Source organism: Blautia sp. NSJ-140 (genome assembly GCF_022868965.1).
Classification (GTDB): Bacteria; Bacillota; Clostridia; order Lachnospirales; family Lachnospiraceae; genus Blautia_A.
This window is the reverse complement of the sequence record NZ_JALIFS010000008.1, coordinates 57,672-115,342: the sequence shown is the minus strand read 5'-3', so window position 1 is coordinate 115,342 and position 57,671 is coordinate 57,672. Positions and strand designations below refer to the sequence as shown.

Below are 57,671 nucleotides of genomic sequence, written 5' to 3'. Positions count from 1 at the left end.
AAGAAGGGTTTTCCTCCAGAAACGCTTTGCACTGGGCAAGTCCCTGGGGATGAGAGCATACTTCCCTGATATCCTTGATCTGTGCATCCGGCATTCCCAGAAGCACATGATCCACACGGATGATCTGCTCGCCCACGATATACAGCTTGTATTCCATAAGAAGGTCATAGATATCAGCCACGATACCTGCAGTAGAATTCTCAATAGGAAGTACCGCATAATCGGCCTTGCCATGGGTTACATCCTCCATAGCTGTCCTCCATGTTTTTACATGGTAGCTTTCAATATTTTTTCCAAAGTACTGCCGCATAGCCGCATAGCTGTAAGCTCCCTCTACACCCTGGAACACAACCGTTGCGTTTTCAAGGGGAACATGCTTCACAGTTGTGAAGTTACGCTCTCCGTAAATCCCATGCTCTGTCAGCAACTGGTACTGTCTCTTACGGCTGATGGCCATGATCTGACGGAAAAGTTCCTGCACGCCAAGGCTGTTAAAGTCTCCGTGAGCCTTGTTTTTCAGCGTATGGATCTTCTGGCTCTCACGTGCCGGATCCAGTACCTGCTTACCGGTTTTTATTTTATATTCAGCGACTTCCTCACTCACCTTCATTCGTTTTTCAAAGAGACGTACGATCTCACTGTCGATCTCATCGATCTCGTCTCTGTATCTTTCCAAATCCGTCATTGGTTTCCTCCGTTATGTTTCCTGATAATTTCTGTAAGATCCCCCAGGAACGCCAGGGAACCAAAAGCAATGATCACATCCTCTTTTCCTGCCAGATGATAGGCCTCTGCCACTGCAGCTTCGATGTTGTCAAAGGGTCTTACATCAGAATGAAATTCCCGCACCGCATCTGCCAGTTCCTGAGGGGTCAGAGCCCTGGGGTTATCCGGTGCTGCGATCGTCAGGATGGTATCTGCATATTTTTCTGTTTTCCGGATGACCTTTCGGTAATCCTTGTCACGGAACATTCCCATAATGTAGATGATCCTTTTTCCCCTAAAATACCGCTCAATAGACGCAGCCAGCATGTCTGCTGCTGCAGGGTTATGAGCTCCGTCAACCACAAAATCCGGTTCTGTCCCGAGAAGTGCAAATCTTCCTGGCCAGGTGGTACGTTTCAGTCCATCCTGTCTCTGGACCAGTGTTGTGGGATATCCCTGTTCATTCAGGATTTCCAGTGCCCGGAGCGCTGCCACCGCATTCTCTTTCTGATAAGCACCTGCCAGGGATATTGTATATTTTTCTCCTTTATAAAGAAAAGTCTGGCCGGTTATGGATGCTTCCAGTACCTCTGCGCTGTCCCGGTCTGCTGCCTCGTACGGCACATTCTGTTCTTCACATATTCTCCGTATGACCGCCTCTGCCTCCGGCTGCTGCTTTACAGTTACCATATGACTGTCCGGTTTAATGATGCCGGCCTTTTTTTCTGCTATCTCGCCCAGGGTATTTCCAAGAAATGCCGTATGATCCATACTGATGGATACCAGAATGGAAAGAACTGTAGTACGTATAATGTTGGTGGCATCCAGATCGCCGCCCATACCAACTTCCATTAATACCAGATCGCATTTCTCATCCTGAAAATAAAGAAATGCGGCTGCAGTTTCAATTTCAAATACTGACGGATGCGGTTTTCCCTCTTTTACGATCTCATCGATCACCTCCGCGATCCTTGTCACATATGCTGCAAATTTCTCTCTGCTGACAGGTTCTCCGTTAACCTCCATCCTCTCTCTGTAGGAATAGACCGCCGGGGAAATATATCTTCCGACCCGGTAACCTGCACCTGATAAAGCGGAATACAGATATGCGATCACCGAACCCTTTCCGTTAGTTCCAGCTACATGAACATACTTCAGTTCATCCTGGGGATCTCCAAGCCGCCTCATCATCTCTCTCATATTTTCCAGGCCCAGAACAATTCCCTTTTTCAGTTCCGCGGCTCTGATGTAGGCACGACTTTCTTCATAATTCATCGTCTGTTTTCTCCTTCCGCATGTGTTGATGATCCATTACTGCTTTTTCACTTTGCAGTAATAATTTTGTTCATTATAACCCACGTGTATATTTTTTTCAAGGCAGGGAAGGCTATTAAAGACGCTTTTCCACGTTAAATATATGTAAAGTCCAGGCGGATATTCACAACCCCGCAGGGAACTTTCTTAATCCAGTTAAACTAACATTTTCCGGAAAGCGCAGGATTTCTGCTGATGAGAAGGAGCTTTAAAATGCAAAAGAAGGATTTTTTTCTGTGCGGTTTTACAGGCTGGTGTCTGGAGATCTTATGGACAGGACTGCACTCTCTTGTCACCGGACATTTTACTATGATGGGCAAAACCTCTCTTCTGATGTTCCCTGTTTACGGACTTGCAGCACTGATCCGTCCGGCTTACTACAAGCTTGCCCGCTTTCCGGTTATGGTACGGGGGATCATTTACAGCTGCGGGATTTTTTTCGTGGAATTTTTAAGCGGATCTTTTTTTCAGAAGCTTCACATCTGTCCCTGGGATTATTCTCATGTTCCGCTTCAGTATAAAGGAGTGATCCGACTGGACTATGCTCCTCTGTGGTTTTTTACCGGTCTCTTTTTCGAATGGCTTCTTCGACAAAATCCTCGGAAAGTCTCTTGAAAATCTCACAGTTATATTATATGATAATTGGAAGGAATCTTATTTCCAGTAAATAATTGGAGGTACAACATGAGACATTTAATGAGTCCTTTGGATCTCTCGGTCGAAGAGCTTGATAAGCTTCTGAATCTCGCCGACGACATCGGGAAAAATCCAAAAAAGTATGCGCATACCTGTGATGATAAAAGGCTTGCGACATTGTTTTACGAACCAAGTACACGTACACGTTTAAGCTTCGAAGCAGCCATGATGAATCTTGGAGGAAAGGTTCTCGGTTTTTCTTCTGCTGATTCCAGTTCCGCATCCAAAGGCGAGAGCGTTGCCGATACGATTCGCGTTGTTTCCTGTTATGCAGATATCTGTGCTATGCGCCATCCGAAAGAGGGTGCTCCGCTTGTAGCTTCTATGTCATCCAATATTCCGGTGATCAATGCCGGTGATGGCGGCCACCAGCATCCTACCCAAACATTAACCGATCTTTTAACTATCCGTTCCCTGAAGGGCAGACTTGACAATATTACCATCGGCCTCTGCGGTGACCTGAAATTTGGCCGTACCGTTCACTCTCTGATCGAGGCTCTGGTCCGTTATGAAAATGTGAAATTTGTTCTGATCTCTCCGGAGGAGCTTCGTATTCCAAGCTATATCCGTGAGGATGTTCTGAAACGCAACAATGTCGAGTTTGTCGAGGAGGAACGTCTGGAGGATGCACTTCCGGATCTGGATATCCTGTACATGACACGTGTTCAGAAGGAACGTTTCTTCAACGAAGAGGATTATGTCCGCATGAAAGATTTCTATGTTCTGGACAAACAGAAAATGGAGCTTGCACCGAAGGATATGTATATCCTCCACCCACTCCCACGTGTTAACGAGATTTCTGTTGAAGTGGACTCTGATCCGCGTGCCGCTTATTTCAAACAGGCCCAGTATGGTGTGTATGTCCGTATGGCCCTGATTCTTACATTACTGGAGGTGGAACTGCCATGTTAAACGTAGGTGCTCTTCGTGAGGGTTATGTTCTGGATCATATCAAAGCCGGCAAAGCAATGACGATCTATCACGACCTGAAGCTGGATAAGCTGGATTGTACGGTTGCTATTATCAAAAATGCCCGCAGCAAGAAAATGGGAAAAAAGGATATCATCAAGGTTGAATGCCCCATCGAGGATCTGGATCTGGATATCCTTGGTTTTATCGATCATAATATTACCGTAAATATCATCAAGGACGAAAAGATCGTTGCAAAGAAAGAGCTGAAGCTGCCGAAGCAGGTTGTGAACGTGATCAAATGCAAGAATCCTCGCTGCATTACTTCCATCGAGCAGGGACTGGATCAGATTTTTGTTCTTGCAGATGAAGAGAATGAGGTTTACCGGTGTAAGTATTGTGAGGAGAAATATCGAGGTAAACGGAATAAATAGGAATTCAGGGATTCCTGCGGGAATTATTGACAAACGGACGCGTACGGCTCCTGCGAAGGCCTGAATATCGAAGCGGGGACCGGACGCTGTGTTTTCATAGAAAAGTTTTTTACAAAAAAGCAACTGATATTTTACAGAACATATCTGCAAAATACAGTTGCTTTTATTATGTGCTTATTATCATACACAGTCAGACCGATAAGCCGGGTTATGTCGTTGGGTGATCATCTATCTAGGCCTTCCGTTGCCAGAAGGCTCCAGCGACCTACCTGAAAGCACGACGGGCCGCCGTATGGCTTTCTTCTCGGTCTTGCTTCGAATGGAGTTTACATGTGCCCGCTCTGTTACCACAGCGGCGGTAGTCTCTTACACTGCCTTTCCACCCTTACCCCGCAAAACGGGGCGGTTTATTTCTGTTGCACTGGTCTGGGAGTTACCTCCACCGGACGTTATCCGGCATCCTGCCCTGTGAAGCCCGGACTTTCCTCGTCTGGACCCTTTCGTCTGTCCAGCCGCGATCACCTGGCCTGGCTGCGCACCTGCTATTTTAACACAGGTGTATAGACTTGTAAAGTTGGAATTTGTTTCTGCTACATGGAAATCCATCCAAATGCATTTGCCACAGAGCTGAAAAGAATAATCGCCGCAAAGATTGGGCAAAGATACCGGATCATAAAATTAAAGATTCGTTTTCTGCGGAAAGTGCCACCTTCCTGCAGTACTTCATCTTCAATCTTCTTTATACCGACTACTCTGGATATCAGAATACAGGTAGCAATCGCTGCAATCGGCATCATGACAGAGTTCGTCAGGAAATCAAAGAAATCAAGGAACTGCATTCCAATGACCTTAACACACGCCAGAGGACCATAGCCAAGAGAAGAAAGACTTCCGAGAACAACCATGATAACTCCGATAAATACTGTTGCCTTCTTGCGTCCCCATTTCAGTTCATCCTGAAAAGTAGATACTGCACTCTCAGTCAGTGCAATAGAACTGGTCAAGGCTGCACAGAGAACCAGTACAAAAAACAGGATTCCAACCAGAGTTCCAAATCCCATGCTTGCGAATACCTTCGGAATCGTAATAAACATCAGTGCCGGTCCTGCCTGTAACGTATCCGGTTCTCCACCGGAGAATGCAAACACTGCCGGAATGATCATCAGACCTGCCATCATTGCGATCGCTGTGTCAAAAATTTCTACATTTTGTGTAGAACCTTCAATAGACACATCCTTTTTCATATAAGAACCAAAAGTTACCAGAATACCCATTGCGATCGACAGGGAATAAAACATCTGTCCCATTGCCGCAACCACTGTCATCCAGGAGAAGTTTTTGATATTTGGTATCAGAAAATATTTCACGCCTTCCAGTGCTCCTGGTCTTGTTACCGAATAAACGACAATGACTATAGACAAAAATACCAGTATCGGCATCATTAATTTGGAAACTCGTTCCACGCCATTCTGCACACCTGCATAAATGATCACCAGCGTAAGCAGTGCAAAGAACAGGAAACAGGTTTCTGTAGAAAATCCATCCGCTATAAAAGCAGAAAAATATCCGTCTTCGGCAAGAGTCTGACTGCCTCCCTTTACATACTCCACCAGGTATTTAATTACCCAGCCACCGATCACGGAATAATACGGCACGATCAGAACCGGTATGATCGCATTGATCCAACCGCCCAAAGACAGCCACTTTGATTTACCAAAAGCTCCAAACGCACCTACCGGACTTTTCTTTGTCATGCGTCCCAGAGCTGTCTCTGCCACGATCATAGAATATCCGAAGGTCAATGCCAGAATGATATAGATCAGTAAAAAAATTCCACCGCCGTACTTTGCCGCCAGATAAGGGAATCTCCATATATTCCCAAGCCCTACTGAAGCACCGGCTGCAGACAGCACAAATCCGATCTTCCCGGAAAATGTACTTCTCTCATGTTTGTGTTTCTCCATAATTCTTCCTTTCCCGTCACATATTTGTTTTTTTCATATTCTTTCTTTATGTCTTCTCAATTTCCGCCCATATGATGATACCACGCTTTTATCTCTCAGGCAAACAATATATAAAAAAATACAGAGCTTATATTTTCCTGCCAGGCGTCCGCTCGTCAATTCAAGCCCTACCGGAGCACCAACGTCCACTCCTGTCGATCCACAACCTCACCGATCACCCCGGCCTGCAAACCAGACTCATCCAACCGCTTCATAATCTCCGGCACATCCCTCTCCGGAACCGCCGCCAGCAATCCCCCGGAATTCTGCGGATCAAACACCAGATCCTCCCTCCAGAGCTCTGCCACACTTTTCACTCCGGTTTTCTCAGCAAACTCCCGGTTCCTGTAAGCCCCACCCGGAATCAATCCCATAGAAGCAAACTCCTCCACATCCGGAAGCACCGGCAACTTCTCCGTATCGATCACAATCGTCCGGTCACTGGCCACAGCCATCTCCGTAGCATGTCCCCCAAGACCAAACCCCGTCACATCTGTACAGGCATGAACCTCAAACTCTTTAAAAACCTCACAGGCATCTCGGTTCAGTTTCTTCATGGAATCCAAAACCGCCTTACGTGCACCTTCCGTCACCAGATCCGCCTTGATCGCCGTATTCACGATCCCCGCACCCAGCGCCTTCGTTAGGATCAGCTTATCCCCGGTCTGCGCTCCAAAATTCTTCCAGAACTTCCTCGGATCTACAAAACCCGTCACACTGAGCCCATACTTTGGTGTGTCATCCTGGATCGTATGGCCACCGGCAAGAACCGCACCAGCCTCCATCACCTTATCCGCACCACCACGCAGGATCTCCCCAAGGATCTCCACATCCATATCCTTCGGAAACGCCACAATATTCAAAGCGGTCTTCGGAGTTCCACCCATAGCATACACATCACTCAATGCATTGGCCGCCGCGATCTGCCCGAAATCATAAGGATCATCTGCCACCGGAGTAAAAAAATCCAGTGTTTGGATCAGTGCCAGATCTTCGGAAACCTTATAAACGGCCGCATCGTCCGAAGTGTCCGTTCCAACCAGAAGATCCGGATCACAGAACTTTGGCAGCCCGCCAAGAACTCCTGCCAGAGTCCCCGGTCCTACCTTAGCTGCACAGCCACAGTTTGGAGCCAGTTTTGTCAGTTGTACTTTTTCTTTCATGATCACTTTCCCTTTCCTTTAAGCCCTGTAAATCCCGTCGTCTATCCGCAGTACCACAGAGGACTTTACCTTTTCCGATTCACACTCAAAAGGCTCCACACACCACAGATCCCATGCACAGAGAAATCCTGATCTTCTCACCTTTGTGCCAGCCGATGTCTGCACTGCATAGAGCCTTATATCTACACATAGCTTTTTTTATTTATACAATTAATTTATACATTAAAACAACTACCGCCAATAAACTCCCTCAGAAGCGAATTAAACGGAACGCCTTCACTGGGCACCGGCACAAAATAATCCAGGAACTTCAAAAGCCGCTTCGCCTCCTGATACTCAGGTTCACTCTTGTCAATTCCAAAAAGCAGCGGTTCCGCATAAACCTTCAGGCAGGCAAGCTCATACACAAGAGCAGAATTAAACATCACATCTGCTTCCTCCTGGAACGGAAAAATATTCTGCTCCTCGCCTCTCCGTACAGAAGGCCACCTTGCAATGGTATCCTTTGCGGAAGTTCCACGTGTACGTGCATCACGGACAATTCGGCGGATCAGCCTTCCATCTGTTGTGGGAATCCGGTTATGCTCATCAATGTTCAGCTGTGTCAGCGCACTGATATAGATCTTAAACTTACTCTCTTTTGGAAGGGCATAACTCAGTTTGTCATTAAGCCCGTGAATGCCTTCGATGACCAGGATATCATCTTTTCCAAGCTGAAGCTGGTCTCCTCGGTATTCCCTGCATCCGGTCTTGAAATTAAATGTAGGAAGATCCACAGTTTTTCCCGAAAGGAGATTCAGCATATCTTCATTAAACTGCTTCGTGTCAATAGCTTCCAGACACTCATAATTCTTTTCTCCGAATTCATCCAACGGCGTATGTTCACGATCCACAAAATAGTTATCCACAGCAATAGGATGCGGCTTCAGACCATGAGCAGAAAGCTGAATCGATAATCTGTGAGAAAAACTGGTCTTTCCGGAAGAAGACGGGCCTGCGATCATTACGAACTTTACATTGCCCCTTCTCCGGATCTCCTCGGCAATCGAAGAAATCTTGGCCTCATGAAGTGCCTCTTGGATCAGCATCAGGCTCTGCACACCTTCTCTTGTGATCCGGTCATTGAGATCTCCCACAGTGGCAACATCCAGCTTATCGCCCCACTCTTCCGATTCCTTCTGCACACGAAAGATCTTATCCTGGGGTTCAAAAGGCTCCAGCACATCCGGGTTCTTCTGCCTCGGAAGGATCAGCACAAAGCCTTCATCATAAAGCTGCAGATCAAAATACTTCACATAGCCGGTATCCGGTGCCATAAATCCGTAAAAATAATCCTCGAAATTTTCCAGGCTGTAAATATTCACTCTGGAAACCCGCCGATAACGGAACAGCTTTTCTTTATCATACATATGATGCCTGTGGAACATGGAAACGGCATCATCCGTGCTGACACTGCGTTTGCAGATTGGAAGCTTCCGGTCTACCAGTTCCCGCATCCGCACCTTCACCCTGTCAAGAAGCTCCTGATCCAGGGTAGCACTGCCTTTCATGGTAAAATAAAGAGCATTTCCAATAGAATAATGGATCACAACATGATCCACATTCTCTTTTCCGGCTACATCAAAAATTGCCTTCAAAAGAATAAAGATCGCACTTCTCCGATAGGTTTTTCGACCGGCACTGTCCTTTGCGGTTATAAATCCCAGTGTACAGTCATGCCTCAGCTTCTTGTGAAGCTCACGGAGCTTTCCGTTCTCAGTCACAAGGATCACCGGATACTCTGTTTTGCCCTCATAATCCCTTATGATCTCAGAATACGGTGTCATTTTGGGATATTCCCTTGTTTCTCCGTTTATGGTCACTTTAATCATTGTCTGTTCCATAACGATCACCTCCACAGGCTTATATTTGTACTGCTGTCACATATCATGAACGCGATCCTTTTACGATCTGTGTTCATAAAACAGTATATGGATTTTTCACACTGGCGCAGGTTGTCTTAAGCGCAGGGAATGCCTCATTCAGCTCCTTCTCCATAGCTTCCGCAAAAATATACTCCGTACCGTAATGTCCGGCATCTACGATCGCCAGACCATCTGCCATAGTATCGATGGCAGTATGATAATCAATATCTCCTGTCACATATACATCCGCACCGGCGGCCATTACATCACCGATCATACTCTTTCCGCTTCCTGTACAGATCGCCACAGTCTCGATCTTCCGGTCCAGATCACCGTAAACCCGCACATCCGGAATATGATTGCATTCTTTTACATATTTTCCAAACTCACCAAGAGTCATAACATGGGAAAGCTTTCCCACTCTTCCGAACCCCTCCGGCTGCTCACCGGATCCATCGGTAACTGTAAGCACCCTTGTATCCTGAAGCTTCAGATGATCTGCGCTTAGATCTGCCATTCCGATCACATCATAATTGGTATGCATGGCAAAATACGGGATATCCTCCTTTATCAGACGGAGGATCTTTCTTCCGGTAAAGGTATGATTGTTGATCTTTTTGATCCCGGAAAAGATCATTGGGTGATGGGTAAGGATCATGTCCGCACCGGACGCAACCGCCTCATCCAGCACCGGTTCTGTAAGATCCAGTGCAAGAAATACATGGGAAATCTCTTTCTGGTCATCTCCCACCAGCAGTCCCACATTATCCCAGTCCTCCGCAAATTTCTGCGGATGGTGCTCATTCAGCCATTCGATCAGTTCATATGCTTTCATATCGTTTCAGAGCTGTATGGATCAGCTCCATTTCCTCCTTTACTTCTGCCAGACGAGTTTTTGCGGAAACAGATTCTGCCCCGGAAAGACCGGCAAGTATTTTCTTACGGATCATTTCCTCTCGGAGAAGATACTCTTTAAGGACCGGGTGACGTTTTTCCAGAAGGAGCGGTCCAAACCAGGCCTCTTCCTCTGTGTAAACAGTCTTTTTTCCCGAATTGTTGCGTACCGCTTTCATCATAGGATAAAATTTTCCATCTTCTTTTATCATTTCTTCCCTTACGATCTCCCAGCCGATCTCAGAAAGAAAATGCCGGAAATGAGGAAGGTCCGACTGAGGCTGCAGGATCAGTTCCTGAAACCCCTCCCGGACCTTCGCTCCATCCTTCAATATCCTTTCCATCAGAGGACCACCCATTCCCGCGATCACCAGGGTATCACCTTCTCCCGGCTCAAGCTTCGCAAGCCCGTCGCTCAAACGGGTCTCTATGTAATCTTCAAGGCCATAACGGGTAATATTCTCCCTGGCTCTTGAAAGCGGTCCCGGACGTACATCCATGGCAATGGCTGACGGAACTGTTTTTTCACTGACAAGCCAGATCGACAGATAGCCATGGTCACATCCTACGTCTGCCAGCCGGTTTCCTTTTGTTACCATACCGGCAATAGCACGAAGACGCATGGAAAGCTGTACAGATATATTTTTATCAGTCAAGATAATCCTTCAGCTTGCGGCTGCGGCTGGGATGACGCAGCTTGCGCAAAGCTTTTGCCTCGATCTGACGGATACGCTCTCTTGTGACATTGAACTCTTTACCAACTTCCTCCAGAGTTCTGGCACGTCCGTCGTCCAGTCCGAAACGGAGGCGAAGGACCTTCTGCTCACGGTCAGTAAGCGTACTTAAGACTTCTACCAGCTGCTCCTTCAGAAGTGTAAATGCAGCTGCATCTGCTGGTACCGGAACATTATCATCCTGGATGAAATCGCCAAGATGACTGTCTTCCTCCTCACCGATAGGAGTTTCCAGAGATACCGGCTCCTGGGAGATCTTAAGGATCTCACGTACACGGTCCACCGGCATGTCCATCTCCTCAGCGATCTCCTCCGGCGTAGGTTCACGTCCAAGCTCCTGGAGCAGCTGACGGGAAACACGGATCAGCTTGTTAATGGTCTCAACCATATGCACAGGGATACGGATGGTACGTGCCTGATCTGCAATGGCTCTTGTGATAGCCTGACGGATCCACCAGGTTGCATAGGTACTGAACTTGTAGCCTTTTCTGTAATCAAATTTTTCAACGGCTTTGATAAGACCAAGATTTCCCTCCTGGATCAGATCAAGGAACAGCATTCCACGTCCAACATAACGCTTTGCAATGCTGACAACAAGACGGAGATTGGCTTCTGCCAGACGTTTCTTGGCAGCTTCATCACCCTTTTCCATTCTCTTGGCAAGCTCGATCTCCTCATCTGCACTTAACAGACTGACTTTACCGATCTCTTTCAGGTACATACGGACCGGATCTTCAATGCTGACACCTTCCGGTACAGAGAGGTCGATCTTATCAAGCTCTACCTCCTCTTCATCTTCCATCCCATCCATATCCATATCGTTATCAAGGAGGAGTTCGTCACCGCTGTTTTCTGTGATACGGAGAACGTCCACACCGCTGGCCTCCAGGAAGTCAAAAACCTTCTCCATCTGATCCACTTCCAGTGGAGAGTCCTTGAAAAAGTCGCTGATCTCCTGATATTCCAGCACATTCTTTTTCTTTTTCGCAAGTTCAAGAAGCTCTACAAGTTTCTCGCTGAATTTTGCCATATTCATTTCCATAGGTGCTCTATACCTCCATATAGTGTTTATATTTTATCCTTAATTGAAAGAAATATGCAGCTGCTGCCTCTTTCTTCCAAGGTCTTCCAGTTCTTTTTTTGCCTTTATCAGTTCCTGAAGCCCGGCCATGTCTGACGGGTCCCAGGTACGGTTTTTTTCTTTGAGGCTTTCTTCCTTGATCCGAAGCAGCGCATCGGAAAAAGCCCTCTGCTGTTCTCCTTCGTTTTCCAGATGAATGGTGGCGTTAAAAAGAGATGCCACCTCCCGCTGCTCCTCACTGTCTGTAAAGGCGTTGAGAAGCTTTCCCGGATTGGTCTCTCCCTCCTTATGCTGGTCAAACAGCATCTGGGCTACCTCTTTATACAGCGGTACCACAAAATCGGAAGGGGAAATGTATTTTTCCACCTGTTCAAAAATACCCGGATAATTTACAAGCCAGGTCAGCATCAGCTTCTGTGCTTTGTCTGCGGCGGATTCCTTTTTCTTTGTTTCCGGAGTCCCGGACTTTGGCTGGATCCGTTTCTCTGCAGGCGTCCCCTTCAGAGCCAGTGTGTTGACCCTTTTCCGGATATCCTCCGTGCCCACTCCATAGCGGCCATATTCCTTTACGATGGCTTCTATATAAAGATTCCTCTCCAGTTCATCGGAAAGCTCCAGGAGCATCCCGGCACACCGCTCAAAAAACTGATTCTGTCCCTGGGGTGCATCCATGGCAAATTCCTGTTCCGCAATGTGCACACGGAACATAAAGCTGTCCATGGCCCGGTTCAGACGTTCCTCAAAGGCCTCCGCTCCTTCATTCTTGATGAACTCGTCCGGATCCTTCCAGGGCTTCAGGCTTACTACCCTGGACGTGACTCCCGCCTCCCGCAGGATCGGGATCGCACGAAGTGCTGCCCGGATTCCTGCACCGTCACTGTCATAAAGAAGTAGAACTTCCTTGGTGTAACGTTTCACAAGACTTGCATGTCCGGAGGTCAGTGCAGTTCCAAGCGACGCCACTGCATTGGTAAAGCCTGCCTGATGCATGGCGATCACATCCATATATCCCTCACAGAGGATCAGATAATTCTTCCTGGTGGTCCTGGCCACATTCAGCCCGTAAAGATTCCGGCTCTTATCAAAGATCTTCGTCTCCGGTGAATTCAGGTACTTGGGCTTGCCATCTCCCATGACACGGCCTCCGAATCCAATGACCCGGTTGTTTACATCCATGATTGGGAAGATCACACGGTTCCAGAACTTATCATACATGCCTCGCCGCTCATCTACATTGAACAGGCCGGATTCCCTGAGAAGTTCATCACTGTAGCCCTTACCCTTAAGATATTTGTACAGATCATCACTATACTTGTCTGAATATCCAAGACCAAATTTACGGATGGTTTCCTCGGAGAGACCTCTTCCTGTGAGATATCCGTAAGCCGTCTTTCCGCCTTCTCTCCGGAGCTGATAATAAAAATACTGTGCTGCCAGCTTGTTGATCTCCAGAAGATTTGCTCTCTGTTCTGCTTTTTCTCTGGCTTCTCTGGAATACTCGATCTTCGGAAGCTCTACCCCTGCCCGGTCAGCCAGATGTGACAAAGCCTCACCAAACGAGTAATTCTCATATTCCATGATAAAATTGTATACGTTTCCTCCTGCCCCACAGCCAAAGCAGTAATACATCTGCTTGGATGGTGTTACGGAAAAGGAAGGGGTTTTTTCATTATGGAAGGGACACAGCCCAAAATAGGAGCTCCCCCTCCGTGTCAGTTTCACATACTGGGATATCACGTCTACAATGTCATTTTTCATTCGGACTTCTTCTATGATGTCATCTGAATATCGCATGCTTATCCCTCTTTTCCATTTAATAGACCTCCCAGGCTCTCGGTATATAGATCTCCCTGAATTTCTCCATGGAATACTGATCCGTCATTCCCGAAATATAATCACATACTGCCTGTTCCTTAGGTACTCCCCGGTATTCCACCAGTTCCCTGTATTCCCGGGACATTGCCTCCGGATGGTCGGTATAATATCCGTACAGTTCACTCAGCATCTGGATTACTTTATCCTCTTCCTTCCTGGCAACCGGATTCTCATAGACATTCCGGAACATCAGCGCCCGAAGCTCCATCATCGCCTCAAAAACATCCGGCGACATGGAGATGCTGTCTTTCCCCATACTGTTCTCTATAATATTATGTACGAAAGTATTCAGCCGTTCTCTCGTGGTATAGCCCAGAAAAGTTCTCATTGTGACCGGAATATCATCTTCTGTGATGATCCCTGCCCGCTGGGCATCGTCCATATCATGGTGGATATAGGCGATCTTGTCAGAAAAACGTACCACCTGTCCTTCCAGTGTGAAAGGATTTCCGCTGGTGCGGTGATTCATGATCCCATTGCGGACTTCCCAGGTAAGGTTCAGCCCGTTTCCGTTTTTCTCCAGTACTTCCACAACCCGGACGCTCTGCTTATAGTGGGCAAAGCCACCCGGATGTACCTGATCCAGCGCTCTCTCTCCTGCATGTCCAAAAGGCGTATGCCCCAGATCATGTCCCAGAGCGATCGCTTCCACCAGATCTTCATTTAAGCGAAGTGCCTTGGCAATAGTCCGGGCGATCTGCGATACCTCAAGTGTATGTGTCAGTCTGGTCCGGTAATGATCTCCCTGTGGTGCCAGAAACACCTGTGTCTTATCCTTCATACGGCGAAAAGCCTTACAGTGAAGGATCCTGTCTCTGTCTCTCTGATACGTTGTCCGCACATCGCATTCCTCTTCCGGGTGCTCCCGGCCTCTGGTATCTGCGCTGTGAGAAGCATAAGGACTCAAAAGCTCCCGTTCTCTCTGTTCCATGCTCTCTCTGATGTTCATAAGCATTTCCTCCACAGTCTGACAAACAGCGGCGACAAAATACCCTCTGTTAATTATATTCTACACAAAACCACAAATTCCTCTTTTCTGAAAAAATAATTCAAAAAATATTGGAGTTACGGTCTGATCAGCCCTTAAGATGTCCAAAATTATCCTATTGTATATGAAATGAATACAAATATATCACGGAAATCTTCCATTTCAGCTTCTCCGTCAGTACAGGCAGGCAATAATTTACTTTCATATAGCCAAAAACAGAGCTGCGATTCACAGCTCTGTTTTAAAGTCATGCGGAAGATGGGACTTGAACCCACACAAGCGCAATGCTTACAAGATCCTTAGTCTTGCTCGTCTGCCAGTTCCGACACTTCCGCATATCGCATTTCATTGGAAATTTCCAATGCGGAAGATGGGACTTGAACCCACACGAGCGCAATGCTCACAAGATCCTTAGTCTTGCTCGTCTGCCAGTTCCGACACTTCCGCATGACCGCATTTCCTTGGGATTTTTTATTTTCTCCCTCGCGACAAGTGATAGTATAGCAAAGTGGATCTTGTATGTCAACACCTTTTTTCAAAAGTTTTGTATTTTCTTGTTTTTTCTGTTATTTTGTCACTTTTATCTTTGGCCCTGCTCCTTTTGCTTTCAGGAGTTTTTTGTATGCAGTTACTTTGGATGTCGGCACTTTGAACGTACAGTTGGAATGTTTTCTATCCTGTATTTCCTTTTGAAAGAAAAAGCGCCCACTTCTGTCACAGATTCCCACACACCACATACAAAAAAGAATCCCGCCTGCAAAGGATATCCTGTAACAGAATCAACCGTGCTTACAAACAGCAATCATCCAAACGGCAGATCCGATTCAAAAAAACAGCATTCTTCTTTCTATTATCGACCGAAAAAAGGTATCTCTGGCATACTATCCTATGCAAAAGAAGGAATCCTGCTGTGATTCCGGACAAAGAGAGATTATACTCATTTTTTATTGCATTGTCTCGATGTGCTTTACTGTTGTTCCATTTGGTCAGGGATTTAAGGATATATCTCCACCGACAAAAGAACTCATGAAGCTAACGCTGGAGCAAAAGCTGGCTCACGGTGGTCATCCGGTGCTTCTGTCTACAATGATAGAGGCATTCTCTTCTTGTAAAATGCAAAAATTGTCGAATTTTAATAGTTTCTGCATTTCAGTGCACAAACTTGTTTTTTCTGTAAGTTTATGCTATACTCTTTTCACAAGGAGGAATACCAAATGATAGATACTCACGAACTCAAAAAAAGAGATTTATACTTAAATAAGATTATAGCATTTCAAGATACCGAGCCAGTTAAGGTTGTAACTGGAATTCGTAGATGTGGCAAGTCCAGCCTACTCAAACTAATGACTCTTCATTTGAAAGAAACCGGAATCACAGACAACCAGATCCTTGAAATGAATTTTGAGTCACATAAATTTAAGAACATGACTAGCGATTCTCTCTACGAATACGTCAAGCAGCACATCCAGCCAGATAAAAGAATGTACCTTTTCTTTGATGAGGTTCAACGGGTTCCTAACTGGGAGGATGCAATCAACTCTTTCCGTATTGACTTCAATTGCGATATCTATGTCACTGGTTCGAATGCTTATATGCTCTCCTCTGAATATGCTACCTATTTATCAGGCAGATGCGTAGAGATAAAGATGCTCCCATTGTCTTTCTCTGAATTTTTAACATTCCATGATTTTGAAATAAGAGAAACCAAAAGCGCGTTAGGTGGCACACGCAAGCAAGCATTTGATAAAACCGGCGAACACTATGAACTCCGAGAGGTTTTCGATGCTTACATGCTTTTTGGCGGAATGCCGGGAATTGCTGATGTTGGACTGGACCAAGAAAAGGCTCTGGTGCTACTTGAGGGTATCTACTCAACTGTTATTATGAGGGATATTCTCGAACGTGAAAATCGCAGAGGTCAAAAGAGAATCACCGACCCTGTGCTTTTGAAAAAGATTGTCATGTTTCTTGCAGATAACATCGGAAGCAGTATTTCTGTTTCTTCCATTGGCAACACCTTAGTTAATGAAGGTCTTCTAGAAGATGGAAAGCGAAAAGGAACTCCAAGCGCTCACACCGTTCAGGCCTATGTGAATGCACTACTGGAAGCATACTTCTTCTATGACATCAAGAGATTTGATATTAAAGGAAAGGAATTCTTACGTACTCTTGGAAAGTATTACATCGTTGATATCGGACTTAGAAACTATCTGCTTGGATTCAGAGACCGTGATAGCGGACATGCAATAGAAAATGTTGTTTACTTTGAACTGCTACGTAGAGGCTATGATGTCTCTATCGGCAAAGTGGATAATTCCGAAGTGGATTTTATCGCAACAAAAGTAGATGACAAACTTTATGTTCAGGTCACGGAATCCATGACCAGCGAAGAGGTTCGCAAACACGAATTAGCACCACTCCAGAAAATCAGCGATAACTACGAAAAAATAGTTCTATCCTTAAATACCGGAATGGATTCTTCCTACGATGGTATTAAATCCATCAACTTGATTGATTGGTTGATTTCAGAATAAAAAAGAAATTTTTAAGAAGGGGCTGTCCTGAAAATGTAGTTCAGCGATAACCTATAGATAAGCAAAACAAAAAGCCCCGTAAACCATCAGATTTACAAGGCTCTCAAAATAATAATGCGGAAGATGGGACTTGAACCCACACGAGCGCAATGCTCACAAGATCCTTAGTCTTGCTCGTCTGCCAGTTCCGACACTTCCGCATATCGCATTTCTTTGGGATTTTTTATTCTCTCCCTCGCGACAAGTGATAGTATAGCAAAGTGCTTTTTGTATGTCAACAGTTTTTTCTAAAAAAATCCAAAAATATTTTTTGTTTATACAATTAATACATTTCGTTCAATAACAATCTGAGACAGCTAATTTTTCATCCCAGAATTTATACTACGACACCGGTTACGCCTCAGTCGTAAAAAGAGCAGCCTCTTCAAAAAGGCCGCCCTTCTGTCTCACTTCTGTTTTTTTCTATATGGATCAGTCAAAAATGATCAGTGCCATGAACACAAGATCTGTGTCGCCTGTATTTGTAAGACCATGTCCTTTTCCATCCGGTGTGATGGTGATGTCGCCGGCCTTTACCGGGCGTTTCACACCGTTATCGTCGTACTCGCCTTCACCACTTAAGATATAGTAGGTTTCTGTCTCGCCATGATGCTCATGGTATCCCAGAGAACATCCTTTTTCGATGGTAACCTGTGCGTAAAGTCCGCATTTTCCCTTCAGCTCGTCTCCCTCAAGAATGTCTTTGATGATCACATGGCCTTTACCGCCGCACATATTTTCTACTCTTCTGATACCCATGATAAAATCCCCTTTCGTGATTGCGTAAATTTGTGAAATTTTATGGACACAGGCTTTCTGCGGCCTGCGCCCTACTTCCTGTACAATTATAAATGATATGATAAATTTTCGCAATCCTTATTGTTATTTTCGCAACCCTGCCGGGAGCTTCTATTCGAAATTGAAGCAGGATACTTCTTTGATTCGGTTAAAAAACGAAGCAGCTCTTTTCCAAAGACCTGCTCCGCAATTTGCACCTATATTACAGATTTTTAATTCTCTCAATTGCCTCAAGTGTATTCTCATAGCTTCCGAATGCAGTCAGACGGAAATATCCCTCGCCATGTGCACCAAAGCCTGAACCTGGTGTTCCTACGATGTGTGCTTTCTCAAGAAGATAATCAAAGAACCCCCAGGATGTCATCTGATCCGGTGTTTTCAGCCAGATGTATGGAGCATTTTTTCCACCGGACACAGAAAATCCTGCTGCAGAAAGTCCCTCCAGGATCGTCTTTGCATTACGCATGTAATAAGCGATCTGCTCCTTCAGCTGTGCTTTTCCCTCCGGAGAGTAAACAGCCTCGCCCGCTCTCTGTACAATGTACGGAGCACCGTTAAACTTGGTTCCATGGCGTCTTGCCCAGAGACTGTGAAGCTCTACGCCATCACGCACCAGTTCCTTCGGAACAACGGTAAAGCCAAGACGAACGCCTGTAAAGCCTGCATTTTTGGAAAAGCTTCGAAGCTCGATGGCACAGGTTCTTGCACCCTCGCACTCATAAATGCTGTGTGGAACATCCTCCTCAGAAATATATGCCTCATATGCTGCATCATAGATGATCACGCAGCCGTTTTTGTTGGCGTAGTCGACCCACTCCTGAAGAGTAGCCTTTGTGATCGCACCGCCGGTAGGATTGTTAGGGAAGCAGAGATAGATCAGATCCGGTACCTCATCTGCCGGAATTTCCGGAAGGAAACCATTCTCCTCCTTGCAGGGCATGTAGATCACACCATCAAAATTCTCACGCTCTTTGTTATAAAGACCAGTACGTCCGGCCATAACGTTGGTATCTACATATACAGGATAAACCGGGTCGCAGACTGCAACCTTGTTATCCAGTCCGAAGATCTCCTGGATGTTTCCGGAATCACTTTTTGCTCCATCGGAAACAAAGATCTCGTCTGCGCTGATGTTGCAGCCTCTGGACTGATAATCATTTTTTGCAATGGCACTTCTTAAGAATTCATATCCGAGATCCGGAGCATATCCGTGGAAGGTTTCTGCGTGTGCCATCTCGTCTACGGATTTATGAAGGGCATCGATGATCGCCGGTGCAAGCGGCTGTGTCACATCACCGATTCCAAGACTGATCACAGAATCCTTAAATTCCGGATTGGCCTCCTTATATGCGCTTACCTTCTTTGCGATATTGGAAAACAGATAGCTTCCCGGAAGTTTTAAATAATTCTGATTTACTGTAACCATAGTATTTTATCTCCTTCTCTCAATTTCCTCTGCCAGTGCTTTTCTGACGCTGTCAGGATTTGCCTTGCCTTTCAGCTCTCTCATCAGCTGTCCTACGAAAAATCCCATAACCTTGTCCTTGCCGCCCAGAAGTTCAGCCAGCGGTCCGGGGTTTGCGTCTACGATCTTTTTCACAGTTTCGGTGAGAAGGCCTGTATCTTCTACGATCTTAAGACCATTCTCTTCTATATATACAACCGGATCAATATCCTCGTCAAACACTTTTTCAAATACTTTCTTGGCATTCTGTGCGCTGACCTCTTTTTTCTCCACCATGGAAAGAAGGTCTGCCAGATGCTTCGGGGTAAAGCTTACCTTTTCCAGATCAAGGCCCTTGTCCTTTGTCAGGCGGAGAACCTCCACCATAAACCAGTTTGCCACCTTTTTCGGGTTTCCGAGAAGAACTGCTGTCTCCTCAAAAAGTCCTGCCAGATGTCTGGATTCGGTCAGGATCCCTGCATCATAAGCCGGAAGCTCATACTCCTTCTGATAACGTTCCATCTTGGCTTCACGAAGCTCCGGAATGGAAGTACGCAGCTCTTCGATCCATGCATCGGAAATGTGGATCGGCGGAAGATCCGGATCCGGGAAGTAACGGTAATCCTTTGCATCCTCCTTGGAACGCATAGCATGGGAAGACTCTTTGTTATCGTCCCATCTTCTTGTCTCCTGCACAACGGCTCTTCCTTCTTCCAGAAGCTCGATCTGACGTTCTCTCTCTCCCTCGATTGCTCTCGCAATAGCCTTGAAGGAGTTCAGGTTCTTCATCTCCGTTCTTGTTCCGAAGGTCTCACTTCCCACCTCACGGACGGAAAGATTGACATCGGCACGCATGGAACCCTCCTGGAGCTTGCAGTCAGAAACTCCAAGATACTGCATGGTGCAGCGGAGCTTTTCCAGATATGCGATGACCTCCTCGGAGCTTCTCATATCCGGCTCAGATACGATCTCGATCAGCGGTACCCCGCTTCGATTGTAATCCACCAGTGAGCAGTCTTCCCACTCATCATGGATCAGCTTACCGGCATCCTCCTCCATATGCATCTCATGGATGCGTACGGTCTTTTTTCCTGCGGAAGTCTCGATCTCAACAGCTCCGTCATAGCAGATCGGCAGATACAGCTGAGAGATCTGATAGTTCTGGGGGTTATCCGGGTAAAAATAGTTCTTACGGTCAAACTTACAGTACTGATGGATATGACAGTTTGCTGCAAGACCTGCCTTGATGGCAAACTCTACCACTTTTTTGTTGAGGACCGGAAGAGAGCCCGGCATACCGGTGCAAACCGGGCAGGTATGTGTATTTGGTGCGCCTCCGAATTCTGTGGAGCATCCGCAGAAGATCTTTGTTTTTGTGGCAAGCTCCACATGCACCTCAAGTCCTATGACTGTCTCATACTGTTTCATGCCTTTTTTCCCCCTTCCATTGCCGTTCCGAAATCACCGCGTTTTTTCTCATAGGCGTGTGCTGCGCGGAACAGGTTGTTTTCTTTGAAGCAGTCACCGATCATCTGGATCCCGATTGGAAGTCCTGCTGCGTCCTTTCCGCATGGAACTGTGATTCCGGGAAGTCCGCACAGGTTTACTGCTACCGTATAAATATCGCCAAGATACATGGCAAGAGGATCTTTCAGGCTCTCTCCCAGCTTCGGCGCCGTAAAGGGTGATGCCGGAGCAAGAAGAACGTCATATTTTGAAAAGGCCTGGTCAAATTCCTTTTTGATAAGGGCTTTTGTACGAAGTGCTTTCAGATAGTAAGCATCATAGTAACCGGAGCTTAACACAAAGGAGCCAAGCATGATACGGCGCTTTACTTCCTCGCCGAAGCCTTCGGTTCTTGTCTTCTTGTACATATCGTGAAGTCCCTCGTACTCTTTTGCACGGAAGCCGTACTTCACACCGTCAAAGCGCTCCAGGTTCGAGCTGGCCTCTGCACTGGCAATAATGTAGTAGGCAGGGATCATATATTCTGTTGTCTTCATGGAGAAAAATTCCACCACAGCGCCCATCTCGGTAAGGTCCTTCAGCGTATTCATAAAGGCCTCTTTTACCTCCGGGTTCAGTCCCTCTGAGAGATATTCCTTCGGCACACCGAATTTCATTCCCACGATCTTATCTGTCATAGAAGCGGAAAAGTCAAGATCCTCTCTCTTCATGGAGGTGCTGTCCTTGGCATCGTGTCCGGCGATGATCTCAAGAAGTGCCGCACAGTCCGCAACATCCTTTCCCACCGGTCCGATCTGATCCAGAGAGGATGCATAGGCAACCAGTCCGTAACGGGATACCGTTCCGTAGGTCGGTTTGATTCCGGTAACACCGCAGTAGGAGCTTGGCTGACGGATGGAACCGCCGGTATCAGAACCCAGTGCCAGGTAAGTCTCTCCTGCTGCCACTGCCGCACAGGAGCCGCCGGAGGAGCCGCCCGGAACATGCTCCAGATCCCACGGGTTTCTGGTGACACCGTAAGCAGATGTCTCTGTGGTACTTCCCATGGCGAACTCATCCATGTTTGTCTTTCCGGTGATCACAAGACCTGCCTGTTCCAGACGGTCAATAACCTCGGCATTGTACTGCGGCACAAAATTCTCAAGGATCTTCGATGCACAGGTAGTTGTTTTTCCCTTGATGCAGATATTGTCCTTAATTGCAACAGGCACACCGGCAAGAGGTCCGGTATAGGTTCCGTCCTCAATGCCCTTCTGTACCTTTTTTGCTCTTGCATAGGCTTCTTTTTTGTAAGTATCAAGATAAGCGTGGACCTTGTCCTCTTTTGCCTCGATCTGATCAAAAACGTATTTCACACCGTCCAGGACGCTTATCTGATGCTGTTTGATCTTTTCCGCAAGCTGTAATGCGGTTAATTTTCCCAAATCCATGTCCTGTCTCCTGTCTTATCCAATTGTTTTCGGAACCTGATACTGGTTTTCTTTCTGCTTCGGTGCATTGGCAAGCATTGCCTCATGATTGTCTCCGTTTGTCACAATATCTTCACGGAATACGTTTTCGTCCTCAAAAATATGTGACATGGGCTCTACGGAAGAGGTGTCAAGCTCGTCCAGCTTGTCTACATAGTCCAGCATCTTCTGCATATCTTCTTTTGCTTTTTCCTTTTCATCCTCTGTCAGAGAAAGCTTCGCAAGGATGCAGACATTTTCCATTGTTTCATCATCGATTATCTTTGCCATCTTTTTTCTCCTTATTACGGCTCAAGTCTGTTCATATCACGCGGGAACAGACAAGTCTCACGAACATTTTCTTCTCCGAGGATCTGCATGGTAAGACGTTCCAGCCCGATTCCAAGTCCTCCATGAGGCGGCATTCCATGCTTGAAGGTATCCAGATACTGCTCCATACCCTCTTCATCCATACCACGGGCTGCGATCTTATCCTTCAGCATCTGATAATCATGGATACGCTGTCCGCCTGTAGTTACCTCAAGTCCCTTGAACAGAAGGTCAAAGCTTAATGTAAATTTCTCATCTGACGGATCATCCATTGCGTAGAACGGACGCTTCTTAGACGGATAATGTGTGACAAAAACAAAATCAGCATCATATTCTTCTTTAAAATATCTTCCGATCAGCGCTTCTTCCTCCGGCTCCAGATCATATGGATTGCGGATCTTACGTTTATATTTTTCAGCTACCAGCTCTTTGGCCTTGTCAAAACGTACTGCCGGGATCTTGTCCACCTTCGGAAGCTCCACCTTCAGAATGGAAAGCTCATGGGCGTAGTCTTTCTTAAGAAGCTCTACTGCGTACTGGAGAAATCCGGTTTCCATCTCCATGATATCCTCAAATCCGTTGATATAGCCCATCTCAAAATCAAGGCTTGTATATTCATTCAGATGACGTTTTGTGTTATGCTTCTCTGCACGGAATACAGGGCCTGTCTCAAATACACGGTCAAAAACGCCTACCATCATCTGTTTATAAAACTGCGGGCTCTGTGCCAGAACAGCCGGTTTATGGAAATAGCTCAGCTTGAACAGGTTTGCACCACCCTCTGCACCTCTGGCTCCGATCTTCGGTGTGTGGATCTCGGTGAACCCCTTCTCATAGAGGTAATCACGAAATGCCCGCACCAGAGCCTCCTGGATCTTGAATTTTGCACGCTCCTGCACATTACGCAGAGCAATAGGACGATAATTCAGCTTTGCCTCCAGGGAAGTATTCAGCTTCCATTTGTCGATGGCCAGCGGAAGAGGCTCTGCAGGTGAGGAAAGGATCTCCACATGGCTGATGCGGAGCTCTCTTCCGTGAGGCGCTCTTTCTTCCTCATGAAGAGTTCCTGTGAGGCGCACACACATCGCCTCCTTCAGATCATGAATGGAAACATTTGTCTTGTCGTTTTCATATACGGTCTGAAAAAGCCCTTCTTTTTTTCGGAGTATCACAAATGCCACGTCCCCCATATTACGGATGCTGTGTATTGCACCTTCCACTGTCGCTTCCTGGTCTTTCATGCTCTCGGAAAGAAGCACATCCCAGGCACATTCTCTAGTCTTACAGATTCCATCCATAAATTCCATTCCCTCATCCTCCAATTCAAAGTAGTTTCACCGAATCAGGAAATTCCCTGCGGAATTTTCCCCGATCCGGTGTGATATCAGGCATTCAGCGCAGATCATTTCTGTCCGCTCTGTTGTTTTTTTTACACAGAATCATATAAAAGCATCAGAACCATCTGGGCTGTCTCCACCATATTAGTCCCGGAATCCATACTGCATTTCTGGATATAGCGGTATGCGTCATCCTCGCTCAGGTGATTTCTTTCCATTAAAAGCATCTTTGCATTTGAAATATAATTCTGTTCTTTCCATGAACGCTGCTTCGGCTTTTTCTTATCTTTTTTCCAGCGCCTTTCGATCTGGGAAAGCATCATGCTCACCGTATTTACCAGATCTCCGGCTTTCAGAGGCATTCCCACGCATAAAATGGTGGTTGGTGCCTCACTGATCACTCCCTGAGAGGCCATAAGCAGCATTTCAAAATAATCCGGCATATAGTCCAGAAGATCACGATAGTACATATCCTGAAGATGATAGCCGCAAAGCAGAACGCCGCCATCAAGCTCCGAGATACTGGCAAGGGCATTTGCACCTGAATTGCATACTGCCGCAACCGTGAATCCATATCGGTTAAGGACTGTGCGGATCTTTTTTGCATCTTCTATTTTCGGTAATGCAATCACGATACTCGTGTTCATAAGCCGCCACTCCCTTTCGTCCCATTATGCCTCGTTCATCAGATCCGATACAGATACTCCTCGATCTCCCAGTCGGAAATCTCCTGGGAATAACGCAGCCACTCTTTTCTCTTGGCCTGCGCATACTGTTCGCAGAAAGTCTCCCCAAGGATTTCTTTCATCCAGCTGCTGTCCTCAAACAGCGTGATCGCTTCCCGCAGGTTCTCCGGTAAATTCTCGATACCCTGTTCCTTCTGATCCGACTCGGAAAGAGAACGGTCAGAAGCTTTTGTAGGATATATCTTCTTCTGGATTCCATCCAGGCCCGCTGCCAGGCATACCGCAAAAACAAGGTATGGGTTGGATGCAGCATCCGGGCTTCGAAGCTCGATCCTGGTATCAGCACCATTGACTCTCGGGATCCTTACCAGTGAATTCTGGTTATTTCTCGTCCAGGTCAGTTCTGTAGGCGCATCAAATCCAGGCACAAGACGCTTATAGGAATTTACAAGCGGATTGGTGATCAGAGTCATCTCACGGCTGTGAGCCAGAAGACCTCCGATAAAATAGTATGCCTCTTCACTTAATCTGGACGGATCCTCCGGATCCGCGAAAATATTTTTTCCATTTTTAAACAGCGAAAAATGGATATGCATGGCTGAACCGTTTACTTCCCGTCTTGGCTTCGGCATAAATGTCGCATGAAGTCCATGACGTTTGGCTACAGTTCTTACTGCCATCTTAAAGGTCATAACTTCGTCTGCCATCTCACGTGCTTCTCCGTAATGAAGGGCGATCTCATGCTGTGCAGGTGCTGTCTCATGATGAGAGGATTCCACCTCAAATCCCATATCCTCAAGAGTCAGTACCATGTCACGTCTTGCATTTTCGCCTAAGTCCACCGGACTTACATCCAGATATCCGGCCTTTTCGTGAGAAACCGTTGTAGGCATTCCGTTATCATCAATATGAAACAGGAAAAACTCGCATTCCGGGTCAACATAGCAGGTATAGCCTGCCTCTTCTGCTGCCTGCGCTGTTTTTTTCAGAATGTATCTGGAGCTCATCTCATGCTCTGATCCGTCTGCACGGCGCATATCGCAGATCAGTCTTGCAACCTTTCCCTGCTGAGGACGCCATGGGAGAATTGAAAAGGTATCATAGTCCGGATACAGGATCAGATCCGGCTCCTTTTCCCCCACAATGCCCGCAATATGAGAGCCATATACAACGCACTGGTTATCCAGGGCTCTTGGAAGCTCTCTTGCTGTGATCGCAATATTTTTCAGAGTTCCAAACATATCTGTAAACTGGAGGCGGATGAACTCTACGTCTTCCTCCTCTGCCATTGCAAGAATCTCTTCTCTGGTATAATTCCCCATAGTATTCTCTCCTTTATTTCCTCATCACACAAAATAATTACCCTCAAAATCAGAAAAAGGGTGCACTTCAGAGAGCTTTCGCTCCTGAAGAACACCCTTGTTCATGGACGTAATTATAGCAATCGGTCAATTCTTTGTCAACCATTTTTTAAAAGGGGCAAAAGTTCAAAAGCTTTATCGCGGAAACACGAACAGTTTTTTGATCTTTTGCCCCTGGTATCTGTTATTTTACTGTAAATATGAATAGCTCATCAGTGATTCATCCACTGCTTTCGCAGCCTCACGTCCTTCATGGATCGCCCATACTACAAGAGACTGTCCACGATGCATATCACCTGCTGTGAATACACGGTCTACGCTTGTTGCATACTGCTCCGGTTTTGTTTCCACATTGGTTCTTGGTGTAAGCGCTACACGGAAGGCATCTGTCACATATTTCTCACTGCCAAGGAAGCCGGCCGCAATAAGGACCACATCTGCAGGGATCACTTCCTCACTGCCTTCAACCGGTACCATATTGAATCTTCCGGTCTTTTCATCCTTTACACTTTTCAGTTTTACGATCTTGGCCTTGCAGACATTTCCTTTTTTGTCCTTAATAAACTCGGTAACGGTTGTCTGATAGATCCGAGGATCATGGCCGAATACTGCAATAGCCTCTTCCTGGCCGTAATCGGTTTTCAGGACCTTCGGCCATTCCGGCCATGGATTGGAAGGAGTTCTTGCTGCAGGAGGCTGCGGCATCATCTCAAGCTGTGTTACAGATTTCGCACCCAGACGGATGGATGTTCCCACACAGTCATTACCGGTATCGCCACCGCCGATGACCAGAACATTTTTGCCCTTTGCAAGCTCATATGGGAATTTTGCAAAATCTGTATCCAGAAGACTTTTTGTTACCTGCTTCAGGAAATCCACTGCAAAGTAAATTCCCTTGGCATCTCTTCCCGGAACCTTGATATCTCTCGGATGAGAAGCTCCGCAGCAGAGAAGGACACGGTCATAATCCTTCAGAAGCTGTTCTGCAGTGATGTCAACACCAACATTGATATTGGTAACAAATTTCACGCCCTCCTCTTCCATCAGCTTCAGTCTGCGGTCAATGACCTTTTTCTCCAGTTTCATGTTCGGAATGCCGTAGCGGAGAAGTCCTCCGATACGGTCGTTTCTCTCAAATACAGTTACGCTGTGGCCACGGCGGTTCAGCTGCTGTGCTGCTGCCAGTCCGGAAGGTCCGCTTCCGATAACTGCGATCGTCTTTCCTGTACGGACAGGCGGAATCTGCGGTTTTACCCATCCTTCTGCATAGGCAGTCTCAATGATCGCTTTCTCATTCTCCTTTGTGCTGACCGGATCTCCGTTCAGGTTGCAGGTACATGCCGCCTCACAGAGCGCCGGACACACTCTGGATGTGAACTCCGGAAAACTGTGCGTCTTGTTCAGACGAAGGAATGCCTGTTTCCAGTTTCCTGTGTATACAAGATCGTTGGTCTCCGGAACCAGGTTGTGAAGCGGACAGCCGGAAGCCATTCCGCCGATCATCATACCTGCCTGACAGAAGGGAACGCCGCAGGCCATGCAGCGTGCTCCCTGAAGTTTCTGTTTTTCTTTATTTAACGGAATACGAAATTCGTTGAAATTCTGAATACGTTCCTTTGGCGGCAAAACCTTTGCCGTTTCTCTTTTATAATCTAAAAATCCAGTTGGCTTTCCCATTTCCTCATCCTCCTTAATGTTTCACGCCGATGCTCTCATAGAACGCTTCCATCTGTGCCTGCTGGCTGGTCAGACCTTTTTCTTCCAGCTTTGCACTTAATGTGATCATTCTCTTGTACTCATCCGGAATGAGTTTTTTGAAGTGAGGCAGATAGGAATCAAAATCAGCCAGCACCTTCTTACCGATCTCGGAGCCTGTTGCTTCCACATGAGCCTCGATAAGATCACGAAGCTCTTTTTTATCATATTTATTATCCACTTTTTCAATGGAGATCATTGCTTTATTGAGGTTCTTGTAAAGAACGTTATCCACATCAAGGACATAAGCGATACCACCGCTCATACCTGCTGCAAAGTTCTTTCCTGTTTTTCCAAGAACTACCACACGGCCACCTGTCATGTACTCGCAGCCATGCTCACCAACACCCTCAACAACTGCAACCGCACCGGAGTTACGTACTGCAAAACGCTCACCGGCAACACCGTTGATAAATGCAGTTCCGCTGGTCGCACCATAGAGTGCCACGTTTCCGACGATGATGTTCTCTTCAGCCTTGTATCCGGCCTTCTCCGGAACCTTAACGATCAGCTTTCCACCGGAAAGACCTTTTCCGAAGTAGTCGTTGCTGTCACCGGTCAGTTTCAATGTCAGTCCTTTCGGGATAAAGGCACCGAAGCTCTGTCCGCCTGCACCTGTACAGTTTACAGTTACCGTATCCTCCGGAAGTCCATTCTTATGATTTCTTGTGATCTCAGATCCGAGGATGGTACCAAATGCACGGTCTGTATTGGTAACGTTTACATCAACAGAAACTTTCTCACCCTTCTGGATCGCCGGTGCACATTTCCTGACCAGAACTTTTTCATCCAGAGTTTTCTCAAGATTGAAATTGTATACAGCCTTCGGATCAAAGGTTACTTTGCCCTTTCCTGCATATGGGTTATTCAGGATGGCACTTAAGTCAACCTTACCCTTATGCGGCTCCTGCACACTGTCAGAAACTGTAAGAAGGTCTGTACGACCTACCATCTCATCAATGGTGGCAATACCAAGACGTGCCATGTACTCTCTCAGCTCCTGTGCGATAAAGCGCATGAAGTTCTCCACATACTCCGGTTTTCCGCGGAATCTCTTACGAAGCTCCGGGTTCTGTGTAGCCACACCTACCGGACAGGTATCCAGATTGCAGACTCTCATCATCACGCAGCCCATCGTTACAAGCGGCGCTGTTGCAAAACCGAATTCCTCTGCACCGAGAAGTGCTGCAATGGCAACGTCACGGCCGCTCATCAGCTTACCGTCTGTCTCGATACGTACACGGTTACGAAGTCCGTTCATGATCAGCGTCTGATGTGTTTCTGCAAGTCCAAGCTCCCATGGAAGTCCTGCATTATGGATAGAGCTTCTTGGCGCTGCTCCTGTACCTCCGTCATATCCGGAGATCAGAACAGTCTGTGCTCCAGCCTTTGCAACACCGGCTGCAACCGTACCAACACCCGCCTCAGAAACCAGCTTTACGGAAATATCCGCATATTTATTGGCGTTTTTCAGGTCATAGATCAGCTCTGCCAGATCCTCGATAGAGTAGATATCATGATGTGGCGGCGGAGAGATCAGGCTGACTCCCGGTGTGGAATGACGGGTTTTTGCGATCCACGGATATACCTTCTTTGCAGGAAGATGTCCGCCCTCACCCGGCTTTGCCCCCTGTGCCATCTTGATCTGGATCTCTCTTGCGGAAACCAGATAACGGCTGGTAACGCCGAAACGTCCGCTGGCTACCTGTTTGATTGCTGAGCAGCGGTCATTGTCTGTTCCTGCAGAATCCAGACGCTCATCGCTTTCACCACCCTCACCGGTATTGGATTTTCCATGGAGATGGTTCATGGCAATAGCCAGTGTCTCATGTGCTTCCTGGGAAATAGAACCGTAGGACATGGCACCTGTCTTAAATCGTTTTACAATGTCCTCAACACTCTCAACCTGGTCGATCGGAATAGGCTCCTTGGCAAACTTGAAGTCCAGAAGACCTCTTAAGTTTCCATGTCCCTCGTCATCTACCAGCTTTGTATATTCCTTGAACATCTCATAGCTGCCCTGTTTTGTGGACTGCTGGAGAAGATGAATGGTACGTGGGTTATATTTGTGCTCCTCACCCTGGCTTCTCATCTTATGGGCACCTACGCTGTCCAGTGTAAGATCTGTGGCAAGTCCAAGGGGATCAAATGCCTCAGAATGAAGTTTTTCTACATTATCCTCGATATCTTCCAGTGTGATTCCGCCTACACGGCTTACGGTTCCTGTAAAGTAACGGTCGATCACATCCTGGGAAATTCCGATTGCTTCAAAGATCTGAGATCCCTGATAGGACTGGATAGTGGAAATACCCATCTTGGAAGCGATCTTTACGATACCGCTGATCACCGCATGATTGTAATCATCAACAGCTGCGTAATAGTCCTTATCCAGCATATGTGTATCGATCAGCTCATGGATCGTATCCAGTGCCAGATACGGATTGACTGCACTTGCACCATATCCAAGAAGTGTTGCGAAATGATGTACCTCTCTCGGCTCACCGGACTCCAGGATCAGGGCAAGGGAAGTGCTCTTCTTTGTTTTTACAAGATGCTGATGTACTGCGGAAACCGCCAGCAGGGACGGGATCGGCATATGGTTCTCATCCACGCCGCGGTCAGAAAGAACCAGGATGTTTGCTCCCTCACGGAAGGCTTTGTCTACCTCTACGAACAGACGGTCAATGGCACGTTCGAGCTTTGTGCTCTTATAATATAAGGTAGAAATGGTCACAACCTTGAAGCCGTCCTTTTTCATATTCTTGATTTTCAGCATATCGGTGTTGGTCAGGATCGGGTTGTTGATCTTCAGCACCTGACAGTTCTCCGGCTTCTGGATCAGGAGATTTCCGTCTTTACCTACATATACACTTGTAGAAGTAACGATCTCTTCACGGATCGCATCGATCGGCGGGTTTGTTACCTGGGCAAAAAGCTGCTTGAAGTAATCGAACAGCGGATAATGTTCCCTGGAAAATACTGCAAGGGGAGTATCATGTCCCATGGCTCCGATGCTTTCTGAGCCGTTTAATGCCATATTTCTGATTGAAGTACGATACTGCTCATAAGTATATCCGAAAGCTTTCTGAAGGCGTGCTCTCTCTTCCGGAGTGTATTCGACAACTCTTTGATTCGGGATCTTGATATCACGAAGCTGTACCAGATTGCTGTCCAGCCACTCACCATAAGGCTGTTTTTTCGCATATTTTTCTTTGAGCTCATTGTCATCGATGACACGACCCTGAACGGTATCAACCAGGAGCATTTTTCCCGGATGAAGACGTTCTTTTAATACGATCTTCTCCTCATCCACAGGAAGAACACCAACCTCGGAGGAAAGGATCATATAGCCATCAGATGTGATATAGTATCTGGATGGACGAAGACCGTTTCTGTCAAGAACTGCTCCCATCACATCGCCATCTGAGAACAGAATGGACGCAGGGCCGTCCCATGGCTCCATCATGGTCGCATAGTACTGATAAAAATCTCTCTTCTCCTGAGAGATCGTATCGTTGTTTGCCCACGGCTCCGGAATTGTGATCATCACTGCAAGTGGAAGATCCATTCCACTCATAACCAGGAATTCCAGGGTATTGTCAAGCATTGCGGAGTCAGAACCATTGCGGTTAACTACAGGAAGGACCTTGTGCAGCTCATCCTTCAGATACGGAGACTCCATATTTTCCTCACGCGCAAGCATTTTATCGGCATTTCCGCGGATCGTGTTGATCTCACCGTTATGTACGATGAAACGGTTCGGATGTGCTCTCTCCCAGCTTGGATTCGTGTTGGTACTGAAACGGGAATGTACCACTGCAATGGCAGACTCGTAATCCTGGCTCTGAAGATCGCCAAAGAAGGTACGGAGCTGTCCTACCAGGAACATACCTTTGTATACGATGGTACGGCTGTTCATGGAAACCACGTAAGTATTATCATTACTCTGTTCAAATTCACGACGTGCGATGTAAAGCATACGGTCAAAAGCAAGACCTTTTTCCACATCCTCCGGCTTTTTAACAAATGCCTGCATGATGCACGGCATGCACTCTTTCGCTTTATGACCGAGAACCTCCGGGAAAACCGGCACTGTACGCCATCCCAGAAGTTCCAGACCCTCTTTTTCCACGATGATCTCGAACATCTTCTTTGCCTGGGCACGTTTGATCTCCTGCTGCGGGAAAAAGAGCTGGGCTACACCATATTCTCTCTCTCCGCCGATATCAAAGCCTTCTTTTTTACAGACCTTCTTAAAAAATTTGTGGGAGATCTGAAGAAGGATACCGACACCATCACCGGTTTTTCCTTCTGCATCCTTACCAGCACGATGCTCAAGATTCTCTACGATCTTAAGAGCATTGGCAACTGTATCATGTGTTTTCTTTCCTTTTATATTAACAACGGCTCCGATACCGCAGTTATCATGTTCAAATTCAGGGCGGTAGAGGCCCTGCTGCTGATTTGCCACTTCTCTCATTTTTCTCATCCTTTCATTGCAGCTTCTTCTGCCGTCTTTTTATCAACTGCCGCCTGCACAAATCCACGGAACAGCGGATGTGCATGGTTTGGTCTGGATTTAAATTCCGGATGTCCCTGTGTTCCCACAAAGAACGGATGTCCGGCAATTTCGATCATCTCAACAATGTGAGCATCCGGGGATGTTCCTACAATGGACATTCCCTTTTCGTCCAGTTCCTTACGGAATGCGTTGTTTACCTCATAACGATGTCTGTGACGTTCCTGGATCTCTTTCTTTCCAAAAAGCTCATAGGATCTGGAACCTTCTGCAAGCACACACGGATAGCTTCCAAGACGAAGGGTTCCTCCAAGATCTTCCACATCCTCCTGATCCGGCATCAGGGCAATGACCGGATGTGTTGTTTCCGGTGCCAGCTCAATACTGTTGGCATCTTCATATCCAAGCACATGGCGGGCAAATTCCACAATAGCCATCTGCATTCCCAGGCAGATCCCGAGGTATGGGATCTTATGAACTCTTGCATACTGTGCCGCAAGGATCATTCCTTCTGTACCACGGTTTCCGAATCCTCCCGGAACCAGGATTCCATCTACAGAATGGAGAGTCTGATCCAGATTTTTTTCATTGAGCTCTTCGGAGTCCACCCAGGTGATATCAACCTTTGCACGGCAAGAGATCCCGCCATGCTTCAGTGCTTCCACAACACTCAGGTATGCATCATGAAGCTGTGTATATTTACCAACCATGGCAATCTTCACAGTTTTATCCGGATGGCGGAGATTTTCTACCATATTTTCCCAGTCTGTAAGATCCGGTTTGCGATTCTCCAGTCTTAAGCTCTGCAGTACTACGTCTGCAAGCTTTTCTCTCTCCATTGCAAGAGGAGCTTCATATAAATATTCCACATCCAGGTTCTGAAGCACATTGCTTACAGGCACATTACAGAACAGGGCAATCTTTCCACGGATATCCTCGGTAAGAGGATACTCACTTCTGCATACCAGAACATCCGGCTGGATCCCCATTCCCTGAAGTTCTTTTACACTGGCCTGGGTGGGTTTGGTCTTCATCTCTCCGGAAGCACGAAGATATGGGATCAGAGTTACATGGATAAGGATCGCATTGTCATGTCCCACATCATGCTGGAATTGACGGATGGATTCAAGGAATGGCTGGCTCTCAATATCACCGACTGTACCGCCAACCTCAATGATCGCAATTCTGTCTTCGTCTGCGGATTTTGCTCTGTAAAAACGGCTCTTGATCTCGTTGGTGATATGCGGGATCACCTGAACGGTACCACCGCCGAAATCGCCATGACGCTCTTTCTGGAGAACAGACCAGTAAATCTTACCGGTTGTCACATTGGAATTTTTATCAAGGCTTTCATCAATGAAACGCTCATAATGTCCAAGGTCAAGATCTGTCTCTGTACCGTCATCGGTTACAAAAACCTCTCCATGCTGAATGGGATTCATAGTTCCCGGGTCGATATTGATGTAGGGATCAAATTTCTGCATAGTCACCTGATACCCTCTGGCTTTCAGAAGGCGCCCAAGAGACGCTGCTGTAATTCCTTTTCCCAGACCGGAAACAACTCCACCCGTTACAAAAACATACTTTACTGCCATCTTCGATTTCCTCCTCCATTTTGTGTTCCACAACAAAAAGGCGTCCGGAACAGATTTCAAGGGGTGAGAATTCCCCTGTGGTATCCGTTCCTGACGCCTTTGTCAGTTATCTTTCATATAAAATATGGTTTACTATAAACTATTTTTTTTTATTTGTCAATAACTGATTTGTTACTGTTCACTCCGTTCTCAGCAACACGCTTCGCGATGCACAGAATTTATGCTAATCGCATAAATTCGCGCGGTATGTCTCGGGTTTTCTGTGACCTTCGCTCACAAAAAACACCTCGCGGAATATTACCAGTGAACAGTAACACTGATTTTTCATATAGTCTGCGGAATTTCTTCCTATGAAATGGTTGTAAAGAAAAAAGCAGACGCCTGCCAGGGATTTCCATCTGATCTCCCGTCTCTGCAGTCACGTCTGCCTTTTATTTTTATGATATCTTATCTGTCTCTGCACTGTCTGTCAGGCAACTGCATATTTCTGAAGGAAGCAGTTAAACTCATGATTCTCTCCATGACAGGTTACTGTAAGAACCTTAGTCAGATCCATGCTGAGGATTCCAAGAATAGATTTTGCATCAATTAAAATTCTGTTATATGAAATATCTACATCAAAATCACATTTACTTGCAGCCTTAACAAATTCTTTAACATCCTCTGTCGCATTCAATCTAATTTTTTTAGACATAAATATCATCCTCTCTTTTATCTCGGCAAAAACCCGGCCTTATTTCGACCGCGCTATTTTCCTGTATTTTCCAGACCAGCGGTCTTTTCTTATCTGGTCGTCCCACATTATGTCTCATATTGTCAGATTTGTCAAGTTGATGTTTTTTATCGTTTTTAAGAGTCCATCTATAAAAACCCGGATTTTGCATAACAAAATCCGGGTTTTTATATGTTTATTGTGTAGTTTTCACATTTTTGTTTTTCAATCCATTATTTTTTACTGTGAGATTAATTCCACATAGTTTATTAATCCTGTTTGATTTCTGCCGGTATTTCCATCGGATAATTGCCATCAAAACATGCTTTGCACAGCGGAAGTCCGCCTGCCATGCCTTCCAGATAATCGATCTGCATATAACCTAGGGAGTCTGCACCGATCATCTTACGGATTTCTTCCGTGCTGTGCTGTGCTGCGATCAGCTGGTCATTGGACGGCACATCGGTACCAAAATAACAGGGATGTAAAAATGGCGGGGAGCTGATACGTACATGGACTTCTTTTGCTCCTGCTTCTTTCAGCATGTGGATCAGATTGGCAATGGTAGTTCCGCGGACAATGGAATCATCCACCAGAACAATTCTCTTCCCCTTAACTACGGATTCCAGAACGCTCAGTTTCAAATGGACACTGGACTCTCGCTCCTGCTGTGTAGGCTTGATAAAGGTTCTTCCAATGTAACTATTCTTATAGAATGCAAAGCCAAACGGGATTCCGGATTCCTCAGAATAGCCTTTTGCTGCCGGAAGTCCGGATTCCGGTACACCGGTTACCAGATCCGCTTCTACCGGATAGGATTTTGCAAGAGATTTTCCTCCACGGATCCTTGCATCATAGATTTTCACGCCATCCATGGTGCTGTCCAGTCTTGCAAAATAAATATATTCAAAAACACAATGAGCATGCTTTTTCTTCTCAGTCAGTTTGCTGGATTTCAGTCCGTTCTTGGTGATCGTGACGATCTCACCCGGTTCAATATCACGGATAAATTCCGCCCCTACAGATGTCAGCGCACAGCTTTCAGATGCAAGGACATAGGCATTATCTCTTTTTCCAAGACAGAGGGGTTTCAATCCGTAAGGATCACGAGCACCGATCAGCTTCCGAGGGCTCATGATCACAAGAGCATATCCTCCACGTATCTTCTCTACGGTTTTATGTACTGCTTCCTCTACAGTGGCAGAATGCACACGTTCCCTTGCAATATGGAACGCGATAACCTCTGAGTCGGTAGTTGTATGGAAAATTGCGCCTGTCTGGATCAGCTCCCATTTCAAAGCTTCTGTATTAACCAGATTTCCGTTGTGCGCAAGTGCCAGACTTCCCTTGATATAAGAAAGTACCAGCGGCTGTGCATTCTCTGCAACAGATTCTCCGGTTGTGGAATAACGAACATGCCCGATTCCGATATCACCATTCATATTATGTACAACATCTTTTCGCAAAACTTCGCTTACCAGTCCGAGATTTTTATGGAACTGTACGTTTCCTCTTTCTCCGTCCGTCCTTGAAACGGCCATTCCGCAGGACTCCTGTCCCCTGTGCTGCAGCGAAGTAAGACCATAATAAATAGATGGTGCAATATTCCCTCCATCCAGATCATAAATCCCGAATACGCCACATTCTTCCTTTACTCCTGACATATTTTCCTCCATCTGTTCTTTCCGTGTTGTGTGTCTTGGTTACTGGTCAAAAAGCTCTTTCTATAGAAATCAATGACTTTTCAACTGTATAACTACGATATCAGATTATAATAAAAAGACAAGATTTGTCAACCCTGCCTATTTTCCGACAGTCCCATCGCTCCGGTCGATTTTTTAGATTTTTTCCAAAAAGCTCTTGACATTATTTTATTTTGGTGTATACTGCATCACATAAAGCAAAGGCGCTTTGGATACGACAAGTATCTGAAGCGCTTTTTTTGTTTTCGGTCCGTTTATACCCGGCTCTTCCGGCGGCGGCCCTTATAAAATAATTAAAAATTATAATGAATGAGTGAAATCGAAAGGAGTGTACCTATATGGCACAGAGTATCCCTGAAATGTATGGCAGCCTTGTATTCAATGACAAAGTGATGCGAAGTAAACTGCCAAAGGACATGTACAAAGCATTAAAGAAAACAATTGAAAACGGAACTCATCTGGAACTGGATGTTGCAAATTCCGTAGCAGTTGCAATGAAAGAGTGGGCTACTGAAAATGGTGCGACACATTACACACACTGGTTCCAGCCGATGACAAACGTAACTGCTGAGAAGCATGACAGCTTCATCTCTCCTACAGGTGACGGACAGGTGATTATGGATTTCTCCGGTAAAGAGCTGGTAAAAGGTGAGCCGGATGCATCCAGCTTCCCGTCAGGCGGACTTCGTGCTACTTTTGAAGCAAGAGGATATACAGCATGGGATCCTACTTCACCTGCATTCATCAAAGATAAAACTCTTTACATTCCTACTGCATTCTGTTCCTACAGCGGAGAGGCACTGGATAAGAAAACTCCTCTTCTTCGTTCCATGGATGTTCTGAACAAAGAAGCGGTTCGTATCCTTCACATCCTCGGAAACAAAGAGGTCCGTCACATCGACACAACCGTAGGACCTGAGCAGGAATACTTCCTGGTTGACAAGGATCTTTACAAGAAGAGAAAAGACCTGATCTTCTGCGGCCGTACTCTTCTGGGCGCTTCTGCACCAAAAGGACAGGAAATGGAAGATCATTACTTCGGAGCCCTGAAACCTCGCGTTGCTGCTTACATGCATGATCTTGACGAAGAGCTCTGGAAGCTTGGCATTCCGGCCAAAACAAAACATAACGAGGTTGCTCCTGCACAGCACGAACTGGCTCCTGTATTTGATACCACAAATGTTGCTGTTGACCACAACCAGCTGACCATGGAGATCATGAAGAAGGTTGCCGACAAGCACAACATGGTCTGCCTCCTTCACGAGAAACCATTTGAGGGAATCAACGGAAGCGGTAAACACAACAACTGGTCCATGAGCACAGACACAGGTGTAAACCTTCTTGATCCGGGAAAAACACCGGCAGAGAATACACAGTTCCTGGTATTCCTGGTAGCTGTCATCAAAGCCGTTGACGATTATGCCGATCTTCTCCGCGTATCTGTTGCAAGCGCCGGAAACGATCATCGTCTCGGAGCAAACGAGGCACCGCCTGCGATCGTATCCATCTTCCTTGGAGATGAGCTGACAGACGTACTGAAATCTATTGAAAACGATACCTTCTTCAGCAATAAGCATGCGGTACAGATGGATATCGGAGCAAAGGTACTTCCGCACTTCATAAAGGATACCACAGACAGAAACCGTACTTCACCATTTGCATTTACCGGAAACAAATTTGAGTTCCGTATGCTTGGTTCTGCAGCATCTGTTGCAAACCCGAACATCGTACTGAATACCGCTGTTGCAGAGGTTCTTGCAGAATTCAGCGCGTCTCTTAAGGATGTTCCGGAAGAAGAAATGGAAAGCGCAGTACATGCACTTCTTAAGAAGACCATTGAAGAGCATAAACGCATCATCTTTAACGGAAACGGCTATACAGACGAATGGGTTGAAGAAGCTGAGAAACGTGGTCTCTACAATCTTAAAACAACTCCGGATGCACTTCCGCATTTCATTGCTGAGAAGAACATTGAGCTGTTTACAAAGCATGGCATTTTTACAAGGGAAGAGCTCTTCTCCCGTTACGATATCTGGCTTGAGAACTATTACAAGACCATCAATATCGAATCCAACACTCTGGCTGAGATGATCCAGAAGCAGGTAATTCCTTCTGTATATACATATGTTGAAAAGCTTGCAGATACTGCAGCTGCTAAGAAATCCGTAGTAGCTGATATTTCTGTAGCAAGTGAAGCTGCTCTGATCTCCAAACTGAGTACACTTGCAGACACCATGGCAAAGGATCTGGAAACTCTGAAGGCAGATACAGCAAAAGCTCTTGCTTCTTCTGACGATGTGCTTGCATGCTCTAAGGCTTATCAGGAAACTGTTCTGGAAGATATGGAAGTTTTAAGAAAATCTGCTGATGAGGCAGAGGCTCTGATCCCGGATGAGTTACTTCCATATCCGACCTACGACGAGCTGTTATTCTCAATCTGATCACGGATATCAGATAAAAATTTCATACGGTAAATACGGGGGATATCCCTTATGAACTCTACTTCATAATTCATTATCGATTTCCTCATCCATTAATCACACGATACAGATATCCCCTGTTTTACATATACCTATTTTGATTTCGTAAAGGCGCGGAAGAGAATTTCCTCTCTCCTGCGCTTTTTCGTTATACTGATGCTGGATAGATTCTGTCTTTTTTCTGTCCGGTATTATAAATAATCTTTCCATATATAATAGGAAAGAAAAAAATTGGGAAAGGAAGTGTTACTATGTATTCTTCAGTAAACACAACTTGGGTCCTCGTCGGCGCAGCACTGGTCTTCTTCATGCAGGCTGGATTCGCAATGGTCGAAACAGGATTCACAAGAGCAAAAAACGCAGGTAATATCATTATGAAAAACCTGATGGACTTCTGTATCGGTACACCGGTCTTCTGGCTGGTTGGATTTGGCATCATGTTCGGTGCAGGAAACGGTTTCTTCGGCAAGATCGGCGGAATCGCCTCAGAGGCAAACTACGGAAACGCAATGCTTCCGGATGGAGTTCCTTTCTGGGCATTTCTCATCTTCCAGACTGTATTCTGCGCTACCTCTGCTACCATCGTATCCGGTGCCATGGCAGAGCGTACCAAGTTCATCTCCTACTGTATCTACAGTTTGCTGATCAGTCTCGTTGTATATCCGGTATCCGGTCACTGGATCTGGGGCGGCGGATTTATCAGCCAGATGGGATTTCATGATTTTGCAGGTTCCTGTGCTGTTCATATGGTTGGTGGTGTTGCTGCACTCATCGGTGCCATCATCCTCGGACCTCGTATCGGAAAATATTCCAAATCCGGTAAATCCAGAGCGATCCCGGGACACAACCTTACTGTTGGTGCGCTTGGTGTATTCATCCTCTGGTTCTGCTGGTTCGGTTTCAACGGTGCATCTACTGTCAGCATGGAAGGCGACGCCATTGTAAGCGCCGGAAAAATCTTCGTAACAACAAACCTTGCCGCTGCTGTCGCTACTGTAACAGTCATGCTGATCACATGGATCCGCTACAAAAAACCGGATGTTTCCATGTCCCTGAACGGTTCTCTTGCAGGACTGGTAGCCATCACCGCAGGCTGCGATACCGTATCTCCTACATCTGCAGCTATCATCGGAATCCTCGCCGGATTCATTGTAGTATTTGGTATTGAATTTATTGATAAAGTTCTCAAAATTGATGACCCGGTTGGTGCTGTTGGCGTTCACGGTCTTAACGGTGCTTTCGGAACTCTTGCTGTAGGTCTTTTCTCCGACGGTGCAGGTACCGGATGGAAAGGTCTTCTCACAGGCGGTGGTTTCCATGGCTTCGGTGTTCAGTTTATTGGTATGGCTATCACGATCGCATGGGTTGCTGTTACTATGACAATCATCTTCCAGGTGATCAAACACACTATCGGACTTCGTGTTTCCGCTGAGGAAGAGATCGCAGGTCTGGATATGAAAGAGCATGGCCTCGCAAGTGCATACGATGGATTCTTTGTACAGGATACCATGACAAAGGCTCCGACTCCAATGGGAACTTCCGTAAAAGCCCCTGTTGTAAAACATGCTCCTTCTGCTCCTGCTGAATCTGTTCCTGAGATTCCTGCAGACGGCGTACACAAACTGACAAAGGTTGTTATCATCACACGTCAGAACAAGCTGGATGAGTTTATGCAGGCTATGAACGAGATCGGCGTAACCGGTATCACTATCACAAACGTTATGGGATGTGGTGTTCAGAAGGGTGCTCCAACCTACTATCGTGGTGTTGAGCTTGACATGAACCTCCGTCCGAAGGTTAAGATTGAGATCGTTGTAAGTCTCGTACCGGTTCAGAAGGTTATTGATACTGCCAAAGAAGTTCTTCATACCGGTCAGATCGGTGATGGTAAAGTCTTCGTTTACGATATCGAAAACGTTGTCAAAATCCGTACCGGCGAGGAAGGTTTCCTGGCTCTGCAGGATACAGACGCATAATCCTCTTATGATCAAAACAGATAAGATTTTTCTACGCAATATAAACCAAATATAAGATAAAAAGCTCCGGAACATTATTCCTTAAATGATCCGGAGCTTTTCATATATCCATTCCTGTTATCCGGCAGCAGTCCTTCATTATTTCAAACGGCTGCCTCATCTGACCATGCAGATCGGGTATCTGCATTTCGATATCAACATTTCTTTTTTTATTCTCTCCTCAGTCTCGGCAGATTCCACCGGTAATGTGCCGCCAGATACCGGATCAGGATCACTACTATCGTTCCGATCACCATGGCAGGCACTCCTCCCCACAGCCTGTATGTCCAGACACAGGCAATAGCCCCTACAATGGATGCACAGGCATAAATATGGCGCACAAAAATATATGGCGGTACTCCTGCCATCATATCACGGATCAGACCGCCTCCAACTCCTGTAACAGTCCCAAGAAATACAAGAAAAAATATTCTTCCCATATATCCCTGGGAAATCCCCTTATCAACACCCATAACGGTAAATACGCCAAGTCCAACCGTATCCATCACCAGCATCACCTTATCATAGACCAGCCGGTTCCCGCCTTCCAGAAGCTCCTGTTTCCAGTACATCACTGCAAAAACAATACAGGACGTCACTGTTGCCACAATGGTATACAGCGGATTCTGAAACATTCCCGGTGGCACGATTCCCAGAATAATATCCCTGGTAGCTCCACCTCCCACTGCAGTTACCACGCCAAGAACGCAGACCCCGAAAATATCCATTCCTCTCTGTGCTCCCACCATAGCTCCGGAAGCAGCAAACGCAATAGTTCCTGCCATCTCCAGCATAAATGTAAACATACTCTGATAATCCATTTTCCCCTCCATACATGTCCGACCGTATTTTTTCTCACCCTCATATCTGCATCCTGTTTTCCCTGTCTGTACATTTCCACAGGGTGCACATTTCCGCAGGGTACAAGAAGGAACCCTGCCGTGCAGGATTCCTTCTCCTATTTTCGTGATCACTATATTTTCATATTAACAGAATTTTCTCATTCTGTATATCTTTTCTTTTTGTTTCAGACTTCTGCTATTCTGCTTCGATCAGAAATCCTCGCCGTTTCAGCATATCCTGAATCATATCCAGGATTTCCTCGGATTCTGCTTCTACTTTATGATAATGATAATCAGATGTGATATTCTTCAGAGGACTGGACTTGCCGCTTCGGATATCCTCCATAAAATTCTCAACCTGGCGTCTGGAACTGATATTCAGTTCTGCCTCGATATGTCCGTAAATTCTGTGATTCACCATTACGTTGATCACTTTTCCGCCAAGATCCACAATCCCGCAAAGCTCGTTCTCCAGATCCGCATCTGTATGATGCACCTTGAATATCCGGCTCACAGTATGGGGAGCAGTAAAAATATATCCTCTGTTGGTGGAGATCACGTCATTCCCCTCCGCGCGTATCAACGCAATATCCTGCACGATCACCTGTCTGCTGACCTGAAATGTTCTGGCCAAAGCACTTCCTGAGACCGGCCGGTCACTATTTTTAATTTGATCCATGATCGCTGTCCTGCGTTCTGAACCAGTCATTTAAGTTCCCCTTTCCTGGCTGTGCCTGTACTTTTTGTTCCGGTACCTCTCTCCTTCATTCTCGCAATATCTCCCACCCGGTTCAGATATTACCTGTTATGCATCTGCTTCCGACAATTCTCGCTTCTTTTTTTCTGATATTCCGGATATTTCCTGTCACAGCACTCGGTATTTTGCAAAATTCTGTGATCTTCAGGAAAGCGGATGAAGATTCTTAAGCGAAATATCAAGGATCGGTGCGGAATGTGTTAATGCACCACTTGATACATAGTCTACACCAACATCCCTGATCTTTGCAATATTTTCTTTTGTAACATTTCCGGAACATTCTGTTTTCGCTCTTCCGTCAATGAGTTTTACTGCTTCTTTCATCATTTCCGGAGTCATATTGTCAAGCATGATGATATCAGCGCCGGCCTCAACAGCTTCTTTTACCTGATCAAGAGTTTCTACCTCAACTTCAATCTTACGGACAAAAGGAGCGTACTCCTGCGCCATTTTTACAGCATTCGCAACACTTCCTGCTGCTCCGATGTGATTGTCTTTCAGCAGAACTCCATCAGAAAGATTATATCTGTGGTTCTGTCCACCGCCTACGCGAACTGCATATTTCTCAAAAATGCGCATATTCGGCGTTGTTTTTCTGGTATCCAGCAAAGTGATCCCTGTTCCCTCAAGAAGAGACGCAACAGAATGTGTGTACGTTGCGATTCCGCTCATTCTCTGCAGATAATTCAGTGCCACACGCTCGCCGGAAAGAAGCACGCGGATATCTCCGGCAACTTTTCCCATTTTCTGGCCTTTTTTTACCTCATCACCATCTTTACAGAACAGCTCTACTTTTGTATCAGCATCCAGAAGCGTAAATACACGGCTGAAGATTTCCAGTCCCGCAATGATTCCATCCTCTTTACAGATCAGATCTACCTCTCCCGGAACTGCTTCTTTCATAACAGAGTTTGTGGTAACGTCTTCGCTTGAAATATCTTCCTTTAAAGCCTCCAGGATCAGGTGATCTACCTGAAGTGTCATTGTAATTTTATTCATTTTACAATACCTTCTCTTTCTTAATTATCATAGCAGCCCCGTTCTCCAAAGCAAGGCTGCTCCTGTTTTTCATAATACGGATATTTATATTCCGGCTGCATTTATGCCGCACCTGCAGTACTTTTCTTTTCTGCGGAGATTGCTTTGGCTGCACGTTTTGCAAATACAAGACTTTCCAGCAGGGAATTACTTGCCAATCTGTTCGCGCCATGTACACCGTTGCAGCTGGTCTCTCCCACTGCATAAAGCTGATCCATGCTGGTCTTGCTGTCAGAATCTACCCAGATACCGCCCATGAAATAATGCTGGGCAGGAACAACAGGGATGCATTCTTTTGTCACATCATAGCCTTCTTCCAGGCATCTCTGATAAATATTCGGAAAATGATTCAGGATCGTATCTTTATCAATATTTTCCATGGAAAGCCATACATGGTCTGTTCCTTCTTTTTTCATTTCTTCCCGGATCGCATTTGTTACTACATCTCTTGGAAGAAGTTCATTGACAAAACGCTCTTTTTTGCTGTTATAAAGTACTGCACCTTCTCCGCGGACCGATTCTGAGATCAGGAATCTGCGGCCTGGTCTCTTGGAATACAGCGTTGTCGGATGGATCTGCACATAATCCAGATGTTCCAGACGCACATTATGTTTTTTTGCAATATCAAGAGCATCCCCTGTAAGATGCGGATAATTGGTGGAATGCGCATATCTTCCTCCGATTCCACCGCTTGCCAGAATTGTATCCTGTGCATAGATTTCTACCTGAATCTCTCCGCCTGGCTGGATTTCCTCCTGGATCTTCACCGCATTTCCAGCTTCCATTGCTTTCAGACGATCTCTGTTACCTTCCGCGGAAACAGCCTTTAAGCCTGCACATTTGCCATTTTCCACAAGAATATCCTGCATGGTAGTATATTCCAGAATTGTTACATTATCAAGCTTCAGCACCTGCTGGAGAAGCTTTTCGGAAATTTCTTTTCCTGTGATATCTTCATGATAAAGAATCCTCGGCCTGGAATGTGCACCTTCTCTTGTATAGGCAAAATCATCTCCATCCATCTTGAAATCCACACCATATCCAACAAGGTCATTAATGATGTCCCTGGAGCCTCGGATCATAATGTCTACCGACTCTTTTCTGTTTTCGTAATGTCCTGCCTTCATGGTATCTTCAAAATAACTGTCGTAATCATTTTCATCACGGAGCACACAGATTCCACCCTGCGCCAGGAAAGAATCGCTGCTTCTCATATCCTCTTTTGTGATGATCACGATCTTTTTGTCCCGTGGAAGCTTCAATGCACTAAACATGCCTGCAACACCTGTTCCTACGATCACTACGTCTGTTTTAATTCTCATTGCTTTTCGCCTCTCTGTCTTGATTTCTCTTTTCAGCCAACTCAGACAAATCTTTATAAAAATGTGTTTTCTTTATTTTGCCAGTTCCAGCATCCGCTCCAGCGGTCTCTTCGCGTTTTCACGTGTCTCGTCTGTTACATGAACCTCATTCTCCCCGGTTTTCAGAACGTGGAGGACTTTTTCCAGAAATACTTTTTTCATGTTTTTGCAGACCGGAACCGTTTCTGTGAAGTAGAATTTTTTATCCGGGCAGGTAGTTTCCAGCTTGTACTGAACGCCGCATTCTGTGCAGATGATAAATTCTTTGTTGTCACTTTCCTGTGCGTATTTGATGATCCCCGATGTACTTCCGATGTAATCAGCCTGTTTCAGAACTGTCTGAGGACATTCCGGATGTGCCAGAACCAGTGCATCCGGGTGCGCTTCTTTTGCTGCTTTTACTTCTTCCGGATCCATAAATTCATGGACAATACAGAAACCTTCGTTATAAATAAAGTTCTTCTCAGGAACCTGTTCTGCAATAAAATGTGCAAGGTTTCTGTCCGGGATAAAAAAGATGTTTTTGTTCGGAAGCGCTTTTACGATCTTTACTGCATTTGCGGAAGTAACACATACATCAGAAAGCTCCTTCAATGCAGCTGTGGAATTAATGTAACAGACAACTGCCACATCATCATATTCCTCCCGCACCTTGCGGATGCCTTCTTCTGTTGCCATATGAGCCATCGGACAGTCTGCATCCATGGCAGGCATCAGAACAGTTTTATCCGGACTTAAGATCTTCGCGCTCTCTCCCATAAATCCTACTCCACAGAACACGATCGTCTTCTCTTTCGCGCTGGCAGCGATCTTGCTGAGATAAAAGGAATCTCCTATATAGTCAGCTACATCCTGCACTTCCGGACGCACATAGTAGTGTGCAAGGATGATGGCATCTTTTTCTTTTTTTAATTTCTGGATTTCTTCTGCAACTGTCATTATCTTTCACCTTTCCTGCAGGATTTCTTTTTTTGAATTCCTGCTTTTGCTGTACTAGTCTTTATTATGCAGATGCTTCTGATCTGCTTTTTAATTATCATGCAACTTTTTTCAAAACATCTTACACATAATACCACAGTACTTTACATGTGACAAGACAGTTGTTTGATATATGTAAAGTTTTTTTATAAAGAAAGGCATCAAAAACACGGTTTCCACAATGAAACTTTCATCCTGAAAACCGTGTTTCTGCACGCGTTCATTATTTTATCAGTCTTTTTCACCGTTCTGCGTACTGTCAGCTGCTCATTTATTGCAGCTTTCTTTCTGATCTGCCGCGATCACCCGATCATTTCCCCAGCAGTTCTCTCTCAATCCTCTCTCTTGCTTCCGGTGCCTGCTTATCCATCTTTTCCGGAAAACCAAACATGGAAACGCAGGCAATGTTATCGCCGCCGGCTTTCGGTGCATCCGGTTTCAGCTGCTTGCTGGCAAAATCCATTTCTCTCAATGTTTCAAAAATACCATCAAAATCCACATCTCCCTCACCCATTGCAAGATGCTGATGCACCGTCACATCCGCTTTTCCACGGCCATTCAGCCACGGCGGATTTAAAATGTACCTGCAGTCCATGGTCTGGTTAAAGGTATCCGCAAAAAGTACATGGGTCAGTTCATCTCCCGCATATTTCAGCATGGACCGCACATCACCTTTACCCTCATCGTAGAAGAAGCCGTGAGGAGAAGAATACACATAACCAAGGTTTGGAGAACGAAACGATTTCACCATATCACAGGTCTCATTATTCAACTCACAGAAATCATAAGGATGAGACTGGATTTCCACGCGGATGCCCTCACGCTCGATCAGCGGAAGCAATTCCTCCATGGATTTAAACCACATTCCATTGCAGATTTCCTGCTGGTTCGGATCACCCGAAAGTTCTGTATTGATAACCTTCACTCCCATATCTCCGGCGATCTGGATCATCCGTTTCCAGTTTGCAACTGCAAACTGTCTCTGTTCCTCCGTCGGACCAGACCAGCGATACACCACGATAAAAGAAGAAATCTCTACACCGGTTTCCCGCAAAGCCTGTCTGTATTCCCGCTCACACTCTTTTGAAAACAGTGGATGCTTATAGAACGGATTGATTCTCGGATGCGGGGACTGTTCAATATATTTATATCCCCAGTCCGCCACCTGATGGACCATACGGTTGATATCCATCTGTTTTGCAAGAACATCTACGTCAAATGCGATCTTCATGATGCATTCCCTCCTTTTTCCTCTTCTTTATTCCGGATATAATCCAGGATCAAACCGGCCGCTCCGGCTGCACCTGTTTTGGATACATTGATCACCATATCGTAACAATGAGGATCATCTCTGCGGATTCCGGTAAACTTCTCATAGTATTCATTTCGGATCTGATCACGTTTCTTCAGTTCTCCAAGAGACTGGCCTTTATAATATTCCTGCCCCTCTTTTTCCCGGTAATCATCATCTGCATAAACGAAAAAGCTGTATGTATGCGGCTCTCCACGAAGCACATAGTTGGCACATCTTCCCAGGAATACACCTGGTCTTCTCTCAGAAAGCTCACGGATGATCCGGCTCTGCACCTCAAACATCTGAACACCTGTATAATCTGCTGCCGCACCTGCCGATGAATGTCCATACGGAGAAAACGTAAGCTCAGAGTCCTCATAATTGTAGGAATCCAGATACTGCCTTACACTTTCCAGATCTGCTTTTTCCATACCGAACTTTTCTGCCATGAGGCAGATGATCTGACGATCATAAACCTTGCAGTCCAGTGCTTTTGCAACATCCTCGGCGATCTTTCTTCCACTGCTGCCATACAATCTTCCGATCGCCACGTTGATCCGGTTTCCGAAAACTGCCGGTGACGGCATGGACTGGATCTCACCCGGCACAGAGACGCTTTCATCTCCAGCTTCTCTCTGGATCAGTTCACGCATCATTTTGTCATAAACTTTGTCCAGCTGGTAGCATGCTGCGATCACAAACATCACTACCCAGATTGCTATCGGAACATACAGATAAAATCCCTTGATCACGCGGATTGCCTCTGCAGACTGCTCTGCCGCTGTCGCCTTTGTTCCGTCAAAGTATGCCGCGGAAAGAATTCCTCCCATGATAGCAGAAGTCAGTCCTGAACCGGCTTTCTGACCCATGCTCATAGATGAAAACATCAGCCCCTCCACACGCTTGCCTGTTTTCCACTGGCCATACTCAATAGCATCGCTTGGAAGAGAATACTGCACACCATAGAAAGGTGCGATTCCGATACCTCTCATGATACAGGTTACAACACCAAGCGAAACACTGGTAATATTCATCAGGAACAGAAGCTGTCCTGCAACGCCCAGGATGCAACCGGCACAAATGAGATTTCTTTTTCCATAACGGGGAAGCACCTTCGGCAGAAGGGCAATTCCTGCCACAGTTGCCAGTTTCTCAGCTGCAGAAAGAGGCATGACGAGGTCTACATTTCCAAGTACATACTGGCAGTAATAGGTAAGATCCGTTCCGATAATGATCTGATATGCGGTATAAAAGATCATCAGCCCCAGAGCGATAAGGAAATACCTATTGGTAACGGTTGCTTTAAATGCTTCCACAAAAGGAATATCTTCCTTTTCCTGTTTCGCTGCAGAAACACGCTCTGTACAGACCATATAAGTATTCACAAGTACACCGACAGAAATGATCGCATAACCGGCAGTTACCAGAATCCAGGCCATCTGCTGATTACCGGTAACATTTGCTACGATATTGATCAGCGGCAGCGTGAACGCAGTAATGATCATACTTGCCGTGATAGACAATACCATGCGGATGTTACAGATCACATCACGCTCACGGCGGTCACGGCTCATCAGAGAGCCCAGTGCATGGAACGGCTGACTGATAGCAGTGTATACAACCGTATTCATGATATTATAGGTAACAAAAGCATAAATGATCTTTCCCATATTTCCCATTGGCGGCATAGTGAACAAAAGCACCGCTGCCAGCGCATAAGGAACCGCAAGCCTTAAAATCCAGATCCTTGCCTTTCCATATCTGGAATGAGTCCGGTCGATAATAGTTCCCATCAGCACATCGGAAAATCCATCAAAAACACGGGACAATAGCATGATCATTCCTACCGCACCTGCTGATATTCCAACAACGTTGGTATAAAAATAGATCAGCAGAGTTGTAGTCATGGTATACATCAAGGTCAGTGCCGGATCGCCAAAACAGTATGCCAGCTTTTCCGACAACGGAACCTTGATGAATTCATTCAAGTCTTTCCCCTTCTGCTTGTAATTCAACAATTCAGGGATTCCCTTACCAGCCATAGTATCTACCTCCTATCGGTTTAAGGTCGGACCTTTCTGAATGAATTATCCGAAATATTTCTGTACAAAATCTCTGGTGACTTCTGCAGCTTTTTTCACGTTGTCCTCATGGCTCATTGCGTAGTACTCCGGACGGAACTCTTCGATAGTGCAAACGCCGTCAAAGCCGATCTCCTTCAGTGCAGCTGCGATTCCTGCATGATCCACAACACCCTCACCCGGCCACAGTCTCTTGTCGTCTCCGCAGGAGCCAAGCGGAAGATCCTCACAGTCATTTAAATGGTATGCAAAAATCTTCTTTCCATCCGCAGCTCTCAGGTCCTCAAGGCGGGAGCACATCTCATGGAAATGGAAGGTGTCCACAGTAACGCCTACATTATCTCTGTCTACTGCTTTTACCACATCATAGGCTGTTCCAAACTGGTTGATGGAGCAGTTCGGTGCACCGCAGAACTCCAGAGAAATTTTCATGTCTGCGCCAACCTTATCGGAAAGATAACGAAGACGTGCAACTGCTTCTTCTTTGATCTCACTGACAGATTTGTCTTTTACGTCGAAGCTCGGAACTGTGATCAGCATTTTCATTCCGATCGCTTTGGAAACCTGCAGGATAAAATCAACCTCTTCGTCGATTTCTTTTTCCCCTGCCTCATCTCTCTGGTTAAAGAAGATCAGAGTGTTATATGCCCATGGTTTCAGATGATGGTTCTTAAACCAGTCTGCAAGCTCTTCCAGTGTATGCTCTTTGAGATAATCCTTTACGCAGTCAAAACGGATCTCAATATAATCAAAGCCATATTTCTCACACATCTCCAGGTCTGCCATAAGAGACTGTCCTTTGCATTCCAGTGCAGTTGCTTCATTAAATCCTAATCTCATCTTCAATATCCTCCATATATTCTTACTTTTCAGCCAATTTTTCTGATCAATCTCACCGGCAGGTTTTCCGCCGCAGTTTCAACAAAGCCGAAGCGGAATCGGAGCCTGCCGGTAACTGCCGCCGCAGACTCATTGGGGAAGCCTGCAGCAATAAGTTGGTATGATAACTCACACTTGATGAGGGGGAGCTCGTAAAATATATTTATTTATAAAATTCCGGCTTCTCAACTGCTGTAACGATCTTCTCGATCTGTCCGGTTTCCTGCGCTTTTACAAGAGCATCTGCAGTGATCGCTGCCAGGTATCCATCCCATGCATTCGGTCCTGTGATCACTCCTGCCTCTGCGTTATCAACCCAATCCTGAACCTCTTTATCATAAGCGTCTTTAAATCTTACGAAGCAGTCTGTGTCAATAGCAGTGGACACTGCCGCATTCTTGCGGATAGACGGGTAAGCCGGCTGTGCCATTTTGAGTGCACCATCCTCGCATACAACTTCACAATTGATATCATATCCGAACTTGCAGTTTACAAATACTTCTACATCAATGCATACACCTTTTTTAGTACGAAGCATCATAATCTGCGGATCTTTCAGCTCAGAGTGGGAATATTTCGTCACTCTTGGCATTACTACCTGTGCTGATTCATACTCATCATCTACAAGCCAGTGAAGAACATCGATCTCATGGATTGCGGTATCGTGCACAGCCATTGGTGTGTTGTAATTGGTACCTACCTCCGGATTTCTGTGTGTACAGTGAAGGATCAGCGGCTCGCCGTACTCTCCTGTTGCAAGTGCTTCCTTGATCTGCTGGTATCCCTTGTCATAGCGTCTCATAAATCCAAGCTGGATGAGGTGTTTGCCGGCTGCCTCCTCTGCCTTTACTACTTTCAGGCAGTCCTCAGCAGTTGTACATAATGGTTTCTCACAGAAAATCCTCTTACCGGCCTCAATTGCCTGAAGAAGAGAATCTACATGTGCGAAGCCCGGAGATACGATAAATACTGCATCTACGTTCTCTGCATTGATGAGCTCCTTACTGTCTGCATAGACTTTTGCTCCGCAGATCTCGGCTGCTTTCCTGGCACTTTCCTCAAATACATCGGAAACAGCTACTACTTCTGCTCCCTGGATCTTCTCTGTCAGTCTTCTGATATGATCTCTTCCCATTCCGCCGCATCCGATAACTCCTACTCTTAACATTTTAAATTCCTCCGTTCATTTTTTTATTTTTTATTGTTTTCTGTTTTTGTGTTCTTTTTGATGATGTTATATTATCATTTTGTGCACGTGAACGCAATATCTTTTTTGTACAAAATTTCCATTTTGTTTTTATGCGATTTTCACCATTTGTTACTTTATTCACATATTTTGTTTGTTTTACAGTGTTTTTTCGGCATTTGCTCATATTTTCGAATCTATAAAATGACTTACTATGTTATTACGAACGTTGATCATATGGCATTTTATCATGTGCACCAGAACGCAATATTTCATTTCCCCTATAGCCTAGTAGAGTTTATGTAGAATATTGTTGTATTTCAACACATAAAGAGTTATACTTATATGTAGTTTTATTTAAAATACACAACTGTACTTTTCATATTTTATTTAGCCGAACTATAAGGATCAAAGCTTCTCTCAGAAATCCCTGAAACGCATAATACAGGAATGAAGTATCCGGAAATACAGGAAGCTTCCTTAATCCAGATCAATGGGGTATCCGCATCTGAAGCAGCAAACTTCCCTGATTCGGTTAAATTCATACGAAAAACACAGCAGAAAGGACTTATCCCTATGAGCGACTATAATTTAGAGACTAAATGTATCCACTCCGGCTATACCCCATCCAAAGGCGAGCCCTGTGCACTTCCTGTCTATCAGAGTACCACTTACAAATATGACACCACCGACGAAATGGGCCAGTTATTTGATCTGAAGGCAGACGGATATTTTTACACCCGTCTCCAGAACCCGACCAACGATGCCGTAGCCGCAAAGATCGCAGATCTGGAAGGCGGTGTTGCTGCAATCCTGACTTCTTCCGGACAGGCAGCCAACTTCTACGCAGTTTTTAATATCTGTGAGGCAGGCGATCACGTTGTTGCCGCTTCTACCATTTACGGAGGAACCTTCAACCTTCTTGCCGTCACCTTCAAGAAACTTGGCATTGACTGCACCTTTGTTGATACCGATGCAACAGAAGAAGAGATCGCTGCCGCATTTAAACCGAACACAAAGGTTCTCTTTGCAGAAACCATCGCCAATCCGGCTCTGGTCGTCCTGGACATCGAGAAATTTGCACACGTTGCACACCAGAACGGCGTGCCTCTTATTGTGGATAACACCTTTGCCACACCGGTAAACTGCCGTCCCTTCGAGTGGGGTGCAGATATCGTTACCCACTCCACCACCAAATATATGGACGGACATGCCGTTCAGGTAGGCGGCGCCATTGTCGACAGCGGTAACTTCGACTGGGATGCCTACGGCCATAAATATCACGGCCTGACAGAGCCGGATGAATCCTATCACGGCGTCATCTATACAAAGCAGTTCGGAAAAAAAGCTTACATCACTAAGGCTACTTCCCAGCTGATGCGTGATCTGGGTTCTATTCCGTCTCCGATGAACTGCTTCCTTCTAAACCTCGGTCTGGAAACGCTTCCGCTGCGTGTTGAACGCCATTGCTCCAACGCCCAGAAGATTGCAGAATACCTGAACGCACACGAAAAGGTTTCTCATGTAAATTACGCAGGACTTCCGGAGGATAAATATCACGCACTGGCTCAGAAATATATGAAGGATGGTCGTACCTGCGGCGTTATCTCCTTTGAACTGACCGGCGGCCGTGATGCAGCAGTCCGTTTTATGGATAGTCTGAAGCTTGCCACCATCGCAACTCACGTTGCCGCTTCCATCACTATGGTCCTTCACCCAGCCAGCCATACCCACCGTCAGATGAACGATGAGCAGTTGGTTGAAGCAGGAGTTTCTCCAGGAATGATCCGTCTTTCCATTGGTATCGAAAATGTGGATGATATTATCAAAGATCTGGAACAGGCACTGAAAAATGCATAAATAACCAATTCAAAAAAGAAGGATACATCTGCTCATGCATGATGTGTCCTTCCTTTTTATGATATATTTTCTCCGAATCTCAATTATGGCATTTCCGCAAATTACCTTCATCCTGTTCTGAGCGGCTTTCTTCTGGCGCATAAATTCCAAAAAAAATGTTAGCCACGTGTTCACTATTACTGTTTTTCCGCACTTTTTAAGAATATTTTGTTCTATTTTTCTCCAGGCACAAAGAAAGGCGCAAACCCTTGAGTTTGCGCCTTTTCCTATGCTTTTCAGCCTATGTGTTTTAGAACTTTCCAGCGTCAGCAGCTTCCTGTACGGAAACAGCTACAGCAACTGTCATACCAACCATCGGGTTGTTTCCAGCGCCGATAAGACCCATCATCTCTACGTGAGCCGGTACGGAAGAAGATCCTGCGAACTGAGCGTCAGAATGCATACGTCCAAGTGTATCAGTCATACCGTAGGAAGCAGGACCTGCTGCCATGTTATCCGGATGAAGTGTACGTCCTGTACCACCGCCGGAAGCAACGGAGAAGTATTTTTTACCTTTCTCGTTGCACTCTTTCTTGTATGTTCCTGCTACCGGATGCTGGAAACGAGTCGGGTTTGTGGAGTTTCCTGTGATGGAAACATCAACGCCCTCTTTCCACATGATAGCAACACCTTCCGGAACGCTGTTAGCGCCGTAGCAGTTAACTTTTGCACGAAGACCCTCGGAATAGGATTTACGGAATACTTCTTTAACCTCATTCTTATATGGATCATACTCTGTCTCTACATATGTAAAGCCGTTGATACGGGAGATGATCTGAGCAGCGTCTTTTCCAAGACCGTTCAGGATAACACGAAGAGGTTTTTTACGAACCTTGTTTGCTTTCTCAGCGATACCGATAGCACCCTCAGCTGCTGCGAAAGACTCATGTCCTGCAAGGAAGCAGAAGCAGTCTGTCTCTTCCTCAAGGAGCATCTTTCCAAGGTTTCCGTGTCCAAGACCTACTTTACGTGTGTCTGCAACGGATCCCGGGATACAGAAAGCCTGAAGGCCTTCTCCGATAGCTGCAGCTGCATCAGCGGCTCTTCTGCAGCCTTTTTTGATTGCGATTGCAGCACCTACTGTGTAAGCCCAGCAAGCGTTCTCGAAGCAGATCGGCTGAATGCCTTTGATCTGATCGTAAACGTTCAGTCCTGCGTCTTTAGTGATTTTCTCAGCTTCTTCGATAGAAGCGATTCCATAGCTGTTTAAAACAGAATTGATCTTGTCAATTCGTCTCTCATATGATTCAAATAAAGCCATTTCCTGTAACCTCCTGATATTTTTACCTTACGAAGTGTAATTACTCTTTTCTTGGGTCGATGATCTTAACAGCATCTGCAACACGGCCGTACTGACCTTTTGCTTTCTCCCATGCTGTGTTCGGGTCATCACCTTTCTTAATGAAGTCAGTCATTTTTCCAAGGCTTACGAACTGATATCCGATGATCTCATCGTTCTCGTCAAGAGCGATACCTGTAACATAACCCTCAGCCATCTCAAGGTAACGAGGTCCTTTTTTCAGAGTTCCATACATTGTACCAACCTGAGAACGAAGTCCCTTTCCAAGATCCTCAAGACCAGCTCCTACTGCAAGTCCGTCCTCGGAGAATGCAGACTGGGAACGTCCGTAAACGATCTGAAGGAAAAGCTCTCTCATAGCTGTATTGATTGCATCACATACAAGGTCTGTGTTCAGTGCCTCCATAACAGTAAGTCCCGGAAGAATCTCAGAAGCCATAGCTGCAGAATGAGTCATTCCTGAACATCCGATTGTCTCAACAAGTGCCTCCTGGATGATTCCCTCTTTAACGTTAAGGGAAAGCTTACATGCACCCTGCTGCGGAGCACACCAGCCAACACCGTGTGTAAATCCGGAGATATCCTTTACTTCTTTTGCCTGAACCCATTTTGCTTCTTCCGGGATCGGAGCGGCACCATGATGTACGCCCTGTGCCACTGGACACATTTCTTCTACTTCGCGTGAATAAATCATTTTAAAACTCCTTTCAAGTATAGATTGACCGATGTTATTGAGAAAAAAAGTTCTATAACACCCTACGGCTATTTTCTCACAAAACCTTTGTTTCGTCCAGTCATATTTGATAAAATTTTGCCATAAAACGCATAATATTGGTAGTTATTCCGGCAGCATTGCATGCCCAACTGTCAAATATTTCTGGCAACTACCGTATGTATGTGATAATATATTAGCAAGTTCGACCCGGGAGGTATATTTTTCATGAATGCATCTGTGGATTATGTTTTTCCAGAAAAATACCGTATTCTCAGCGGAAGCGCTCTGAAGATGATCGCGGTCATCACCATGCTGATCGATCATATCGGAGCTGTGCTGCTCAGTATGTATCAGCCCGCACAGAAAATCCTGTTTACGCTTTTCGGCAGAGAATATAACGTATATCTTATTTTCCGCGATATCGGCAGGGCTGCTTTTCCCATCTTCTGTTTTCTCCTGCTGGAAGGCTTCCGGCATACACGGAGCCGGTTCCGCTATGGAAGAAATCTTCTTTTTTTTGCACTGCTCTCAGAAATTCCGTGGAATCTGATGTTTACAAATACGCTGCGTTACGAAAGACAAAATGTGTTTTTCACGCTTTTCCTCGGATATCTGGCCTTTTGTGCCATCGAATATTTCCTGACCAGACCTTCGATGCAGCTTCTCTGCATCCTGGGACTGCTTGTTGTTTCCATTTTTCTGAAAGCAGACTATGGATGGCGGGGCTATATCTTCCTGCTGATCATGTACTATATGCGAAACGATAAACCAGGCCAGGCAATCCTCGGGAGCTGCTGGCTTTACTATGAATGGAGGGCCGCTTTTGCCTTTCTGTCCATTAACCTGTACAATGGAAAAAGAGGCTTCATCCGCGGAAAATCAGCAAAATATTTCTTCTACTGGTTTTACCCAGTCCATATTATGGGACTGGTCATACTCCGACAGCTTTTGTTTTTATCTTAATCCCGCCCTCTCCCTGTCGGTTCAGCCTTCCACAACCAATACCATTACATCCATCACCCCATCAAAAAAGGCTGCACTCTCTCAAAAGTGCAGCCTAAATGCATGTCCGGAAAAATCTGTTTCTTATTTTTTCTTTACGATCTCTTTTGCATTTTTATAAATGGAATCTGCAGGAACACATCCACGTACCGGTGACAGCGGGTAAATATTGGAATTCCGTCCGATCACAGTACCTGGATTCAACACAGAACCACATCCGACTTCAACATGATCTCCGAGCATCGCTCCGAATTTCTTAAGACCGGTTTCGATCTTTTCATCCCCGTCTTTTACGACAACCAGTTTCTTGTCTGATTTTACATTGGAACAGATCGATCCGGCACCCATGTGGGACTTATATCCCAGCACAGCATCTCCAACATAATTATAATGAGGAACCTGAACCTTGTTAAACAGCACTGCATTCTTAAGCTCTGTGGAATTTCCCACAACTGCGCCCTCACCAACGATAGCCTTGCCGCGGATAAATGCACAGTGGCGCACCTCGGCGTCTCTGCCAATGATAGCCGGTCCGGTGATACTTGCAGTCGGCGCAACTGTAGCGGATCTTGCGATCCATACATTTTCGCCTTTCTCCTCATATTCAGAAGGATCCAGTGTTTTTCCAAGCTTAATGATGAAATCTCCGATTTCCGGAAGAACCTCCCACGGATAGGTTTTTCCCTCAAAAAGTTCTGCTGCAATGGTCTCATTCAGATCCAGCATATTGCTGATAGTAAAATCTTTCATCATGATGATCTCTTTCCTCCCTGTCCGGAAGCTCGCTCCGGCTTCCTGTAGTTTACAGCGGCCGCATCAAAAAACTGCCGCAGGTTATACTGATAATTGCTTGCCTCCACCTGCCGGGTACGTACCCGCACAAAATGCTCCAGCTTGTCCATATATTCCTGTTCCGTGATGCTGCCCTCTGCCACATAAGTGAGTCCCTTTTCCCAGCTTGCCGTAAGCTCCGGGTTCAGAAGCTGCCGGATAGAACAATTTACCACATCAAAGATCATTTCCCCAAGAAGCGTCGGAGTGATCACCTGGGTCTTTTTGTTCAGTGCCAGATATTTAATGTTAAAAAGCTTCTTCAGGATCTCGGCACGGGTAGCACTGGTGCCGATCCCGCTTCCCTTGATCTGGGCTCGAAGCTCCTCATCCTCGATCAGCTGTCCTGCATTTTCCATGGCAAGGATCATGGAACCGGAATTGTATCGTTTGGGCGGTGAAGTCTCACCCTCCTTGATACTCAAACCGTTCACAGGAAGTATATCACCCTTTTTCAGCTTCTGCAACGCCTCCAGGAGCACAGTATCACAGGAAACCTCGTCTTCCTCTCCATTTCCGTTTTTCTCACTGTCTGAAGCCCTTTTCCGTGAAAAAGAATTGGTGGCTATCTTCAGATAGCCTTCT

At 45.9% G+C, this 57,671-nt stretch carries 44 protein-coding genes, 3 tRNA genes and 1 other RNA gene (2 of these 48 cut by a window edge); 8 read left to right on the top strand and 40 right to left on the bottom strand.

The genetic code is table 11. The annotated features are described in order from the left end of the window. Both pheA and MUB50_RS10820 read right to left on the bottom strand, forming a co-directional pair. A protein-coding gene (gene pheA, locus MUB50_RS10825; RefSeq protein WP_118608260.1) for a prephenate dehydratase crosses the window boundary here: on the bottom strand, positions 1-685 show its 5' portion. The gene continues 446 nt to the left of window position 1, outside the view; 685 of the gene's 1,131 nt are visible here — the first part of the coding sequence; its start codon is at positions 683-685; its stop codon lies beyond the left edge, outside the window. Continuing rightward, positions 682-1,980 carry a bifunctional folylpolyglutamate synthase/dihydrofolate synthase gene (locus MUB50_RS10820; protein ID WP_244790949.1) on the bottom strand — a complete coding sequence of 433 codons (1,299 nt, stop codon included), beginning with the start codon at positions 1,978-1,980 and terminating at the stop codon, positions 682-684. Before MUB50_RS10820 ends, pheA begins: the two co-directional genes overlap by 4 nt. Positions 1,981-2,232: 252 nt before the next feature. On the opposite strand from MUB50_RS10820, the gene MUB50_RS10815 reads away from it, so the two are divergent. From MUB50_RS10815 to MUB50_RS10805, 3 genes are all read left to right on the top strand, one after another. Next, positions 2,233-2,634: a putative ABC transporter permease gene (locus tag MUB50_RS10815; protein WP_022426606.1), complete on the top strand. Its 402-nt coding sequence runs from the start codon at positions 2,233-2,235 to the stop codon at positions 2,632-2,634. A gap of 69 nt (positions 2,635-2,703) precedes the next feature. After that, the gene (gene pyrB / locus MUB50_RS10810; protein ID WP_118513714.1) at positions 2,704-3,627 is read left to right on the top strand and encodes an aspartate carbamoyltransferase; all 924 of its coding nucleotides are present in this window, start codon (positions 2,704-2,706) and stop codon (positions 3,625-3,627) included. Further along, the gene (locus tag MUB50_RS10805) at positions 3,621-4,058 is read left to right on the top strand and encodes an aspartate carbamoyltransferase regulatory subunit (RefSeq protein ID WP_118513716.1); all 438 of its coding nucleotides are present in this window, start codon (positions 3,621-3,623) and stop codon (positions 4,056-4,058) included. Before pyrB ends, MUB50_RS10805 begins: the two co-directional genes overlap by 7 nt. 183 nt (positions 4,059-4,241) lie before the next feature. Here the strand turns inward: MUB50_RS10805 and rnpB are convergent. From rnpB to MUB50_RS10750, 11 genes are all read right to left on the bottom strand, one after another. Then, positions 4,242-4,592, bottom strand: an RNA gene (gene rnpB / locus MUB50_RS10800) — RNase P RNA component class A. 56 nt (positions 4,593-4,648) lie between these two features. After that, complete coding sequence (locus MUB50_RS10795) at positions 4,649-6,022, bottom strand: sodium-dependent transporter (protein ID WP_118625385.1); 1,374 nt, start codon at positions 6,020-6,022, stop codon at positions 4,649-4,651. A 167-nt stretch (positions 6,023-6,189) separates the two neighbouring features. Continuing rightward, positions 6,190-7,224, bottom strand: a complete 1,035-nt coding sequence (gene selD / locus MUB50_RS10790; RefSeq protein ID WP_244790947.1) for a selenide, water dikinase SelD — start codon at positions 7,222-7,224, stop codon at positions 6,190-6,192. Between the two features lie 215 nt (positions 7,225-7,439). Then, on the bottom strand, positions 7,440-9,107 hold the full coding sequence (locus MUB50_RS10785; RefSeq protein WP_182466185.1) for a nucleoside kinase: 1,668 nt from the start codon (positions 9,105-9,107) through the stop codon (positions 7,440-7,442). 73 nt (positions 9,108-9,180) lie between these two features. Continuing rightward, positions 9,181-9,963 (bottom strand): Nif3-like dinuclear metal center hexameric protein, encoded by a 783-nt coding sequence (locus tag MUB50_RS10780; RefSeq protein WP_118513722.1) that lies wholly within the window; start codon positions 9,961-9,963, stop codon positions 9,181-9,183. Further along, positions 9,950-10,678 (bottom strand): tRNA (adenine(22)-N(1))-methyltransferase, encoded by a 729-nt coding sequence (locus tag MUB50_RS10775; protein WP_243101100.1) that lies wholly within the window; start codon positions 10,676-10,678, stop codon positions 9,950-9,952. The genes MUB50_RS10780 and MUB50_RS10775 overlap by 14 nt, the downstream gene beginning before the upstream one ends. After that, positions 10,671-11,798: an RNA polymerase sigma factor RpoD gene (gene rpoD / locus MUB50_RS10770; protein WP_021651146.1), complete on the bottom strand. Its 1,128-nt coding sequence runs from the start codon at positions 11,796-11,798 to the stop codon at positions 10,671-10,673. Before rpoD ends, MUB50_RS10775 begins: the two co-directional genes overlap by 8 nt. 39 nt (positions 11,799-11,837) lie before the next feature. Beyond that, the gene (gene dnaG, locus MUB50_RS10765) at positions 11,838-13,631 is read right to left on the bottom strand and encodes a DNA primase (RefSeq protein ID WP_118513724.1); all 1,794 of its coding nucleotides are present in this window, start codon (positions 13,629-13,631) and stop codon (positions 11,838-11,840) included. 19 nt (positions 13,632-13,650) lie between these two features. Further along, entirely contained in the window at positions 13,651-14,661 is a 1,011-nt protein-coding gene (locus MUB50_RS10760; protein ID WP_022426754.1) for a deoxyguanosinetriphosphate triphosphohydrolase, read from the bottom strand. A gap of 289 nt (positions 14,662-14,950) precedes the next feature. Beyond that, positions 14,951-15,035 (bottom strand) — tRNA-Leu (locus MUB50_RS10755). Between the two features lie 27 nt (positions 15,036-15,062). After that, positions 15,063-15,147, bottom strand: a tRNA-Leu gene (locus tag MUB50_RS10750). 767 nt (positions 15,148-15,914) lie between these two features. Here MUB50_RS10750 and MUB50_RS10745 point away from each other — a divergent pair. After that, positions 15,915-17,234 carry an ATP-binding protein gene (locus MUB50_RS10745; protein ID WP_244790945.1) on the top strand — a complete coding sequence of 440 codons (1,320 nt, stop codon included), beginning with the start codon at positions 15,915-15,917 and terminating at the stop codon, positions 17,232-17,234. 115 nt (positions 17,235-17,349) lie between these two features. Here MUB50_RS10745 and MUB50_RS10740 read toward each other — a convergent pair. The 14 genes from MUB50_RS10740 to purF form a co-directional block, all read right to left on the bottom strand. Continuing rightward, a tRNA-Leu gene (locus MUB50_RS10740) sits at positions 17,350-17,434 on the bottom strand. A gap of 271 nt (positions 17,435-17,705) precedes the next feature. Continuing rightward, on the bottom strand, positions 17,706-18,032 hold the full coding sequence (locus MUB50_RS10735; RefSeq protein ID WP_015525755.1) for a cupin domain-containing protein: 327 nt from the start codon (positions 18,030-18,032) through the stop codon (positions 17,706-17,708). 241 nt (positions 18,033-18,273) lie between these two features. After that, positions 18,274-19,497: an LL-diaminopimelate aminotransferase gene (locus tag MUB50_RS10730; RefSeq protein WP_244790943.1), complete on the bottom strand. Its 1,224-nt coding sequence runs from the start codon at positions 19,495-19,497 to the stop codon at positions 18,274-18,276. Between the two features lie 6 nt (positions 19,498-19,503). Continuing rightward, entirely contained in the window at positions 19,504-20,943 is a 1,440-nt protein-coding gene (gene gatB / locus MUB50_RS10725; protein ID WP_118513734.1) for an Asp-tRNA(Asn)/Glu-tRNA(Gln) amidotransferase subunit GatB, read from the bottom strand. After that, a complete protein-coding gene (gatA, locus tag MUB50_RS10720) occupies positions 20,940-22,412 on the bottom strand; it encodes an Asp-tRNA(Asn)/Glu-tRNA(Gln) amidotransferase subunit GatA (protein ID WP_118513736.1) in 1,473 nt (490 codons plus the stop codon). Before gatA ends, gatB begins: the two co-directional genes overlap by 4 nt. A 15-nt stretch (positions 22,413-22,427) precedes the next feature. Next, on the bottom strand, positions 22,428-22,721 hold the full coding sequence (gene gatC / locus MUB50_RS10715) for an Asp-tRNA(Asn)/Glu-tRNA(Gln) amidotransferase subunit GatC (RefSeq protein ID WP_110102034.1): 294 nt from the start codon (positions 22,719-22,721) through the stop codon (positions 22,428-22,430). 14 nt (positions 22,722-22,735) lie between these two features. Next, positions 22,736-24,067: an aspartate--tRNA(Asn) ligase gene (aspS, locus tag MUB50_RS10710; protein ID WP_022426749.1), complete on the bottom strand. Its 1,332-nt coding sequence runs from the start codon at positions 24,065-24,067 to the stop codon at positions 22,736-22,738. A 122-nt stretch (positions 24,068-24,189) separates the two neighbouring features. Continuing rightward, on the bottom strand, positions 24,190-24,744 hold the full coding sequence (locus MUB50_RS10705; RefSeq protein WP_118513738.1) for an ANTAR domain-containing response regulator: 555 nt from the start codon (positions 24,742-24,744) through the stop codon (positions 24,190-24,192). A gap of 38 nt (positions 24,745-24,782) precedes the next feature. Next, the gene (glnA, locus tag MUB50_RS10700) at positions 24,783-26,105 is read right to left on the bottom strand and encodes a type I glutamate--ammonia ligase (RefSeq protein WP_244790941.1); all 1,323 of its coding nucleotides are present in this window, start codon (positions 26,103-26,105) and stop codon (positions 24,783-24,785) included. 228 nt (positions 26,106-26,333) lie between these two features. Continuing rightward, the gene (locus MUB50_RS10695; RefSeq protein WP_244790938.1) at positions 26,334-27,821 is read right to left on the bottom strand and encodes a glutamate synthase subunit beta; all 1,488 of its coding nucleotides are present in this window, start codon (positions 27,819-27,821) and stop codon (positions 26,334-26,336) included. 13 nt (positions 27,822-27,834) lie between these two features. Further along, on the bottom strand, positions 27,835-32,388 hold the full coding sequence (gene gltB / locus MUB50_RS10690) for a glutamate synthase large subunit (protein WP_244790936.1): 4,554 nt from the start codon (positions 32,386-32,388) through the stop codon (positions 27,835-27,837). After that, a complete protein-coding gene (locus tag MUB50_RS10685; RefSeq protein WP_022426745.1) occupies positions 32,385-34,013 on the bottom strand; it encodes a CTP synthase in 1,629 nt (542 codons plus the stop codon). Before MUB50_RS10685 ends, gltB begins: the two co-directional genes overlap by 4 nt. A 469-nt stretch (positions 34,014-34,482) precedes the next feature. After that, complete coding sequence (locus MUB50_RS10680; protein ID WP_118062619.1) at positions 34,483-34,707, bottom strand: HPr family phosphocarrier protein; 225 nt, start codon at positions 34,705-34,707, stop codon at positions 34,483-34,485. A gap of 287 nt (positions 34,708-34,994) precedes the next feature. Then, complete coding sequence (gene purF / locus MUB50_RS10675; RefSeq protein WP_118513750.1) at positions 34,995-36,389, bottom strand: amidophosphoribosyltransferase; 1,395 nt, start codon at positions 36,387-36,389, stop codon at positions 34,995-34,997. A gap of 377 nt (positions 36,390-36,766) precedes the next feature. Here purF and MUB50_RS10670 point away from each other — a divergent pair, with 377 nt between their 5' ends. Together MUB50_RS10670 and MUB50_RS10665 are read left to right on the top strand one after the other, a co-directional pair. Then, entirely contained in the window at positions 36,767-38,869 is a 2,103-nt protein-coding gene (locus MUB50_RS10670) for a glutamine synthetase III family protein (RefSeq protein ID WP_118513752.1), read from the top strand. Between the two features lie 290 nt (positions 38,870-39,159). After that, the gene (locus MUB50_RS10665; protein WP_244790934.1) at positions 39,160-40,884 is read left to right on the top strand and encodes an ammonium transporter; all 1,725 of its coding nucleotides are present in this window, start codon (positions 39,160-39,162) and stop codon (positions 40,882-40,884) included. A 209-nt stretch (positions 40,885-41,093) separates the two neighbouring features. Here the strand turns inward: MUB50_RS10665 and MUB50_RS10660 are convergent, their stop codons facing one another. The 9 genes from MUB50_RS10660 to MUB50_RS10620 form a co-directional block, all read right to left on the bottom strand. Next, complete coding sequence (locus MUB50_RS10660) at positions 41,094-41,744, bottom strand: trimeric intracellular cation channel family protein (protein ID WP_118513796.1); 651 nt, start codon at positions 41,742-41,744, stop codon at positions 41,094-41,096. 217 nt (positions 41,745-41,961) lie between these two features. Then, positions 41,962-42,474 (bottom strand): transcription repressor NadR, encoded by a 513-nt coding sequence (locus MUB50_RS10655; RefSeq protein WP_118513756.1) that lies wholly within the window; start codon positions 42,472-42,474, stop codon positions 41,962-41,964. 192 nt (positions 42,475-42,666) lie between these two features. After that, a complete protein-coding gene (nadC, locus tag MUB50_RS10650; protein WP_244790932.1) occupies positions 42,667-43,521 on the bottom strand; it encodes a carboxylating nicotinate-nucleotide diphosphorylase in 855 nt (284 codons plus the stop codon). Between the two features lie 101 nt (positions 43,522-43,622). After that, positions 43,623-44,882, bottom strand: coding sequence for an FAD-binding protein (locus MUB50_RS10645; protein WP_118513760.1), 1,260 nt, complete (start codon positions 44,880-44,882; stop codon positions 43,623-43,625). A gap of 72 nt (positions 44,883-44,954) precedes the next feature. Beyond that, the gene (gene nadA / locus MUB50_RS10640; RefSeq protein ID WP_021651119.1) at positions 44,955-45,860 is read right to left on the bottom strand and encodes a quinolinate synthase NadA; all 906 of its coding nucleotides are present in this window, start codon (positions 45,858-45,860) and stop codon (positions 44,955-44,957) included. Positions 45,861-46,209: 349 nt separating this feature from the next. Beyond that, entirely contained in the window at positions 46,210-47,130 is a 921-nt protein-coding gene (locus MUB50_RS10635; protein ID WP_118625349.1) for a sugar phosphate isomerase/epimerase family protein, read from the bottom strand. After that, on the bottom strand, positions 47,127-49,235 hold the full coding sequence (locus MUB50_RS10630) for a cytidylate kinase family protein (protein WP_118625347.1): 2,109 nt from the start codon (positions 49,233-49,235) through the stop codon (positions 47,127-47,129). The genes MUB50_RS10635 and MUB50_RS10630 overlap by 4 nt, the downstream gene beginning before the upstream one ends. A 45-nt stretch (positions 49,236-49,280) precedes the next feature. After that, positions 49,281-50,114, bottom strand: a complete 834-nt coding sequence (locus MUB50_RS10625) for a sugar phosphate isomerase/epimerase family protein (protein ID WP_118625345.1) — start codon at positions 50,112-50,114, stop codon at positions 49,281-49,283. 202 nt (positions 50,115-50,316) lie between these two features. Further along, entirely contained in the window at positions 50,317-51,321 is a 1,005-nt protein-coding gene (locus tag MUB50_RS10620; RefSeq protein WP_118625343.1) for a Gfo/Idh/MocA family protein, read from the bottom strand. A 594-nt stretch (positions 51,322-51,915) separates the two neighbouring features. On the opposite strand from MUB50_RS10620, the gene MUB50_RS10615 reads away from it, so the two are divergent. Beyond that, complete coding sequence (locus MUB50_RS10615; protein ID WP_118625431.1) at positions 51,916-53,199, top strand: O-acetylhomoserine aminocarboxypropyltransferase/cysteine synthase family protein; 1,284 nt, start codon at positions 51,916-51,918, stop codon at positions 53,197-53,199. Between the two features lie 289 nt (positions 53,200-53,488). Here the strand turns inward: MUB50_RS10615 and MUB50_RS10610 are convergent, their stop codons facing one another. Beyond that, complete coding sequence (locus MUB50_RS10610; protein ID WP_015525727.1) at positions 53,489-54,499, bottom strand: GGGtGRT protein; 1,011 nt, start codon at positions 54,497-54,499, stop codon at positions 53,489-53,491. Between the two features lie 40 nt (positions 54,500-54,539). Continuing rightward, the gene (locus MUB50_RS10605; protein WP_015525726.1) at positions 54,540-55,232 is read right to left on the bottom strand and encodes an iron-sulfur cluster assembly scaffold protein; all 693 of its coding nucleotides are present in this window, start codon (positions 55,230-55,232) and stop codon (positions 54,540-54,542) included. Positions 55,233-55,478: 246 nt separating this feature from the next. Here MUB50_RS10605 and MUB50_RS10600 point away from each other — a divergent pair, with 246 nt between their 5' ends. Then, positions 55,479-56,216 (top strand): TraX family protein, encoded by a 738-nt coding sequence (locus MUB50_RS10600; protein WP_118514902.1) that lies wholly within the window; start codon positions 55,479-55,481, stop codon positions 56,214-56,216. A gap of 123 nt (positions 56,217-56,339) precedes the next feature. Here the strand turns inward: MUB50_RS10600 and MUB50_RS10595 are convergent, their stop codons facing one another. Then, positions 56,340-57,008, bottom strand: coding sequence for a transferase (locus MUB50_RS10595; protein WP_021651109.1), 669 nt, complete (start codon positions 57,006-57,008; stop codon positions 56,340-56,342). Beyond that, positions 57,005-57,671 carry the final stretch of a DNA topoisomerase gene (locus tag MUB50_RS10590; RefSeq protein ID WP_244790930.1) on the bottom strand. 1,385 nt of this gene lie beyond the right edge of the window, so only the last 667 of its 2,052 coding nucleotides appear in the window; its start codon lies off the right edge, out of view; its stop codon occupies positions 57,005-57,007. Before MUB50_RS10590 ends, MUB50_RS10595 begins: the two co-directional genes overlap by 4 nt.

What these genes read in the sequence shown, in the direction of transcription:
- MUB50_RS10820 (WP_244790949.1), bottom strand. Translation starts at nt 1,980, where the DNA reads ATGAATTATGAAGAAAGTCGTGCCTACATCAGAGCCGCGGAACTGAAA.
- MUB50_RS10815 (WP_022426606.1), top strand. Translation starts at nt 2,233, where the DNA reads ATGCAAAAGAAGGATTTTTTTCTGTGCGGTTTTACAGGCTGGTGTCTG.
- pyrB (WP_118513714.1), top strand. Translation starts at nt 2,704, where the DNA reads ATGAGACATTTAATGAGTCCTTTGGATCTCTCGGTCGAAGAGCTTGAT.
- MUB50_RS10805 (WP_118513716.1), top strand. Translation starts at nt 3,621, where the DNA reads ATGTTAAACGTAGGTGCTCTTCGTGAGGGTTATGTTCTGGATCATATC.
- MUB50_RS10795 (WP_118625385.1), bottom strand. Translation starts at nt 6,022, where the DNA reads ATGGAGAAACACAAACATGAGAGAAGTACATTTTCCGGGAAGATCGGA.
- selD (WP_244790947.1), bottom strand. Translation starts at nt 7,224, where the DNA reads ATGAAAGAAAAAGTACAACTGACAAAACTGGCTCCAAACTGTGGCTGT.
- MUB50_RS10785 (WP_182466185.1), bottom strand. Translation starts at nt 9,107, where the DNA reads ATGGAACAGACAATGATTAAAGTGACCATAAACGGAGAAACAAGGGAA.
- MUB50_RS10780 (WP_118513722.1), bottom strand. Translation starts at nt 9,963, where the DNA reads ATGAAAGCATATGAACTGATCGAATGGCTGAATGAGCACCATCCGCAG.
- rpoD (WP_021651146.1), bottom strand. Translation starts at nt 11,798, where the DNA reads ATGGAAATGAATATGGCAAAATTCAGCGAGAAACTTGTAGAGCTTCTT.
- dnaG (WP_118513724.1), bottom strand. Translation starts at nt 13,631, where the DNA reads ATGCGATATTCAGATGACATCATAGAAGAAGTCCGAATGAAAAATGAC.
- MUB50_RS10760 (WP_022426754.1), bottom strand. Translation starts at nt 14,661, where the DNA reads ATGAACATCAGAGAGAGCATGGAACAGAGAGAACGGGAGCTTTTGAGT.
- MUB50_RS10745 (WP_244790945.1), top strand. Translation starts at nt 15,915, where the DNA reads ATGATAGATACTCACGAACTCAAAAAAAGAGATTTATACTTAAATAAG.
- MUB50_RS10735 (WP_015525755.1), bottom strand. Translation starts at nt 18,032, where the DNA reads ATGGGTATCAGAAGAGTAGAAAATATGTGCGGCGGTAAAGGCCATGTG.
- MUB50_RS10730 (WP_244790943.1), bottom strand. Translation starts at nt 19,497, where the DNA reads ATGGTTACAGTAAATCAGAATTATTTAAAACTTCCGGGAAGCTATCTG.
- gatB (WP_118513734.1), bottom strand. Translation starts at nt 20,943, where the DNA reads ATGAAACAGTATGAGACAGTCATAGGACTTGAGGTGCATGTGGAGCTT.
- gatA (WP_118513736.1), bottom strand. Translation starts at nt 22,412, where the DNA reads ATGGATTTGGGAAAATTAACCGCATTACAGCTTGCGGAAAAGATCAAA.
- gatC (WP_110102034.1), bottom strand. Translation starts at nt 22,721, where the DNA reads ATGGCAAAGATAATCGATGATGAAACAATGGAAAATGTCTGCATCCTT.
- aspS (WP_022426749.1), bottom strand. Translation starts at nt 24,067, where the DNA reads ATGGAATTTATGGATGGAATCTGTAAGACTAGAGAATGTGCCTGGGAT.
- MUB50_RS10705 (WP_118513738.1), bottom strand. Translation starts at nt 24,744, where the DNA reads ATGAACACGAGTATCGTGATTGCATTACCGAAAATAGAAGATGCAAAA.
- glnA (WP_244790941.1), bottom strand. Translation starts at nt 26,105, where the DNA reads ATGGGGAATTATACCAGAGAAGAGATTCTTGCAATGGCAGAGGAGGAA.
- MUB50_RS10695 (WP_244790938.1), bottom strand. Translation starts at nt 27,821, where the DNA reads ATGGGAAAGCCAACTGGATTTTTAGATTATAAAAGAGAAACGGCAAAG.
- gltB (WP_244790936.1), bottom strand. Translation starts at nt 32,388, where the DNA reads ATGAGAAAAATGAGAGAAGTGGCAAATCAGCAGCAGGGCCTCTACCGC.
- MUB50_RS10685 (WP_022426745.1), bottom strand. Translation starts at nt 34,013, where the DNA reads ATGGCAGTAAAGTATGTTTTTGTAACGGGTGGAGTTGTTTCCGGTCTG.
- MUB50_RS10680 (WP_118062619.1), bottom strand. Translation starts at nt 34,707, where the DNA reads ATGTCTAAAAAAATTAGATTGAATGCGACAGAGGATGTTAAAGAATTT.
- purF (WP_118513750.1), bottom strand. Translation starts at nt 36,389, where the DNA reads ATGTCAGGAGTAAAGGAAGAATGTGGCGTATTCGGGATTTATGATCTG.
- MUB50_RS10670 (WP_118513752.1), top strand. Translation starts at nt 36,767, where the DNA reads ATGGCACAGAGTATCCCTGAAATGTATGGCAGCCTTGTATTCAATGAC.
- MUB50_RS10665 (WP_244790934.1), top strand. Translation starts at nt 39,160, where the DNA reads ATGTATTCTTCAGTAAACACAACTTGGGTCCTCGTCGGCGCAGCACTG.
- MUB50_RS10660 (WP_118513796.1), bottom strand. Translation starts at nt 41,744, where the DNA reads ATGGATTATCAGAGTATGTTTACATTTATGCTGGAGATGGCAGGAACT.
- MUB50_RS10655 (WP_118513756.1), bottom strand. Translation starts at nt 42,474, where the DNA reads ATGACTGGTTCAGAACGCAGGACAGCGATCATGGATCAAATTAAAAAT.
- nadC (WP_244790932.1), bottom strand. Translation starts at nt 43,521, where the DNA reads ATGAATAAAATTACAATGACACTTCAGGTAGATCACCTGATCCTGGAG.
- MUB50_RS10645 (WP_118513760.1), bottom strand. Translation starts at nt 44,882, where the DNA reads ATGAGAATTAAAACAGACGTAGTGATCGTAGGAACAGGTGTTGCAGGC.
- nadA (WP_021651119.1), bottom strand. Translation starts at nt 45,860, where the DNA reads ATGACAGTTGCAGAAGAAATCCAGAAATTAAAAAAAGAAAAAGATGCC.
- MUB50_RS10635 (WP_118625349.1), bottom strand. Translation starts at nt 47,130, where the DNA reads ATGAAGATCGCATTTGACGTAGATGTTCTTGCAAAACAGATGGATATC.
- MUB50_RS10630 (WP_118625347.1), bottom strand. Translation starts at nt 49,235, where the DNA reads ATGGCTGGTAAGGGAATCCCTGAATTGTTGAATTACAAGCAGAAGGGG.
- MUB50_RS10625 (WP_118625345.1), bottom strand. Translation starts at nt 50,114, where the DNA reads ATGAGATTAGGATTTAATGAAGCAACTGCACTGGAATGCAAAGGACAG.
- MUB50_RS10620 (WP_118625343.1), bottom strand. Translation starts at nt 51,321, where the DNA reads ATGTTAAGAGTAGGAGTTATCGGATGCGGCGGAATGGGAAGAGATCAT.
- MUB50_RS10615 (WP_118625431.1), top strand. Translation starts at nt 51,916, where the DNA reads ATGAGCGACTATAATTTAGAGACTAAATGTATCCACTCCGGCTATACC.
- MUB50_RS10610 (WP_015525727.1), bottom strand. Translation starts at nt 54,499, where the DNA reads ATGGCTTTATTTGAATCATATGAGAGACGAATTGACAAGATCAATTCT.
- MUB50_RS10605 (WP_015525726.1), bottom strand. Translation starts at nt 55,232, where the DNA reads ATGATTTATTCACGCGAAGTAGAAGAAATGTGTCCAGTGGCACAGGGC.
- MUB50_RS10600 (WP_118514902.1), top strand. Translation starts at nt 55,479, where the DNA reads ATGAATGCATCTGTGGATTATGTTTTTCCAGAAAAATACCGTATTCTC.
- MUB50_RS10595 (WP_021651109.1), bottom strand. Translation starts at nt 57,008, where the DNA reads ATGATGAAAGATTTTACTATCAGCAATATGCTGGATCTGAATGAGACC.